This is a genomic window from Pseudomonas sp. NFPP25 (assembly GCF_900116505.1).
Classification (GTDB): Bacteria; Pseudomonadota; Gammaproteobacteria; order Pseudomonadales; family Pseudomonadaceae; genus Aquipseudomonas; species Aquipseudomonas protegens.
In genome coordinates this window covers 227316-284986 of the sequence record NZ_FPBG01000002.1, presented here as the reverse complement: position 1 = coordinate 284986, position 57671 = coordinate 227316, and the positions used below count along the sequence as shown (strand labels likewise).

At 60.2% G+C, this 57671-nt stretch carries 50 protein-coding genes, 1 tRNA gene and 1 pseudogene (2 of these 52 cut by a window edge); 28 read left to right on the top strand and 24 right to left on the bottom strand.

Going from position 1 to position 57671, the window contains the following annotated elements:
* The 4 genes from secD to queA all read right to left on the bottom strand — a co-directional run.
* Nucleotides 1–971: the 5' portion of a protein translocase subunit SecD gene (gene secD / locus BM382_RS08270; protein WP_011063223.1), read on the bottom strand. It extends 898 nt beyond the left edge of the window; 971 of the gene's 1869 nt are visible here — the first part of the coding sequence; the start codon lies at nt 969–971; the stop codon falls past the left edge of the window.
* A 62-nt stretch (nt 972–1033) separates the two neighbouring features.
* Nucleotides 1034–1372, bottom strand: a complete 339-nt coding sequence (gene yajC / locus BM382_RS08265) for a preprotein translocase subunit YajC (RefSeq protein WP_011063224.1) — start codon at nt 1370–1372, stop codon at nt 1034–1036.
* Between the two features lie 47 nt (nt 1373–1419).
* Nucleotides 1420–2535, bottom strand: coding sequence for a tRNA guanosine(34) transglycosylase Tgt (gene tgt / locus BM382_RS08260; protein WP_162470478.1), 1116 nt, complete (start codon nt 2533–2535; stop codon nt 1420–1422).
* 14 nt (nt 2536–2549) lie between these two features.
* Nucleotides 2550–3614 (bottom strand): tRNA preQ1(34) S-adenosylmethionine ribosyltransferase-isomerase QueA, encoded by a 1065-nt coding sequence (queA, locus tag BM382_RS08255; protein ID WP_011063226.1) that lies wholly within the window; start codon nt 3612–3614, stop codon nt 2550–2552.
* A 108-nt stretch (nt 3615–3722) separates the two neighbouring features.
* On the opposite strand from queA, the gene BM382_RS08250 reads away from it, so the two are divergent.
* From BM382_RS08250 to BM382_RS08210, 9 genes are all read left to right on the top strand, one after another.
* Nucleotides 3723–3807, top strand: a tRNA-Leu gene (locus tag BM382_RS08250).
* A 164-nt stretch (nt 3808–3971) separates the two neighbouring features.
* Nucleotides 3972–5213: a tyrosine-type recombinase/integrase gene (locus tag BM382_RS08245; RefSeq protein ID WP_072442605.1), complete on the top strand. Its 1242-nt coding sequence runs from the start codon at nt 3972–3974 to the stop codon at nt 5211–5213.
* Nucleotides 5214–5495: 282 nt separating this feature from the next.
* Nucleotides 5496–6335 (top strand): hypothetical protein, encoded by an 840-nt coding sequence (locus tag BM382_RS32065; RefSeq protein WP_072442604.1) that lies wholly within the window; start codon nt 5496–5498, stop codon nt 6333–6335.
* Nucleotides 6336–6425: 90 nt separating this feature from the next.
* Nucleotides 6426–6707 carry an AlpA family phage regulatory protein gene (locus tag BM382_RS08235; RefSeq protein WP_072442603.1) on the top strand — a complete coding sequence of 94 codons (282 nt, stop codon included), beginning with the start codon at nt 6426–6428 and terminating at the stop codon, nt 6705–6707.
* Nucleotides 6704–7009, top strand: coding sequence for a hypothetical protein (locus tag BM382_RS08230; RefSeq protein ID WP_041774464.1), 306 nt, complete (start codon nt 6704–6706; stop codon nt 7007–7009). Before BM382_RS08235 ends, BM382_RS08230 begins: the two co-directional genes overlap by 4 nt.
* Nucleotides 7010–7539: 530 nt before the next feature.
* Nucleotides 7540–7824, top strand: coding sequence for a hypothetical protein (locus tag BM382_RS08225; protein WP_072442601.1), 285 nt, complete (start codon nt 7540–7542; stop codon nt 7822–7824).
* Nucleotides 7821–8090, top strand: a complete 270-nt coding sequence (locus BM382_RS08220; protein ID WP_072442599.1) for a DUF3077 domain-containing protein — start codon at nt 7821–7823, stop codon at nt 8088–8090. Before BM382_RS08225 ends, BM382_RS08220 begins: the two co-directional genes overlap by 4 nt.
* A complete protein-coding gene (locus tag BM382_RS08215) occupies nt 8087–10975 on the top strand; it encodes a DUF927 domain-containing protein (protein WP_072442597.1) in 2889 nt (962 codons plus the stop codon). Before BM382_RS08220 ends, BM382_RS08215 begins: the two co-directional genes overlap by 4 nt.
* 89 nt (nt 10976–11064) lie before the next feature.
* On the top strand, nt 11065–11928 hold the full coding sequence (locus BM382_RS08210) for a coiled-coil domain-containing protein (protein WP_239690406.1): 864 nt from the start codon (nt 11065–11067) through the stop codon (nt 11926–11928).
* A 62-nt stretch (nt 11929–11990) separates the two neighbouring features.
* On the opposite strand, the gene BM382_RS08205 is transcribed toward BM382_RS08210, so the two are convergent.
* Nucleotides 11991–19517 carry a CHC2 zinc finger domain-containing protein gene (locus BM382_RS08205; protein WP_139187208.1) on the bottom strand — a complete coding sequence of 2509 codons (7527 nt, stop codon included), beginning with the start codon at nt 19515–19517 and terminating at the stop codon, nt 11991–11993.
* A 1548-nt stretch (nt 19518–21065) separates the two neighbouring features.
* Nucleotides 21066–21734 (bottom strand): M35 family metalloendopeptidase, encoded by a 669-nt coding sequence (locus tag BM382_RS08190; RefSeq protein ID WP_072442589.1) that lies wholly within the window; start codon nt 21732–21734, stop codon nt 21066–21068.
* Between the two features lie 426 nt (nt 21735–22160).
* Between BM382_RS08190 and ppk2 the strand changes: the two genes are divergently transcribed.
* Entirely contained in the window at nt 22161–23057 is an 897-nt protein-coding gene (gene ppk2, locus BM382_RS08185; protein WP_170866322.1) for a polyphosphate kinase 2, read from the top strand.
* Between the two features lie 96 nt (nt 23058–23153).
* Here the strand turns inward: ppk2 and BM382_RS08180 are convergent, their stop codons facing one another.
* The 4 genes from BM382_RS08180 to BM382_RS08165 all read right to left on the bottom strand — a co-directional run bounded on the left by BM382_RS08180 (nt 23154) and on the right by BM382_RS08165 (nt 27531).
* Entirely contained in the window at nt 23154–24059 is a 906-nt protein-coding gene (locus BM382_RS08180; RefSeq protein WP_011063237.1) for a DMT family transporter, read from the bottom strand.
* Nucleotides 24049–25371, bottom strand: a complete 1323-nt coding sequence (ectB, locus tag BM382_RS08175; RefSeq protein WP_011063238.1) for a diaminobutyrate--2-oxoglutarate transaminase — start codon at nt 25369–25371, stop codon at nt 24049–24051. Before ectB ends, BM382_RS08180 begins: the two co-directional genes overlap by 11 nt.
* Nucleotides 25372–25436: 65 nt before the next feature.
* Nucleotides 25437–26780, bottom strand: coding sequence for a SidA/IucD/PvdA family monooxygenase (locus BM382_RS08170; protein ID WP_011063239.1), 1344 nt, complete (start codon nt 26778–26780; stop codon nt 25437–25439).
* A gap of 127 nt (nt 26781–26907) precedes the next feature.
* Entirely contained in the window at nt 26908–27531 is a 624-nt protein-coding gene (locus BM382_RS08165; RefSeq protein ID WP_011063240.1) for a glutathione S-transferase family protein, read from the bottom strand.
* A gap of 84 nt (nt 27532–27615) precedes the next feature.
* On the opposite strand from BM382_RS08165, the gene BM382_RS08160 reads away from it, so the two are divergent.
* Both BM382_RS08160 and BM382_RS08155 read left to right on the top strand, forming a co-directional pair.
* Complete coding sequence (locus BM382_RS08160) at nt 27616–28461, top strand: helix-turn-helix domain-containing protein (RefSeq protein WP_011063241.1); 846 nt, start codon at nt 27616–27618, stop codon at nt 28459–28461.
* Nucleotides 28462–28510: 49 nt separating this feature from the next.
* Nucleotides 28511–29248, top strand: coding sequence for a hypothetical protein (locus BM382_RS08155; RefSeq protein ID WP_011063242.1), 738 nt, complete (start codon nt 28511–28513; stop codon nt 29246–29248).
* A 16-nt stretch (nt 29249–29264) separates the two neighbouring features.
* Here the strand turns inward: BM382_RS08155 and BM382_RS08150 are convergent, their stop codons facing one another.
* The 4 genes from BM382_RS08150 to BM382_RS08135 form a co-directional block, all read right to left on the bottom strand.
* Nucleotides 29265–30620: an OprD family outer membrane porin gene (locus tag BM382_RS08150; protein WP_072442586.1), complete on the bottom strand. Its 1356-nt coding sequence runs from the start codon at nt 30618–30620 to the stop codon at nt 29265–29267.
* Nucleotides 30621–30679: 59 nt separating this feature from the next.
* Entirely contained in the window at nt 30680–31393 is a 714-nt protein-coding gene (locus BM382_RS08145) for an acid phosphatase (RefSeq protein WP_011063244.1), read from the bottom strand.
* A 455-nt stretch (nt 31394–31848) separates the two neighbouring features.
* A complete protein-coding gene (locus tag BM382_RS08140; protein WP_011063246.1) occupies nt 31849–33189 on the bottom strand; it encodes an ATP-binding protein in 1341 nt (446 codons plus the stop codon).
* Nucleotides 33186–33896 (bottom strand): response regulator, encoded by a 711-nt coding sequence (locus BM382_RS08135; protein ID WP_072442584.1) that lies wholly within the window; start codon nt 33894–33896, stop codon nt 33186–33188. Before BM382_RS08135 ends, BM382_RS08140 begins: the two co-directional genes overlap by 4 nt.
* Nucleotides 33897–34063: 167 nt before the next feature.
* Between BM382_RS08135 and BM382_RS08130 the strand changes: the two genes are divergently transcribed.
* Nucleotides 34064–34393 (top strand): hypothetical protein, encoded by a 330-nt coding sequence (locus tag BM382_RS08130; RefSeq protein ID WP_015636890.1) that lies wholly within the window; start codon nt 34064–34066, stop codon nt 34391–34393.
* 98 nt (nt 34394–34491) lie between these two features.
* Here BM382_RS08130 and BM382_RS08125 read toward each other — a convergent pair whose 3' ends face one another.
* Nucleotides 34492–35652, bottom strand: coding sequence for an MFS transporter (locus BM382_RS08125; RefSeq protein WP_072442582.1), 1161 nt, complete (start codon nt 35650–35652; stop codon nt 34492–34494).
* A gap of 101 nt (nt 35653–35753) precedes the next feature.
* On the opposite strand from BM382_RS08125, the gene gcvA reads away from it, so the two are divergent.
* From gcvA to BM382_RS08110, 3 genes are all read left to right on the top strand, one after another.
* Nucleotides 35754–36689: a transcriptional regulator GcvA gene (gcvA, locus tag BM382_RS08120; protein ID WP_072442580.1), complete on the top strand. Its 936-nt coding sequence runs from the start codon at nt 35754–35756 to the stop codon at nt 36687–36689.
* Nucleotides 36690–36796: 107 nt separating this feature from the next.
* On the top strand, nt 36797–38725 hold the full coding sequence (locus BM382_RS08115) for a hypothetical protein (RefSeq protein WP_072442578.1): 1929 nt from the start codon (nt 36797–36799) through the stop codon (nt 38723–38725).
* Nucleotides 38712–39131, top strand: coding sequence for a DUF7079 family protein (locus BM382_RS08110; protein ID WP_072442576.1), 420 nt, complete (start codon nt 38712–38714; stop codon nt 39129–39131). The genes BM382_RS08115 and BM382_RS08110 overlap by 14 nt, the downstream gene beginning before the upstream one ends.
* Before the next feature lie 9 nt (nt 39132–39140).
* Here BM382_RS08110 and BM382_RS08105 read toward each other — a convergent pair whose 3' ends face one another.
* The 3 genes from BM382_RS08105 to BM382_RS08095 form a co-directional block, all read right to left on the bottom strand.
* Nucleotides 39141–39710, bottom strand: coding sequence for a hypothetical protein (locus BM382_RS08105; RefSeq protein ID WP_072442574.1), 570 nt, complete (start codon nt 39708–39710; stop codon nt 39141–39143).
* Nucleotides 39711–39845: 135 nt separating this feature from the next.
* Entirely contained in the window at nt 39846–41894 is a 2049-nt protein-coding gene (locus tag BM382_RS08100) for a c-type cytochrome (protein WP_072442572.1), read from the bottom strand.
* 214 nt (nt 41895–42108) lie between these two features.
* Nucleotides 42109–42774 carry an ArsR/SmtB family transcription factor gene (locus BM382_RS08095; RefSeq protein ID WP_015636898.1) on the bottom strand — a complete coding sequence of 222 codons (666 nt, stop codon included), beginning with the start codon at nt 42772–42774 and terminating at the stop codon, nt 42109–42111.
* Nucleotides 42775–42880: 106 nt separating this feature from the next.
* Between BM382_RS08095 and BM382_RS08090 the strand changes: the two genes are divergently transcribed.
* From BM382_RS08090 to BM382_RS08075, 4 genes are all read left to right on the top strand, one after another.
* Nucleotides 42881–43390: a DUF2938 domain-containing protein gene (locus BM382_RS08090; RefSeq protein ID WP_011063256.1), complete on the top strand. Its 510-nt coding sequence runs from the start codon at nt 42881–42883 to the stop codon at nt 43388–43390.
* 40 nt (nt 43391–43430) lie between these two features.
* The gene (locus BM382_RS08085; RefSeq protein WP_072442570.1) at nt 43431–43949 is read left to right on the top strand and encodes a hypothetical protein; all 519 of its coding nucleotides are present in this window, start codon (nt 43431–43433) and stop codon (nt 43947–43949) included.
* A 265-nt stretch (nt 43950–44214) separates the two neighbouring features.
* Complete coding sequence (locus BM382_RS08080; protein WP_019094247.1) at nt 44215–44796, top strand: DedA family protein; 582 nt, start codon at nt 44215–44217, stop codon at nt 44794–44796.
* Nucleotides 44797–44916: 120 nt separating this feature from the next.
* A complete protein-coding gene (locus tag BM382_RS08075; protein WP_072442568.1) occupies nt 44917–46164 on the top strand; it encodes a 2-aminoadipate transaminase in 1248 nt (415 codons plus the stop codon).
* Nucleotides 46165–46187: 23 nt separating this feature from the next.
* Here the strand turns inward: BM382_RS08075 and BM382_RS08070 are convergent, their stop codons facing one another.
* Together BM382_RS08070 and BM382_RS08065 are read right to left on the bottom strand one after the other, a co-directional pair.
* Nucleotides 46188–46775, bottom strand: coding sequence for a hypothetical protein (locus BM382_RS08070; RefSeq protein WP_011063260.1), 588 nt, complete (start codon nt 46773–46775; stop codon nt 46188–46190).
* Nucleotides 46776–46779: 4 nt separating this feature from the next.
* Nucleotides 46780–47310 (bottom strand): DUF3592 domain-containing protein, encoded by a 531-nt coding sequence (locus tag BM382_RS08065; RefSeq protein ID WP_011063261.1) that lies wholly within the window; start codon nt 47308–47310, stop codon nt 46780–46782.
* A 454-nt stretch (nt 47311–47764) separates the two neighbouring features.
* Between BM382_RS08065 and BM382_RS08060 the strand changes: the two genes are divergently transcribed.
* From BM382_RS08060 to BM382_RS08050, 3 genes are all read left to right on the top strand, one after another.
* Complete coding sequence (locus BM382_RS08060) at nt 47765–48160, top strand: GNAT family N-acetyltransferase (protein ID WP_011063263.1); 396 nt, start codon at nt 47765–47767, stop codon at nt 48158–48160.
* A 36-nt stretch (nt 48161–48196) separates the two neighbouring features.
* Nucleotides 48197–48820, top strand: coding sequence for an SMI1/KNR4 family protein (locus BM382_RS08055; RefSeq protein ID WP_072442566.1), 624 nt, complete (start codon nt 48197–48199; stop codon nt 48818–48820).
* A gap of 78 nt (nt 48821–48898) precedes the next feature.
* Nucleotides 48899–49747, top strand: a complete 849-nt coding sequence (locus BM382_RS08050; protein WP_011063265.1) for a DUF4087 domain-containing protein — start codon at nt 48899–48901, stop codon at nt 49745–49747.
* 8 nt (nt 49748–49755) lie between these two features.
* On the opposite strand, the gene BM382_RS08045 is transcribed toward BM382_RS08050, so the two are convergent.
* The 4 genes from BM382_RS08045 to BM382_RS08030 form a co-directional block, all read right to left on the bottom strand.
* Nucleotides 49756–50553, bottom strand: a complete 798-nt coding sequence (locus BM382_RS08045; protein WP_011063266.1) for a GNAT family N-acetyltransferase — start codon at nt 50551–50553, stop codon at nt 49756–49758.
* Nucleotide 50554: 1 nt separating this feature from the next.
* The gene (locus tag BM382_RS08040; protein ID WP_011063267.1) at nt 50555–51031 is read right to left on the bottom strand and encodes an HIT family protein; all 477 of its coding nucleotides are present in this window, start codon (nt 51029–51031) and stop codon (nt 50555–50557) included.
* Nucleotides 51032–51127: 96 nt separating this feature from the next.
* Entirely contained in the window at nt 51128–52735 is a 1608-nt protein-coding gene (locus BM382_RS08035; RefSeq protein ID WP_072442564.1) for a 5-guanidino-2-oxopentanoate decarboxylase, read from the bottom strand.
* Nucleotides 52736–52858: 123 nt separating this feature from the next.
* On the bottom strand, nt 52859–53779 hold the full coding sequence (locus BM382_RS08030; protein ID WP_072442562.1) for a LysR substrate-binding domain-containing protein: 921 nt from the start codon (nt 53777–53779) through the stop codon (nt 52859–52861).
* 255 nt (nt 53780–54034) lie between these two features.
* Between BM382_RS08030 and BM382_RS08025 the strand changes: the two are divergent.
* The 5 genes and pseudogenes from BM382_RS08025 to BM382_RS08005 all read left to right on the top strand — a co-directional run.
* A pseudogene (locus tag BM382_RS08025) lies at nt 54035–54799 on the top strand (ATP-binding cassette domain-containing protein); the annotation flags it as partial.
* Between the two features lie 49 nt (nt 54800–54848).
* A complete protein-coding gene (locus tag BM382_RS08020; RefSeq protein WP_011063271.1) occupies nt 54849–55622 on the top strand; it encodes a transporter substrate-binding domain-containing protein in 774 nt (257 codons plus the stop codon).
* Between the two features lie 51 nt (nt 55623–55673).
* The gene (locus BM382_RS08015; RefSeq protein WP_015636909.1) at nt 55674–56387 is read left to right on the top strand and encodes an ABC transporter permease; all 714 of its coding nucleotides are present in this window, start codon (nt 55674–55676) and stop codon (nt 56385–56387) included.
* 9 nt (nt 56388–56396) lie between these two features.
* Entirely contained in the window at nt 56397–57086 is a 690-nt protein-coding gene (locus BM382_RS08010; RefSeq protein WP_011063273.1) for an ABC transporter permease, read from the top strand.
* 43 nt (nt 57087–57129) lie between these two features.
* Nucleotides 57130–57671 carry the 5' portion of a pyridoxal phosphate-dependent aminotransferase gene (locus BM382_RS08005; protein WP_011063274.1) on the top strand. It continues 640 nt past the right edge of the window, so only the first 542 of its 1182 coding nucleotides appear in the window; its start codon is at nt 57130–57132; its stop codon lies off the right edge, out of view.

Here is a 57671-nt window from a genome sequence, read left to right as displayed (position 1 = left end):
TGGTCACCGGTGATGATCAGGCCACGCTCGATCTGCGCTGGAGGACGATTGCCCTCACGGAATTCGAAGGACTCGGAAGTCGCCTTGGAAGCACCCGGCTCGGCGGCCAGACGGAACTCCAGGTTGGCGGTCTTGCCCAGGATCCGCTTGGCTTCAGCGGTGTCCTGCACGCCCGGCAGCTCAACCACGATACGGTTGGCACCCTGGCGCTGAACCAGAGGCTCGGCCACACCCAGCTCGTTGACCCGGTTACGCACGGTGGTCAAGTTCTGCTTGATGGAGTATTCGCGGATTTCCGCCAGCTTGGCTGGGGTCATCGCCAGACGCAGCACCGGTTGGCCATTGAGGTCGGCCGGTACGATATCGAAATCATTGAAGTTCTTGCGGATCAGCGAACGGGCCTGCTCACGGCTGTCTTCATCGCTGAAGCCCAGCTGGATGGCGCCATTGAGCTGCGGCAGGCTGCGATAGCGCAGGCGCTCTTTGCGCAGCAGGCTCTTGACGTCGCCTTCATAGACTTTCAGGCGGGCGTCGAGGGCTTTGTCCATGTCCACTTCCAGCAGGAAGTGCACACCACCGGACAAGTCCAGACCCAGTTTCATCGGGTGCGCACCGAGGTTGCGCAGCCATTGCGGAGTGGTTTGCGCCAGGTTCAACGCCACCACATAGTCATCGCCCAGCGCCTTGCGCACTACATCCTTGGCCGGAAGCTGGTCTTCCTTGTTGGTCAAGCGCAGCAGGCCACCCTTGCCGTTGGCGGCAATGGAAGAAGCCTTGACGTTGATGCCGGCGTCGGTGAGCGCTTTGCTCGCACGATCCAGATCCGCCTGAGTGACCTGCAACGCGGTACTCGCGCCGCTGACCTGAATGGCCGGATCATCAGGGTATAGATTGGGAGCGGAATAAATAAAACCGATCGCCAGCACCGCCAGGATCAGTAGGTACTTCCACAGAGGATATTTGTTCAGCATCACGCCGCCCGTTTATGACGCGGGGCGCCTTGCGCGCCCCGTCGATTGGTAAAAGATGAAACTTAGATCGCTTTCAGCGTGCCTTTTGGCAGCGTGGCAGCGATCGCGCCCTTCTGGAACTTCAGTTCAACGGAGTCCGACACTTCCAGAACCACGAAGTCGTCGGTCACTTTGTTGATCTTGCCGGCAATACCGCCGGTGGTCACAACTTCGTCGCCTTTCTGCAGGCTACCCAGCAGGTTCTTCTGCTCTTTGGCGCGCTTGGCCTGTGGGCGCCAGATCATCAGATAGAAGATAACCAGGAAGCCGACCAGGAAAATCCACTCGAAACCAGTGCCGGCAGGACCAGCAGCGGCAGGTGCAGCGGCGTCCGCATACGCGGCAGGGATCAAAAAGCTCATTTAACACTCCGATAATTTCAGAATTAGTGTCTTAACGTCTTTAGAACTTATTCTAAAGGCGGCACGGGTAACCCGCGTTTGGCATAGAAGGAATCGACAAAGGCGGCCAATGTACCTTGTTGAATAGCCTCGCGCAAACCAGCCATAAGACGCTGGTAATGGCGCAAATTATGGATGGTATTGAGCATACTCCCGAGCATTTCCCCACACTTGTCCAAGTGGTGCAGATAAGCACGGGAGAAGTTCTGGCAGGTGTAGCAATCACAAGTTGGGTCCAGCGGCGAATCATCATGGCGATGGAACGCGTTACGGATCTTCAGCACGCCTGTATCGATGAACAGATGCCCATTGCGGGCATTGCGGGTTGGCATCACGCAATCGAACATGTCCACACCGCGGCGCACACCCTCAACCAGATCTTCCGGCTTGCCAACTCCCATAAGGTAACGAGGTTTGTCGGCTGGCATCTGGCCTGGCAGGTAGTCCAGGACCTTGATCATTTCATGCTTGGGCTCGCCCACCGACAGGCCACCAATGGCCAGGCCGTCGAAGCCGATTTTGTCCAGGCCCTCCAGGGAACGCATGCGCAGGTCCTGGTGCATGCCGCCCTGGACGATACCGAACAGCGCCGCGGTGTTGTCGCCGTGGGCATTCTTCGAGCGCTGGGCCCAGCGCAGGGACAGCTCCATGGAGATTCGCGCCACGTCTTCATCAGCCGGGTACGGCGTGCATTCGTCGAAGATCATCACGATGTCCGAACCCAGGTCGCGCTGCACTTGCATCGACTCTTCCGGGCCCATGAACACCTTGGCGCCGTCCACCGGCGAGGCGAAGGTCACGCCCTCTTCCTTGATCTTGCGCATGGCCCCCAGGCTGAACACCTGGAAGCCACCGGAGTCGGTCAGAATCGGGCCTTTCCACTGCATGAAATCATGCAGGTCACCGTGGGCCTTGATCACTTCCGTACCCGGGCGCAGCCACAGGTGGAAGGTGTTGCCGAGGATGATTTCGGCGCCGGTAGCGACGATATCCCGCGGCAGCATGCCCTTGACCGTGCCATAGGTGCCCACCGGCATGAAGGCCGGGGTTTCCACCGTGCCGCGGGGGAAGGTCAGGCGACCGCGACGAGCCTTGCCATCAGTGGCCAGGAGCTCGAAGGACATACGACAAGTGCGACTCATACAGTTTCCTCGGGGGCCAGATCCTTGGGAGCGGTCGGCGCGGGATTACGGGTGATGAACATCGCATCACCGTAGCTGAAAAAGCGGTATCCATTTTCCACCGCGGCGCGATAGGCGGCCATGGTTTCGGGATAGCCGGCGAACGCCGAAACCAGCATCAACAGCGTGGATTCCGGCAGATGGAAGTTGGTCACCAGGGCATCGACCACATGGAACGGCCGGCCCGGGTAGATAAAGATGTCGGTGTCGCCACTGAACGGCTTGAGCACGCCATCGCGCGCAGCGCTTTCCAGGGAGCGCACGCTGGTGGTGCCCACTGCCACCACCCGGCCACCGCGAGCCCGGCACGCAGCTACTGCATCCACCACGTCCTGGCCGACTTCCAGCCACTCATGGTGCATATGGTGATCTTCGATGCGCTCGACCCTCACCGGCTGGAAGGTACCAGCCCCCACGTGCAGGGTGACGAACGCGGTCTCCACGCCCTTGGCGGCAATGGCCTCCAGCAGCGGCTGGTCGAAATGCAGCCCTGCGGTCGGTGCCGCCACCGCGCCCAGGCGCTGGGCGTACACGGTCTGGTAACGCTCGCGATCGGCGCCTTCATCCGGACGGTCTATATAAGGAGGCAACGGCATGTGCCCGACCCGGTCCAGCAGCGGCAGCACTTCTTCGGCAAAGCCCAGCTCGAAGAGCGTGTCATGGCGCGCCAGCATCTCGGCTTCGCCACCGCCGTCGATGAGGATCTTCGACCCAGGCTTGGGCGACTTGCTGGAGCGCACATGGGCCAGCACACGGTGGCTGTCCAGCACCCGCTCGACGAGGATTTCCAGCTTGCCGCCGGAAGCCTTCTGACCGAACAGACGTGCCGGAATCACCCGGGTATTGTTGAACACCATCAGATCGCCCGGGCGCAAATGCTCAAGCAAATCAGTGAATTGACGGTGGGCCAAGGCGCCGGTTGGCCCATCCAGGGTCAACAGACGGCTGCCGCGACGCTCGGCCAGTGGATGGCGGGCGATCAGCGAATCAGGAAGCTCGAAGGTAAAGTCAGCAACGCGCATGATGGGGTTCGTCTAGCAGGGCCGGAAAGTTTAGCGGATTAAGCAAAAATTGACCATGAAAGCCGATTGACCAACGGTAAGCGCCTCTCTATACTTCGCCGCCATTGAGCCCTGATGGCGGAATTGGTAGACGCGGCGGATTCAAAATCCGTTTTCGCAAGAAGTGGGAGTTCGAGTCTCCCTCGGGGCACCAAACAGCAGTATCTGAGAGTCTCCAACAGCCCCTCAGACCCAAAGAAACCGGCCACTTGGCCGGTTTTTTTGTGCCTATCTATCTACCCCAGTCTCCCCCTATCCGTTGTATCCCTGTATCCCTGCTTGTATCCTGAGAAAAATACCGAACTTTGGGATACAAGGATGAAGCGCGCAGACATCAAGCGCCGCCCTCTCGCTGACACGACGCTTACAGGGCTGGAACCTGAAGCAAAGGAGTATCGCGAGCTTGACGGAAATGGCCTGTACTTCAGGGTCAAGCCTGATGGTGGTAAATCCTGGCAGCTCCGTTACAAACGCCCTGCGGGCAATTGGGCCTGGATGGGGCTAGGGGGTTACCCCGAGGTGAGCGGTGCATTGGCCCGGGAAAAAGCCGCCGAACTGCGCAAGACCATAAGCAGCGGAATTGATCCCCTTGAGCAAAAGCGGTCTGCCAAGGCCGCCATAGATGCAGCCAAGACACGAACCTTCAGAGCAGCTGCTGACGCCTGGCTAAAGGCAAAAGAAGAAAAGGGACTGGCTCCCTCAACGCTCAACAAAATCCGCACCTACCTCGACAAGGACATTCTCCCGGCACTGGGAGACAAACCGCTCGACGACATCACCCGTACCGATTGCGCCGAACTCCAAGCATCCATCGAAGCCCGAGATGCACACAACGTAGCGGAAAAGTGCCGCACCTGGATCAACCAGATATTTGGGCGGGCTATCGGGTTAGGGCTCACCGAGAACGACCCGGGAAGCCGGCTTCGGGATATAGCTGCCCAAGCGCCAAAAACTCAACAGCACCCGCACCTACTAGAACCTGAGCTAGGCGAGTTCCTCACCGCACTTAAAAACACCCCCAGCAGACTGACGGCACGAACAGCAGCATGGCTTTGCATCTGGACAGCCTCACGACCGGGCATGGTTCGCCTGGCTGAATGGAAAGAGTTCGACCTCGATAAGGCCACTTGGACGACACCTGCGGCAAAGATGAAGATGCGCCGAGACTTCGTGTGCCCTCTACCCCATCAAGCCATTGCCGCACTAAAGGAACTCCATTGCCTGACTGGCCGCAGCCGCTGGCTGTTCCCCGGAGTGGGCGCCAAGAACCCGACTATCAGTGAAAACACGATCAACAAAGTCTTCGCTACCATCGGATATAAAGGCCGCCTCGTGGGCCACGGTACCCGGCACACAGCAAGCACACTGCTGCGAGAACATGGCTGGCCCAAGGAGCACGTTGAGGCACAGCTGGCCCATAAGGAGGAAGGAATCTCAGGGGTCTACAACAAAGCCCAGTACCTTGAACAACGCATTCAGATGATGCAGTGGTATGCAGATCACCTTGATGCCTTAGAGACTGACAATGTGGTCCAAGGTCAGTTTGGAAAGGCGGTATGAGAGTACATACCCTGTCCCTCTCAAAAAGCGGTGTAACTAGTGTTACTCGTGTAACGCCCATAGCCAAACGCCCGGTTTCATTGGCTTTCACGACCGTTACACAGTTGAACAGCCTAGCGAACCTCAGATGTAACGCGGCCTCGGCGTGTAACGCCAAAATCAATGCCCTGGCGCTGCGGGCAAACTGTCTGCAACCGTGCCTACCACGCGACTTTCGCTGGCTCCACCCTTCAAGCACAGGGCGTGGGACTCTTCGTTACACAACGCCTGAGACACTCGGCAATGGTTGATCACCACCTCACATTGCATTCGGTGTTAAGCCGCAGCCTGCTCAAATATCTCTCAGCACAACCGCTCTATGATCTCTGCCGTGAACAGATCGCTGACGCCTGCCACATGATCGACCAGTGCTGGCTGCGCATTCATCGCGATGATATCGATAGAGATCTCGCGAGCATGTGCATCCATACGTCGATCCACGAGGAGACCATTTTTCAATATGCCTCAACCGATACTAGGGGACGCCTCGCGCATTGGGTCCGTCAGTACAGCAAACATGAGTCCGCTTCGGAGCGCGACGCGCATACCGCGTACATCATGGCTTGCGCCATAAAAGCGCTGGGGACATTAGCCAACTGGATGCAAACAGTTGATCAAGAGGCTTGGTCGCATGCCTCTGCACCTCCCACTGACTGGCCCAGGGACCTCTACCGTCAGTTCGTGGAGATGCAGGTCGATCCAAACATACGCATCGATGCGCTGGATCAATACGCACTCTATCTGGAACCGATCACTTCCCTACCCTGCCTACGCGACGATGAACTGAGACCCATTGCCGACCGAGCGATTAAGAACGCCATTCGCAAAAAAGGCGGAATCATCAGCAGCATGCAGCGTAGCGAGGAAACTAACGCTCGAGATGCCGCGATAGTAAAACAGTCACGTCACTACCTGTCGGCAGGGATGTCAGAACGTAACGTCGCAACGGCGGTGCATGCCTGGCTAACGCGTGAGGTCGCCAAACCACCCAAACAACGCCCTGAGTGGGTCACTCTCGAAACCGAAAAAGCGCTGACTCGCAAGAGCATTGAGGCCATTCTCAAACGCAATTTCGTGGTGTAACTGAAATTTCAATTGGAAGTGAACTGCTCACCACTAATTAATCCCTAGACCATTGCTCTCGCCAGTCCAAATCAAGCGAGAGCAATACCTATGAAAACCTCCGTAACCGAAATTTCCCGCAAAGCACCCGCCAACGCCCCCTCATTGTTTGATGCCGCCTCGACCCTGATCCGCATGCGCGAAGTTGAGGGCATCGTAGGCATGAAGCGCTCGACCATCTACAAACTCATGCAGCGCTCCGACTGTGGTTTCCCGCAGCCGGTCAAGCTCAGCAACAGCAACGCTCGCGGCGCGCCCGTTGCGTGGGTTCTCTCCGAAGTACAAGCCTGGGCACGAGCACGCATCGCAGCACGCGATCAGGTGGCCGCATGAAAAAGCGCATAGCTCACCGAGCCGTCCTGCAGCCCTTCTCCGTGCTTCGAAAAATCGGTTTTTCATCGCGATGCATGCAACGCCTGGAGCGCTACCGAACCGAGCAGGCCAGACGAAACCACGTAGTGGCCGTGATGAGTTGGGCTGACGGCACCTGGTGCGCGCTCGCGTTGCCCAGCATGCCCCCTCACGCCGTCATCGTCGATGAAGGCCAGCAGATCGATGCCTACGAAGACGCACGCTCCTGCATCGAGGGCGACTTCCTTCCTCTGCTTTCCCTGCGCCGGGAAGTTCATGCCTGAAATGAAAACGCCCCCGGGGGCGATCCGGAGGCGTTGAGGTAAATCTACATGCACGAACAATTTATGCCGCACCTGAACAATCTGCAAGCCATCACTGCAGTTGCACTTTCAAAAATCGGGAGCTACTCTCTGGCCGTCACTGCAAATTCAGTGACCGGACTTGGCCGTCCGAACAGACAGAGGCGCACAGGCGCCCACCATCCGATAGCAGGCGCTTTTTTTGTGCCCGCTACCTCGAGTTATGGCGGCTGTGCGCGGGACACCTTCGGGTGTGCCGGGATCCTTTGTCCCCGGTCGGCCAACCCGCGTACAGCTGCCACCCTAATTTGCTTGGCCGCAAATCGTGGCAGCTCCCCAGACAAAGGAGCTCCACCCATGCACGCCCTCAATCCGTCCAAAATTCGCGCCGCTGCCCATAGGGCAATGGCTCTCGCCGCTTTACACGCCAACTCCAGCCTCGCTACACGCCTTTCTCGCTACAACACCCACATGGCCAAGGCTCGCGCCCTGGAAAGCGCAGGGGGTGCCCAATGAGCACTCTGCGCAGCCTTGCCCTACCCGAAGACCTATTGTGCGTCAGCAATGACGTTGAAGCCGGTATCCCTATCGACGCCATCACCTGCGCGATTGAGCGTGCAGACTCCGTACTGACGCTGCTCGAAGATCACTTCGAAGGTGATCAGTCACGTCTCTCCAATCACGTTATTGCCTCGGTTATTTGGGACGTTCGCGGCACCCTGGGCCTGATCAAAACACTCACACTGCACGGTGATGCTTCTTCTGTTCCTCTGGACCAGAAAGGCGGTGCGCTATGAGCACTCAAACCACCTTGGGCCGGGCATCTTTTTTCGGCAGCACCAACGGCCAATGCCTGTTTCGAGTCAATGCAGGAGTGTCGATCGAGGACGCGCTCGAAACGATTTCACTCCTTCAGCACTACAGCAACCAGCTCACTCTTGACGCGGCCATGAGCGATAAAGGCGAGCGTTATAGCTGGTGTGCGCTCTACCTCGGCGAGATGGCCAAGGCGCTCCTCGACGATGTGAACGACTCACTCTTCGTGTCGAGGGCCGAGCAATGACCCAACGCACCAGCAACGCCTCAAAACGGCCCAGCTTTGCCGACGTAAAAAGCGCCGCTCTCAAGGACATTGGCCGCGTGCTGGCCCACTGGCTGCCCAACGGCAAACGCGTAGACGGAGGCAAGGAATACACCGCACCGAACCCCACGCGCACCGACAAGCGCGCTGGCTCACTCAAGGTCAACCTGAGCAAAGGTACCTGGGCGGACTTTGCCACCGGCGACAAGGGCGGCGACCTGATTGACCTGGTGCGCTACCTCGACGGTGGCACAGATGTGGAAGCCTGCAACAAGCTCGCGGAGCTGCTGAGCGTTTCTGCTGGAACAGCTCAGGCCAAACCCACACCGGCCAAAAGTAAGTCGCCCGAGTGGATCGCCATCCAGCCAATCCCAGCAGAGGCCATGAGCAAGTGCCCGGCCAAACACCGACAACACGGCGCACCATCCAAGGTGTGGATCTACCGCGACGCTCAAGGTCAGCCGGTCATGGTGCTGTATCGCTTCGACCTGGGTCCGGACGAAGACGGTAAGCCGAGAAAGGTCTTTGCCCCGCTGACCTGGTGCAAACGCTCCGATGGCCAAACAACTCAATGGCGCTGGCAGGGCCTGCCTGAACCACGCCCCTTGCTGCGCCTGGATGAATTGGCCCAGCGTATCGACGCCCCGGTGGTGCTGTGTGAAGGCGAGAAGGCCGCAGACGCCGCCACTGGGTTGATGTCTGAGTACGTGGCCACCTGCTGGCCGAACGGTTCGAACTCCTGGCACAAGGCCGACCTGTTGCCGCTCAAAGGGCGGTCGGTGCTGCTCTGGCCGGACAACGATGTCAGCGGTAAAGCGTGCATGGACGCCATCGAGCCGAAGCTGCTTGAACTGGGCGCGGAGTCAGTACAGCGAGTGTCACTTGAGGTGTTCAAGCGCAAGCCCACCACCAAGGACGGCAATCCCTCATTCGCTAAAGGCGGCAAGTGGCTAGAAGGCGACGACGCTGCCGACGCACTGACCAAGGGCTGGACCGCTGACCACGTTGCCGAGCTGGTGCGCAGCGGTGAGTTTTTCGTGAACACGGCGGACGAAAAAACAGAGGAGCCCATCAAGACAAAGACAGCGACCAAGCGCCCGGCGAAATCGAAAAATGACCTGATGCCCAGTGGCTTCCGCCTGACGCCCGAAGGGGTGTTTTATGCCGGTGATGATGGTGAGGCACGCCCGGTGTGCTCACCCCTGGAAATCATCGCCCGCACCCGTGACGAGAAGGGCCATAACTGGGGCCTGCTGGTCGAGTTCGACGATCCAGACGGCGCCAAGAAACGCTGGAACATTCCGGCCAGGACCATGACCGGCGACTTCGGTAAAGACGTTCTAGGCCCCTTGGTGGACATGGGCTTACGTCTCGCCGGAAGCCGTTCGGGACGTAACGCACGCAACGACTTGCAGAGCTACCTCGGCGGCTTTGACAGCGCACAGCGGGCCCGTCTGGTGACGCGACTGGGCTGGCACGGCAACGCCTTCCTTTTGCCCGAGCAACAGATTGGATCGCACGAAGAACACCTGCACTTCTACGAGGCCGGTGCCCAGCTCCCGCCGATCAGCGAGGCGGGCTCCCTGGAGCAATGGCAGCAGCAGATCGGGGCCCTGTGCGTTGGCAATCACCGCTTAGCGTTTGTCGTTAGTGTGGCCTTTGCGGGCCCTCTGCTGAACTTGCTGGGCCATGAGTCGGGCGGCTTCCACTTCTACGGCGACAGCTCGGGCGGCAAAACCACCCACTTGCAGGTAGCCGCCTCGGTTTATGGCGGCCCGCGCCTGGTGCGTTCGTGGCGCTCTACAGACAACGCTCTGGAGTCCATCGCCGCCGCGCACTCAGACGGGCTTCTGGTGCTGGATGAAATCGGCATGTGCGACGCCCGCATCATTGGCGAGACGGTCTACATGCTCGGCAACGGCACAGGTAAAGCCCGGGCCAATGATCGAGGACAAGCGGGCCGACAGGTGCAGGAGTGGCGCTTGCTGTTTCTCTCGACCGGCGAAAAGACTTTGGCGCAGCACATGGCCGAGGCCAACAAGGAGCTGAAAGCCGGTATGGAGGTCCGCATGCTTGCCGTGCCAGCGGACGCAAGCAAGGGGCTCGGCATGTTTGATGTGCTGAACGGTTTTGAGGATGCCGCCGCCCTCTCCGATGCGCTCAAGGCTCGCGTAGCCAAGTTCTACGGCACGCCCCTCACCGCCTTCCTGAAAGCCCTGAGTGAGCCCGGCGAGATGCTGAGGTGGTCGATGATCGTTCGTCGCACCCTGGATCAATTCATCACCCAAAACCTACCCGCCACGGCCAGCGGTCAAGCTCAACGTGCGGCCCTGCGCTTCGGCCTCGCCGCTGCGGCGGGCGAGTTGGCGACAGCCTTTGGTGTCACCGGCTGGCCGGATGGCACTGCCACGACTGCTGCCCGGGTTTGCTTGCATGGATGGCTGGCTGAACGGGGTGGCGCGGGCAACCTGGAGGGCGAAGCCATCATGGCCCGACTACGCCAGGTGATCGAGCGCTTCGGAGAAAGCCGGTTCACGCGATGGGAGTCCACTGCCGCCAAGATCGATGAACACGGCCCCCGCACCATCGACCGCCTGGGTTTTCGCAAGACCATGGAACACGGCATGGGCGACACCATGCATACCACCAACACTTATTACGTGCTGACCGAGGCCTGGCGCTCGGAGATATTCCGGGGCATGAACCTTACCGCAGTAAACAAGGAACTCTTGCAACGCGGTGTGCTGGAGCCGAGCAGCGACGGCAAGGCATCGAGTCTGGTGCGATTGCCCGGCTTAGGCCAACAGCGCTGCTACATCGTGAAGGCAATTCCGGGAACGGATAACAGCGAGGCTCGGGCTGCCTGAGGGCATCTCAGCTAATCGAGGTAACGCCGGCTCACTCCCGGCCTCGCCAGCCAAATCAACGTAATCAAATCTCATCACGGACCATAAACATGAAAATGAATGAATTGAAACAGCAACGAGCCGCTCTGGTCGCTGAGCGCGAAACCATCGAAAACAGTCTTACTGTTCTGGAGGCCGAATGGCGCAACGCCCCCAGCAACTACAGCCCGAACGGCAACATGATAGGAAGCCCTGAGGGGCGTGAAGCTATGGAGCGACTATCATCTGCCAACAGCCGCTTACGAGACATCCCATCCGAAATTGAACGTATCGATAAAAAGATCGCGTACTTAGAACGCATGGAGCAGGTTGACGAGATCAAATCGCAGTCGATCCAAACCATGTCCGAAACTGCTGCTGAGGTCGAAGCGTTAGAACGGACACAGTCGCACTTGAATGAGCGCCTTCTGACGATTCAGACGGATGCGGAGCAATCCCTGGAAAAAGCGCAGCAAGCAGAAAGAGACGCTGCGAGTCTGTATGCCAGAAGTCTCGCCAGTGGCGACAGCGAAGGCGAGAAAGCTGCCAACGGTGAAATTCAGAAGGCGGCCAAGCAACTCGCAACCACAGATGAGCACGTTAGAAGGCAGGAGCTCATCCTCGTGGCTTTACAGGCGGAACTTGACTCCCTTGAAACGCAAATCTCAAACGCCAAGCAGCGAGCAGACGAAGCCAAAAATGCGGCCCTGAGGGCTGTAGGGCTTACGTTAGACGAAGAGTGGAATGCCGTTACAGATCAACTCATAGCTATAGGCGCACGGATACTTGCCGTCAGCTATCAGAAAGGTGGGATCGGGGATGCTCTATCCAGACTCGACGTACCACGGTTCGGTCCGTTTCATTCAAGCCTTGCTCATTCCGATCTGGCATCTGCCGCACGTGAAATTTCTTTAGCCGATCTACTCGCAGCCTAACCCAAAACAGCCCGCATTCGCGGGCTGTTTTATATTCGGTTGCAAGGTATCGCAACAGGCACTTAATCTTCGGGGGCCTTCCATGGGTGGACAGCGATTGATGGAAGTTCCTGATGCTCCGTCAACGTTAAACTCACATCGATCCAGTCATAAAATGCAGGCGCGGCGAATAGCCCAAGAGAGCCTTTTGGTGCGTTCGGTTGCATATCCCCATTATTATGATGAGCCTTTGCGCGAGACAAAAGCGGAGTCGCATCGGGAAATTTCCGCCACAGGTCACCAAGATTTGTCTCATCAAGCGTGTCTTTGGATCGCCCAACCGCCTTCCAGAATTCACCCTCGTCTTGCGGACGCTTTTTGCTTTTTTCTTTTGAAGCAAGAACGCTTTCGGGTAGGGAAATGGAAAGAACTTTAAGTAAATTTGATTGCGTACGTTCCCAGTCAATAGACTCGACCAAAGGCAAATAAGCTACAAGCTGAAGTGGAGACGGCATCGTCTGAGCACGAGGTTTACCTTCGAGCATATTATGCGGATCCACGTCTGCAATCACCAATGCTTGATCATTCTTACTTAAAGCATCATCTCTATTGTTGTAATAAATCCCCTTAGACCATCCGTGATAAGGAGTTATCTTGGCAAGATAACCCATTGTAGTCTCTTCAGACTTCCAACTTCCCTGCCCGATAAAACAGCTCCCACCTACGAGAGTTTTACCATCTATACTATTGCAGAATACCGTTGTTGTACCCGCAGCCAAGAATCCGGACTGTCCAGCGAACCAATAGTCGGCAGAACGCGATGTGGCTGCAGGTACCGCGAGAATTGATCTTCGTGCCTCAGCCCCATTACCAGTGATCGAGAGTTTCTCGGACAATGCCTTAAGATCGCTAAAAACCTCATCAATTTCCGCTGGCCGGCCAAATCTACGCCACATTGCCTTAAGGTCCTCCCCCATTTGAATGTAATTAGCCGGACTGGAGACCAAGAAAGCCTCAGAGCATATTAATTCCAAAAGATACTTGAGAGGGAGCTTTGCCTCTGTGAATAGATGAGTAATAACATCGGCCGACGGCTCGAATCCGATAACACTTTCTAGTTTGCTTGCGAGTTCCCCTGAATTAAATAAGGGCTTCAACGGTAAAGCAGACGGTCGAAAAAATTCTTCTAATGCGATAGAGCGATATTTTTTATTTCTCGAGAACTCAAGAACATGCCCCCGCTGTAACGCATCATAGTCTTTATCGGAACCCAATTTTTTCTTCCGCAGGGAAGCAAGAAACACTTTCGACGCCGATTTAGGCAAAGGCCAGAGCAACGTCAGTGGAGCAGACAAGTGATTTTCATCAGACTTATCACATATATTAATGTACGTCCCAGCCAAAACCGAAACACCTTTATTTATGATATACGTTTTCAACCACTCAACTGTCTCACGTCTTACGGAGTATTCAGGAAGAACAAGCAAGTCCACCCCGAAATTTTGACATGTATCCACGACACGTTTCAGAATCGAGCGACGGCGGTGTTCTGACCAACTAGGCAGAGATTCTAATTTTGTCCACATATGTGCGGTATCGTGCCTTTCTGCGGCATTCAGCAATCGCCCATATTTCGAGTCAGCATTAACCTTTAGATTCAAGGAGATACCCTCATTGACCTTTGAACCAAAAGGCCAATGCGTCGGGCAAGCCTCGACGAAAGGGTGCTGATACGTCAAATCAAAGTCAGCCTGAAGCAATGCAATACGAACCAGCCCTCTGGGCTTGCAAGCTTCACCGCGCCGAGTCCACTGCTCTGCCTGCTGTTTTCTAAATGCATTAGCGTCGCGGCCCAGACCGTGCTCAACCACGTTTCCCACAGGAATATCAGCATTGCTGGAAGGTGAATTTTTAAATTCTAATAAAGCATCCTCAACTAAACCACCTACCGCACCTTCCTCATCACCATGAACACTATTAGTTGACATGGAAGCTCGTGGCAAGGGAAAAACAGACGGCGAATTGATCCCGACAGCCCCAGTTATGGAATCTGTGTGAAATTCATAATCCTCCTCCCTTATCGCTGGTACTGAGCCACTTCCATTTTCTTCCTCAACCACTTCAACCTGGAGAGAAGTATCAATACCTGGCTTAATAATAGCGATCGAAGCAAATGGCTCACCAAGCGCGGAGACAGATAAAAGTTTGCCACTCTCACGATCAAAAATTTCTGACCAAACTCGCAAAAATCGCCCATCATGAGTTACTTCTTCAATATGCTTAGAGAACCGGGGAAACTGGGAGATCATCCACGAAGTGACATCCCTGACTCCGTTTCTTGAATCGGTGAAGCGCTTTGTCTGAGGATTATAACCATAAGACTTCTCGACTACTGTTATTGACTCAAAACCAAGCTCTTCATCTATCCTTCTAACCAGCAACACAACAGACTCTAGCAACTCCAGATTGAGCAACCCCAAACAATTATCACTCAACATTTCAAATGGCCACTCGAGAAAAGAGTCGGCCTCGTTATCATGATAGTCAATTGAAGCAAGTGCCTTAGCAATTATCCCTAATTGCTCACATAGGGAGTCAGATAGCCGCTCTAAATTATCTTGAACCAATCGATGTCCAAGATGCTGTACTAACCTACGACATTGTTCAATCAATAAGACCTTGCTGTTTGATTGGATAGCATTGTCTGAGGCTGATTTTTCCTCCAAGAGATGAGGCGGAGCTGAAGGAATACCCCAAGCCTCTGGAAAATCAAAATTCTCATACCGTTCAAATGCCCCATGGCTTCGTAGAGAAGCAATCAGCCCTTCAAAAGCCACGTTTATACCTGTGCTGATAACACCTGCACGCAATGCCTTCCATGATGGAATTTCAGAGACCGAGGACTCCATTGAAACAGAAAACAGCCGTTTAGAAAAACACAGTAAACCAAAGAGATCACGCCTTACACCGGTACACCCTTCATCACTTACTGCAAGCACTTGACTAACTGATAGAGGTAAGCGCCCTAGAACTTTGTTTGTTAACAGTACCAAAAATGACGCGGCATCACTGCTTTTCCAACTCTCGCGAAATGCCAGGTACATGCCTGCCGACTCAGCTTCCGAGGCGAGGACATAAAGAATCGGATCTAGAGAGTCTTCTAGTTGCTCTGGAAATGTTTCTAACAAGCGCAGAGAGCGATTGACAGTGGCAGGCAATAAACCATCATCACTTCTTCTTTTGCTTATTTGGGAGTCAGCATACGCTCCTCGAAGTTTACGAAGTTGCGCTCGAAGAACGTATCGAGCAGGGTTTGTTAGTGCTACAGCGTCAAGTGCAACATCCGATTCAGCATCGCCAAATTTGGAGACATCGTCATAAAGGCCCAGATAATCTGAAATCGCAACGCCGACCCTCCAAAGACTTGCTTCATAGATAGGTACTTCAGCCGTCCGCAAAGCTCTTCCGCCATCACGTACAAAAGCTCTGTTACCGAGCTCATCTCGTGATACTCCCTCTGCGATTAGATAATACATCTGCTTATTGAGATCAGTTGCAATGTAGGGCCACGCAGGAACCAGTTCTTTGCCCTCATTATTCTCCGAATAGGAAATGACCACTTGTGCAACTGATCTGAACAATTTCGCAGCAAGCTTTAAAGTCTCGGTGGACACGTTGATGTTTACTGGTAGGACCCGCTCGCGCAGATTAATATAATCTTCCGCTGGCAAATCGCTCCGAAGCCGAGTCAGAGAGCCAGCTAGCGGTACAGACATCCACTCAGTATTCAGTAACCGGACTACGCTACCATTATCTGCACCGATAAAGGCCGGAGCGGCAGCCACAGCAGAAAAATCGAGAGCCTCGATTGCATCTACTAATACCGTTCCATCTTCGCTTGCACTGCTTCCTAGACATGACAAAAGACGGTACGTTTTAATACCTGGCAAAGGTGGAAGTATTAGCCGATTCACGACATTAGTTTTTGTGGTGTTCCATATGAGGTGATTACGTCGACTCAAGCACACTGGCAGCTGCTCTTTCGAAACAATGCTAACAATGGTTTGCAAAGCAATATTTATCGCCGCCGATTGACTTCCATCATTTAAAAACTTTGAACGAATATCGTCTCCCGGTAGTAATGCAATAAACACATCGGCGGCGAAACCTGAAATTGTGCCCTTCCGCACATGATCTTCAGTTGGGGCGACAAAAGGAGTTAGTGGATCTTCTGCTGATTGGTCTGCATCTGAAAGCAATGCTACTGCTTCATGCATCCACTCAAATGGTTGCCAGACTTGTACCAGTTTAGATCGTTCTACGTGTAGATGTGCTTCTGAGTTTTTATGCCGCCCCAGAAGCCGCGCTGCTTTCCAGCGCACAAGCTCCAAACGCACATCAAGTTGATGCTGAGGACCTGGTGTTGAATTAAACACATAGGCTTCGAATGCCGTGCTTAAGACTAGATCAGCAAGCCATGCAATACGACGTCGTCTTAGTGCGTTCTCTTCAGCGGAAAGTTCCGCAATATCGCGAGCCTGCTTGTCAATTAAATGTTCGAGGCCTTCGAGCGCGAACAAAACGGGTGATTCCCACTCATTTTCCTCAGGTCGAAGGCTCCAAGCTGCATCGTGCACGCAGTGATCCCAAGTTTCTATATATTGAGAAAAAACCTCAGCAGCCTCAATACTCCCAAGTTGCTCTACAGCAATTGAGTACCAAATTAATCTTGCAGCCTTGGGTAGCTCTGATGCACGAAGGTCTGGTGCCTGAAACGCAGTTTTAACAGTTTGCAAGAGTGTTGATTTAGATGCCTTGTATAGTTCTACGTTATGCAGTAAATGCAAAGCTGACTGACGATCAGTTGCTGGTGCCGCAGACCAGAAATCCCAACCTGACTCACCATCACCGACTAACGGTGGCTCCCATGCTGGTCCATAGGCAGCAAGAGCTCTTCCTTGATTAATATATGTAGCAAAATCCTCGGCGCTCATCGCCGGAATTTCGTCAGCCTTCGCAAGGAGCGTCAGTTCAAGCTTACGGGCACACCGATCAACAGCCTCCCTCAAGTGAGCCAAAGTCTCCGGATCATCTGCGAGTAGCACGATATCATCCACATATCGAGCATAACCAACGCGCTTGGAATCAACATTTAGCGCGGACATGAAGCGATAAGCTTCTTCATCGATTGGAAACAAAGCTACTGAACCAATCCAGGCAGATAATACTGGCCCCTGTGGAATCCCCATTAAAGGATTAGTCTCTTCACTAAGCCCCGTATCAGGCCTTGCGTAATTTACACCAAATAGATGCTCGTCAAGCCTATCAAGAACAAAAGCTGCTTTGGCAGGAGCATTTGGGTTTTGCGTATCAAATTTAAGTAGCTCTGCGAACTCTGGAGTATTATCAGAGACCGATGATATTGCAGATTGAAGCGGTGCTAGCAATCGATCGCGAACGACATATCGCCGAAGACGATCATAATACCTTTTTACATCTAACCTTATTGAGTAAACATATCCAATATCTGTGGCCTGCTTGGTTAAGGAGGCCATAAAATCACGCCAACACTCAGCGTACGGACGATACATCCCTTGATCTGTTGCAGGCTGACGCCCTTCAAGTACATCCATGTCGATCTGATAGGCAAAACTGAGAGTCTGCGAAGTTAATGCTTCGCCATTTCCGTCACCTTTGATATCGAAGCCCGTAGTAACTGTTCTGCGACTCTCTCGATAGTAGCGTACCGCAGGTATTCTCCTGCTAAACGGGAAATCAGTAAAACCTTCATGATCCCAACGCTCAGTAAGAATCTCGTTTAGTAGATACTGTTGAACAATCAAGTCCTCAGGGAGAGGCATAATCTTCAACCTAAACTCTGAACCACCGAAAGACCGAGGCACCCAGACTGCGTTATAAGTACCGATTGGCCCACTGGCTCGTATGTTTTTCAAGCGATCCGTCAACAATGTATTGAACGCTGTAGCGGCAATATCTAAACGTTCCCAACGCGGTTCATCACACGGAAGTTCACCTCGTCTCGACCCCATGTATGCAAGTATGCGAGAGTGGTTAAGACGTGCGCCTGCATTGTTTAGAAAATCATCAGAATACGACTTATTAATTTCAGAGGCAGACTCACTAATGAAGCTCAGCCACTCTGCAAAAACAGGAATGTTATTTGATGAGTCAGTGTGTGAAAGCGACCGCAGAAGATACTCCTTGGAATCAGACCCTATCGATTTTTCGATCTGACTAAAGGCTTGACTGAAGGCCCTAAATCTACGAGTCCGCGGCGCTGCACCCCATACATCTTCATCTAAAATATCCTCAGCAGTAGTACTAAAGGAGTATGCGAGAATGGAAAGATGGGGCGGATATGTTGCGCTCTGTAATAAAATTTTCGCTGACTCTCCGGAGCAAAGCTCAAGATAGTCGTTTGGATCTTTTCTGCTTTCACTACTGACGCCAATTTCTTTAAGCTGGAGATCCGTCGGCCATAGGAAGGCACACTCGACTGGAGCATTCATGAGCTTCAAGCACGCATCTGCCGCGCCCCGCAAGCCGGCCTCATCCCTATCGAAACTAACAACAACAGTTAAAGTCGTAGCCTTTGGTAGGGACTCACTTAAAGCTTGAAGAAGCCTGACCTGAGGCTCGCTAATTGAGCTTCCCATGATTGCAACAGCAGGAAACCCGAGACTTTCAAACCGAAGTGCATCAAGAAATCCCTCACACAAATAAACGACTATGTTCTTATTACCTTTCTTCGCCTCACTTCTCACAAGCTTGAAGGCGAAGTCTGCTCGATATAGCACGGTTGACTTAGGAAATTCACGCGTGAATTGGTACTTCGGCACTGTTGATCCAGCAGCACTTCTCGAAGCTCGGCCCGCCAATCCTAGCAACTGACCTTTTTCATCATGGATTGGAAATATTACTCGGTCCGCTATAAAAAAGTCACTATACCTATTTATTGACTCACTACCGGAATTCAACGGCAGGTGCATCTCTGCAGTTACTCCTGGAATCAACTTCCGGATGAGAAACGCATCCTCTAAGTCGCCAGTGTATTCGCGCCTGACAGATCGGTTGGTTTCTGTCTCAAGCGCTCGGGATAAAAAATTACGTGGCGCGTACACAAAACCGGCGCGCTTTATAACAGTAGCATCAAGTCGACGCTCATTGATCCAAGCATCTAGTGCAGCATGATCTGCTCCCTTTTTGTATAAATTGTATCCAAACTGAAGCGCTGAAAGATCAACAGCAGGGGCAGTGCTATTTCTCTCAATTAATTTATTTCGCCCCCCACTACGGGCAATCGACGTGCTAGGGGAAAGCCATTCGACTGCATCTTTGAAACCAAGATTCAGCTTTTCCTTAACTAGATCAATGGCGTCCCCATGCGCTCCGCAAGAAAAGCAATAGAAATGCTGCCTACCGCTATCTCGTCTAGCGTCTATTAATAGAGAGGGTGTTTTATCATCATGAAAAGGGCATAGAGCTTTGAATTGATTCACAGCCGTTTTCTTAAGCGTCATGCCTAGACGATTGGCTATATCTTCAATAGAGACATTCTGAAGCAGTTTTTCGTAGTCAATCCTAGGCAATTTTTCTTCCCTTCTTAAAATTATCCACAGCAAAGTATGTAATGAAGCTATCGAACTTTGACATACCTACACGGGAGAATCCTCCCGCTTCCAGCGTAGTATTCTTGACGTCTTATCTCATCGTTCTTCACCGCGTCGTTTTCGGCGTGTGTCGGCATAAATCGGAAGAAGATACCGCCTGCTCTCGGCGCCGCATCACAACGTAGCTCCCGAGCTTCGGCTTTGCAATCAAACATTAGCAGCATGGCTCATGCTTGAAATCACTTGAATCATCTCACCACGGTCGCTTCCACACTCGAAAAAGAGGATATGTAGTCGAAACCTGTGGTTCATCTAATCCTCAATTAACTCTTACGAGCAGCCTGCAAGGACTTTGCTTGAGGTAATTCAGTGTTACACAGTTGAGCTTTGTTACACGCGTAGTGAGAACACTCACAAAACCGTGTTACGCGTATTTTTCTCAATAAATACAATAAGTTAAGACTATACGTTACACCAGTTACACCTGTTACATCGTTTTCTTAGAGAACGCAGCCCCCCACTCCCCTTTCTATAAAGCGCCTTCAGCGAACGACGATTCTCCGTCGGCTCTAAAACGACATGGTATGTTCGAGCCCTAAAAAATAGGCTGGGGCCCCTGACTCATGCATACGGACACGGGGTCGGAAACCCGCCGCACCTGGTTAGCGGCTGAGTTTTCTACGTTGGTTGACAGGTTGACACCATCCCCAAGGTTGAGCGGGCTCAATCGTTCGCTATTAACCACACAATGGCCCACCTTTACCGTTGCGGTAACGATGCCCTTTTCTCTTCAATATCCTTTCAATTTCAACGTCGAAATTTCAGTAAGCTCGAGGAACTGTCGCTACCAAGATCTCGCGGGTTTCCGACCCCGTGTCCTTCAGATACTTCCAGGGTCCCCGGCGGCATTTCTGCGACTGATTGCTTTCTGCCATCCCCCAGCTAACCTCCAACCCTGCTGGTCATCATGCTCAACCAGCACAACAGATATGGCTAAAAATTTTGAGTCATTACCGATCCGACACACGGAAGCGAGGACTAGCAAATGCAATCATTTATCGTGAACAGAAACGTTCAACCCAACGGCGACTATGAAGTGCACAACACGACGATTGGATGCAGTTTCATGCCGCAGCCGCAGAACCAGGTACCACTTGGAAGTCATCTCACCTGCATCGGTGCTGTAGACGCCGCTCGAGCGGCAAACCCAACTCTGCGAATCAATGGTTGCTACTACTGCTGCAACCCTTGTCACACCAGCTAGGTTGCTGGGAGTGCATGGCTGGCTACGGGTTGCTTATGCCTAAAACTACGATTGTGCGATCATAGGCCCAAGCAAGCTGTATCCCCGTGTGTATCCCTAACTATTTAATCCGGCTGTAGGCCACGGATTATATGGAAGACTCCAGTCTCCCTCGGGCACCAAACATGAAAAAGACCTTGAAATCCAAGGTCTTTTTTTTTCGCCTGCAGAAAAGTGCCAGCACGGCGCACACCTCCCGTTGCGGGCCTCTTTCCCCGCCCTGCTCAGTCGTACAAGTCCTCCACGTAGTACTCGTAGTTGTCGGCATTCTCCACCGCGTCGCTCGGGCGATTGGCTCCCAGGTTCTGCGATCCCGCCACGCCGTAGGCGCCGGGGATATCGGTGGTGTGGCCAATGGAATGGGTCAGTTCATGCACCACGGTACCGGCCTGGGTATCGAAACCCACGCGCGGCGGCAGGGCAAAGAATGCCGTGCAGAACCAGGCCTGCACGTCCCCGCGGGCGTTGACGTAGGTGGCGGCGATATCCCCGGGCGCGTCGCAAGGGTCATTCGGGTTGACCCGGCAATAGGCCGTCAGGGTGTTGCCACTGTTGAGCTTGAAACGCACCCCGTCGAGCACTGCACGCACCCGCTGGTAGCGATCCTGGCTGAAGGTACCGAACCAGGTCCGGTAGGCCAGATCCTGATTGCGGCGAAAGGTCGCTTCATTGTTGTTGACCTGGTTGTAGGCATTGGTCGACCAGGTAGTAGCGACAGCCACGGCATTGCTCACCGCGGTACGGTCAGCCTGGGTGGCACAGGAGCCGTCAAACGCCACGTTGATGGCGAGCGCCGATTGCGCCAGCGCACCCAGGCCCAGTAGCAGAAACAGACTTTGCCAGCGACGCGCCAGACGACGGCGGCTTGAATGAACAACGGTATCAGTATCCATATTCAGCATCCTTCCATGCAGGTTCCGAGGAATGTCGCTCCCCCTGCCAGGGGCGACACTCGCATTGGATTCCCGAGGCTCGCGGTGCATCAGCAGGAATTGCTTCCGTAGCCGGCACCAGGGCCCCGCGCGCCTGATACAAGCATCTCTCGGGCACATCCTTGATGGAGGTCAAAGAGCCGACGTTTGAGGGCCATACACTTGTAAGTGAACATTTGAACGAGACGCACAGGCCCTCCTTATATGAGTGAAGAATCCACCCTCCGCACCCAACCCAAAGCCTTGCCGGAAGCCAGTTCCGCCAGCCCTGCCAAGAGCCCCCCGCGCAAACCCGCAACGCCGCGCCCGCGTCGCCCACGCACGGCGAGCAAGGCTGCACCGGCGAAAGCCGCCGAGGCCGAAATCAGCGCCATCAGCCAGAAGCCCATGGCCCTGCAGGTGGCCAGCGCGCCGCGCGGCTCCAACGAAGACAGCGTGTCCGCTGTGCTGCCGGGCAATTATCCGTACCGCAACCGCATGCGCCGCGCCGAGTACGAAAAGGCCAAGAACGAACTGCAGATCGAACTGCTCAAGGTGCAAAGCTGGGTCAAGGAAACCGGGCAGCGCATCGTGGTGCTGTTCGAAGGCCGTGACGCTGCTGGCAAGGGCGGCACCATCAAGCGCTTCATGGAACACCTCAACCCCCGCGGCGCGCGGATCGTGGCCCTGGAAAAGCCCTCGGAACAGGAAAAGGGCCAGTGGTACTTCCAGCGCTATATCCAGCACCTGCCCACAGCCGGGGAAATGGTCTTCTTCGACCGCTCCTGGTACAACCGCGCCGGGGTGGAACGGGTGATGGAGTTCTGCTCGCCCCTGCAATACCTGGAGTTCATGCGCCAGACCCCGGAGCTGGAGCGCATGCTGTGCAACAGCGGCATCCTGATGTTCAAGTTCTGGTTCTCGGTGAACCGCGAAGAACAGCTGCGCCGCTTCATCTCCCGTCGGGACGACCCGCTCAAGCACTGGAAGCTCTCGCCCATCGACATCAAGTCCCTGGACAAGTGGGACGAGTACACCGCCGCCAAACAGGCGATGTTCTTCCACACCGACACCGCCGATGCCCCTTGGACGGTGATCAAGTCCGATGACAAGAAGCGCGCGCGAATCAACTGTATCCGCCACTTCCTGCACGAGCTGGACTACCCGGGCAAGGACCTGAAAGTCGCCCATGCCCCGGACCCATTGCTGGTGGGCCGCGCCTCGCGGGTACTGGAAGAGGATGAAGGCACCCAGGCCCAGGCTGCGACAGATCCGCGAGCCACGCGCCTGGCCTTGTCGGCCTGAATTCCGGGCAAAAAAAACTGCGCGCAGACAGGCGGGTCTGTGCGCAGCAAAAGTCGAGCGGATCTATGAATCAGAGCACTGGATCAGCTCGAGACCTCAGGCAGCCTCGGTCACCGGCGTCACCTTCTCCGGTGGTTTGATAGAGCCGATGTACACCGCAAAGATGGTCAGCAGCGCACCCGCGATCTGCAGCGCCGAGCTGGCCTTGCCGAGAAACGCCACATCGACGAAGTAGGTGATCACCGGCTCCAGCAGCAGGATCAGCCCCGCCAGGCCCAGGCTGATGGCACCGATGGAGCGGTTGACCAGCAACCAGCCCACGAATTGCACCATCACCCCATAGATGATCAGCATCACCAGGGTCTGCCCATCGACGATGGCCAGGCTTTCCCCCATGGCCAGGGCATACACCAGCAGCACCAGCGCGGCCCACAGGCTCAGGTTGAGCATCTGTGCGATCTTGTCGCCCCCACCGTCAGGCAACTGCGTGTTGACCTTGAGGAAATACACGCAAATGGCGTAGGCCAGGCCCGAAAGCACGCCATAGACCACACCCTTGATGCCCACTGCACTGGTCATTTCCGGCAGCAGCAACAGGTACAGGCCGATAAACGCCAGGGTGATGGAGATCAGGAAGTAGATCGACGGCTTCTCCTTGAGCAGGTACAGACCCAGCAGGGTCATGAAGAACACCTGGCAATTGGTCAGGATCGAACCGATGCCCGGGCCGACGATGTAGATGCTCTGGTGCCAGAGCACCAGGTCGATGGCCAGGAACACCCCGGCCAGGGCCGTGTACAGCTGCGCCTTGGCGCTCTTGAGCAGCACCGGGATGCGCCGCACCTTGAGCAGCAGGAAGAACAGGATCGAGGCGAACAGCATGCGGTAGAACCCGGCCCCACCGGCGCCGATGTGGGCAAAGGCCACGGCCAGCGCCGACAGGCTGAGCATCAAGCCACCAATGGTCAGCTCGATGATGGCGCGGTTGGTATTAGTCGACATGCGCGACTCCATTAATGAAGACCAGAGGATCGACGTCCTGGTCCGGGTCACTTAACTTGCCCTGCTCCAGCACCTGTTGCATGGCGTCGAAAATGCTCGCCAGGCCGGCCTGCAGCGTTTCGCTGCTGATGGTCAGCGCCGGCATCAGCTTGAGTACCTGGTCCACCGGACCGCAGCGCTCGATGATCAGGCGGCGGGCGAAGCAGGCACGCATCACCGCGGCGGCCTGGGCCGGGTCGTGGAACTCGATGCCGTAGAACAGCCCGCGTCCGCGCACATCCTTGATATGCCCGGCGAAGCGTTCGGTCACTTCAGCCAGCCACTCCTTGAGCTGTGCTTCGTTGGCCTGGATGTGCTTGACCAGGCGGTCGTCGCTCCAGAACTCCTGCACGGTCTTGGTGGCGGCGACAAAGGCCAGGGTGTTGCCGCGGAAAGTGCCGTTGTCCTCGCCAGGGGACCATTGGTCCAGTTCCGGGCGATGCAGCAGCAGGGCGAACGGCAAGCCGTAGCCGCTGAGGGACTTGGACAGGCACACCATGTCCGGGGTGATGCCCGAGGGCTCGAAGCTGAAGAAGGTCCCGGTGCGGCCGCAGCCGGCCTGGATGTCGTCGACGATCAGCAGGATGCCGTGCTCGGCGGTCAGCTGGCGCAGGCGCTGCAGGAACTCTGCCGAAGCCACGTTGATCCCGCCTTCGCCCTGGATGGTTTCCAGGATCACCGCTGCCGGCAGGTCCATGCCGGAACTGTTGTCCTTGACCAGGCGCTCGAAGTAGGCGATGGAATCCAGGCCTTCCAGGTAACCGTCGAACGGCATGCGGAACACATAGGGATCCACCCCTGGCTGGCGGTTGTCACGGTTGCCGGTCAGCCCCAGGGAGGTGTTGGACATGCCGTGGAAGCCGTTGGTGAAGGCCACGATGTGCCGGCGCCCGGTGACCTTGCGCGCCAGTTTGACCGCCGACTCCACCACACTGGTGCCGGTGGGCGAGGTGAATTGCATTTTGTAGGGCAGGGCCCGGGGCGCCAGGATGATCTTGCGGAAGTTGTAGATGAACTCCTGCTTGGCCCGGCTGTGCATGTCCAGGGCAGCCTGGATGCCGTCCCGTTGCAGGTAGTCGATCACCGCGGCCTTCACCGCCTTGGGGTTGTGGCCATAGTTCACGGACCCGGCGCAGCTCAGGAAGTCGATATAGGCCTGGCCTTTCAGGTCATACAGATGACTGCCCTGGGCCTGGTCGAAGACCACCGGAAAGCTGCGGCAGTAACTGCGCGCCGAAGACTCCACATCCGCAAATACGCCCAACTCATCCATTTCTGAAATATCCATTGCTGCCTGCTCACATAAAGGGGTCGAGGTTCAGGATTCGATGCAGCGGCTCAAGCGATCTTTTCTGCAGCCTGGGCCAGGCCCAGTTGCTGGTTCAGCGAGTTGAAAATGTCCCGCGAGCGCAGCGACAGCAGGCTGAAGGAGCCGGCATCGCCATAGCCGTGGGAGGATTCGCACAGACCATTGAGGTACAACGCGGGCAGATGGCTGCCCTTGGCTGCGGCCAGGCTGTAGTCGCGCCCGATGCGGATCACGCCCTGAGCGTCGCTCTCCAGGTGTTCGGCCAGGTCCTTGAGGATCGCCGGGTAGCGTTCTTCCTGGGGGCCGGTGCCGAGGTTGCGAAAACCCGTGGCCAGGACGATCGCGTCCAGCCCGCCCAGCTCCTCGATGGCGTGGGTGCTGCTGTTGCGCAGCGACAGGCTGTAGCCCTCGCCGTCCGGCGTGCAGCCCTGGATCTCGCTGAGCCCCTTGATGATCACGCGCTCGCGGCCCTGCAGCTTGTCCTCATACATGCCCACGTAGAGTTCCTTGATTACGTCAGCATCGGCAGCGGAATAGTTGGTGTAGTGCAGGTGGCGGTTGATGTTCTTCTTCGCCTCGGCGGAGCTGTTGTAGTACTGGTCGACGAAGGACGGGAAGTACACGTGCTCGCTGAACTGGCTGGTGTCCTTGAGGCGGAAGCCGTAGCCGCGCTGCACGCTGACGATTTCCAGGTTCGGGTAGGTGTGGCGCAGGTGCAGGATGATTTCGATGGCGCTCTGGCTGCCGCCGACCACCGCCACGCGCTTGAGCTCACCCTTCTGCGCCAGGCTGGCCAGGCGCCCCAGGTACTGGGTCAGGTGGAACACCCGGTCCGCCGCGGCGTTGGCGAACACCTGCGGAATCACCGGGGTGCGGCCCGGGGCCAGGACCACGGAGCGCGCCTGATACTGCACGCCGGCCTGGGTGGTGATGGTGTAGAGGTTGCTGGCCGGGTCGACCTGGATCTGGCTCACGCTCTGGTTGTAGGCCACGTCCCGGGCGAAAAAACCGGCAACCCAGCGTACGTACTCGGCGAACTCGCTGCGCAGGGGGAACTCCAGGCCCAGGTTCAGGTGTTCGAACAGGCGGTCGTTCTCGAACAGGAAGTTGGTGAAGGTGTAGCGGCTGCGCGGGTTGCGCGGCGTTACCAGATCACGGCTCGGGTGGTTCTGGATATCGCTGCCGGAGAGCATCATCTCCGGCTGCCATTGAGTGCTCGCGTGACGCTCGAGAAACAGCCGGGTGCCGGCAAATTCCATCTCTTCCATGGCGATGGCCAGGGCGATGTTCGCCGGGCCAAAACCGATGCCGATCACGTCGTAAACTTGCCCTTCACGGCCAACATCCTTGGCAGTCACTTTATGAACACTCATAAATTCCCCTTCCTGCAACAAAAGTCAGACTCGAAAAAGCAGAAAAAACACCAGGGTCTTTTCTGCCTTCCGTCAAATAGCCATTAATTTTTAATTAGCGTTATTCGTTATAACTAGTTCGGCTTTTTCAAACTTCTTCCGCAGCCAACTTCAGCCACTTTTGTACTGGCGGGTAGGCCAGAACTTGTTCGACATAAGCCTGAAGTTGTGCCGGCACCGCCACGCCATAACGACGGAAGCGGAACACCACAGGTACGAACATGGCATCGACGATGCCGAAGTCGCCGCACAGGAACTGCTTGGAGCCGCTGGCGTGGCGCAGGTTGGTCCAGATGTCGAAGATCCGCTGGATCTCTTCCTGGGTGTCGGCGGTCAGCGGCTCGGGGGTATCGCCGGTGTTCAGGCCGAAGGACATCTGGGTACGCAGGTTGACGAACCCGGAGTGCATTTCCGCCGCGGCAGCGCGGGCCTGGGCCTTGACCAGCGGGTCCTGGGGCCACAGGTTGGCCGCCGGATAGGCACCGGCAACGTACTCGCAGATGGCCAGGCTGTCGTTGATCACCACCTTGTCCAGCAGCAGTGCCGGCACCTTGCCCGAGGGCGAATAGCGCAGGATCTGCTGGCGGGTGTCATCCTGTTCCAGCTTGACCTGAAGGGTCTCGAAGGAGACGTCTGCCGTTACAAGAACCAGCCATGCACGAAATGACCATGAAGACTTTTTGTAATCCCCAATAACTAGTTTTGTAGGCATCACTTCCCCTAGCTCGCGTTGTGAAATGGGTGCTAAATTTAGCGGCCCTCTTTTCCAACGTATTGCACAAAACTGGACAAACTCATGGATGAGCACCAACCCGGCAAAGTCTTTAGGCCAGACAAGGATTTCGTGCAGTTTTGGCGAATACCAGAAGGCGACTGTGAGTTGTTATCGGCGCGTTACAGCACTCAGTCTTTTGGCAGGCATTCACATGATCGGTATGCAGTAGGCGTTATAAGCAGCGGGGTGGAAAAACTCTTCTATAGAGGCAGCTACTACCTGGGCAGCGCCGGCAGCGTGGTCACCATCACCCCGGGGGAAATTCATGACGGCCTCCCCGGGCATGACCAGGGCTGGATGTACCGCATGCTTTACCTCGACCCGGGCTGGGTCAACCGGGTGATTTTCCAGGGCCGCTTCGGCGCCGAGCACATCCATCTGTTCCAGAATGCCCTGAACCTGGACCCCAGCTTTGCCCTGACCTTCCTCCAGCAACACCAGATCATCGAAAATTCCCCACCCAGCCTGGAGCGCGAATCCATCCTCCTGGACCTGGTGACCCAACTCTTCGAACGCAGCGGCGCCCCCATTGCCGCTATCGCCAGCGCCGAGCGCAGCGCCGTCAAGTTCATCAAGAAGAAGCTCGAAGACGAATACGCCCGGCACATTCCCCTGGAAGAACTGGCGCAACTGGTGGACATGGACCCGCTTTACCTGATCCGCGTGTTCAAGAAGACCGTCGGCGTCTCGCCCCACAGCTACCAGATCCAGAAGCGCGTGGCCCAGGTGCAGAACCTGCTGCGCACCGGCGCCAGCCTGGCGGAAGCCTCGTTCAGCTGCGGCTTCTTCGATCAGAGCCACATGACCCGCGCCTTCAAGAAGGTGGTGGGCATTACCCCCGGCAGTTTCCGTAACAGCCGCGCCTGAGGCGCGCCCTTCTTTCCCTGTTGTTCCCGTTTGAGCAAGGACCCGCTGTATGCCCACGATCCAGACCCCGGAATGCACCCAACTGCCGGCCGGCGCCGTCGCCTACCCCGATGCCCAGGAGGTGTTCGTCGCCGACCAGCAGGAACTGGCCGAGCACCTGCTGCCGCTGCTGTCCATCGACGCCAACCTGATCAACCCCGGCTGGTCCGGGCGCCTGCACCTGCTGAGCCCCATCGAACCCGATGAGGGGCTGGTAGGCGAATTGACGGCAGACTGCGGCTTTGGCAGCGAACTGCTGAAGACCAACTGGATCGGCTTCAAGATCGAGAACGGCCGCTACCGCCTGTGCGGCGACCCGCGCTACTTCTTCCTGCACCCGGGCAATGCCGATCTGCCCGAGCCCCGGCGCAACGTGCGGGCCAGCCTGCAACGCCATTACGCCCAAGAGCACGCCACCTACCAGGCTTCGCGCCAGCGCTACCAGGAACTCGGCCGCCTGACCTGGCCGGAGGACAGCGACTACCACATGACCTTCATCGACCAGATGGCCGGCATCGCCGAGGGCTATGGCAACTGGGTGGAAACCGTGGAATTTCCCATGGATATCGTCGAAGCCACGGATGACAGCGGCGACATCGACGTCTGGCCCTTGAGCCCCGCTGGCCGGCGCTTCGAGCACGCGCTCAGCGTACCGGCCAGCCACTACGGAATCAGCGGCGCCGACCTGATCGTGATGTTCTACGAACCGGTGGAAGGGCTGGTGCTGTTCTGCTTCGACTGGTCCTGAGTTCCACCCCGCCCCTTCAGAACAGCGCCAGCGGATACTGCACGCGAATCCGCAACTGGTCGATGGAACCATCGGCCTGGGCGCTGTTGCCTCGATGCCAGATCTGCGTGGCCCGCAGGTGCAGGCCCTTCAGCCAACCGCTGCTGAAGGTGTAGCTCAAATCCAGGTCGGTTTCGTGATGACGGCCATCTTCGCCATACAGGCCACGGTAGATGCTGTTGGCCGGGGCATGACTGCCATCCACTCCCCAGCCCCGCTGATAACGCAGCCCCAGGTTCAGGTCCGGCAGCCCAAGCCAAGCCAGGCGCTGGTCGTAACGCAATTGCCAGGAGCGTTCCCGTGGCCCGTTGAAATCCGAGTAGGGCGCGGAGTTGGCCAGGACGATGGATTGCCCGGTCTGGCCGTCTCCGAAACCTATGTAGTCGAACGGGGTATCCGAAAACGAGCGCTGGTAGGCCAGGGTCAAACGATGGGCATCGAAACGGTACGCCAGGGCGTGGGAGGCGATCAGGTTGTCGATGGGGCCAAACAACGAGGCGCCGCTATCCCGGGTGCGATACAGGTTGAAGGTGTTGCTCAGGCTACGCTCGCCAGCCAGTTCCAGGGTGTGGCCCAGGTTGAGGTAATGCTGGGTCCAGACGTCCTCCAGTTGCCCCAGGTAATAAGCCCCGCGCCATTGCTCGCCCTTGTAGTTCAGCCCCAGGTACTGGGCGCTGTCGATATTGATCCGCGCCCCGGACAAACGTCCGTATACCGTGGAAATCCCGCCTCGGGCCCTGCTTTCGGTGGGGCCGGACAAGGCACTCAGCCGCGCCGCTTCCAGGCTCAGCCCGTCCCAGTCGCGCTGTAACTGCCAGCCGTAGGCCATCCCGGGAATGATCCGGCTGTTGTTGGCCGCCAGTACCGGCGCCTGGGTGGTGAAATTGCCATAACGCAGCTGTGCCTCGGCCACCTTGAGCTTGAGGGCACCGCCAACCTTGCCATGGCTGTCCCGCGGATGCCCCTTGCCGTCCAGCGCCAGGGTGCCGGTGCCGGTGCGCCCACCGCCACTGTCGAGCTTGAAGGCCTGCATGGCAAAGGCATCGAACCCCAGGCCCAGAAGCCCGGGGGTAAAACCGGAACGGTAATACAGCTGCACCGACTGGCCCCACTCCTGGCGATAACCATTGCGCTCACTACGCGGTTTGTAGCGGTTACGGCCACTGTTGTTGGGCCCGTTGCGGTAATCCCGGGCGAAGTACTGGTTATCGAAAAACATCCGGGCCTCGCCCTCGGTGAACAGCTCCTCCCAGTCCTCATCTCCCGCCTGGCTGATACCGCCCGGGCCCAGCCACAACCCCAGCAGCACAATGCTTGTGCGATACACGGACATGGCACTGTTCCTCGTCAGTGAAGGAGCGCCGCCCGTAGCCGGCGCTCAGGGATAGGAGGTCAATCCAGGGCCAGGGTGGCGCGCAGTTCGCGCCGGGCCCGGTTGAAGTCGTCAAGGGCCTCAGGGTTGTGCAACAGCTCGACGGCCAGGGCCACCGCCGAGATCCGCCCCCCTTCAAGGTCCGTGGGGTAATGCACCCCGGCCACCACTCGGCTTTGCCCCGCGGCAGCGGCCCGTGCAAACAGCTCGTCACGCTTTTCCGGGACCATCCGCGCCAGGAGAATGGCGCTCAGGTAGGCATCCATGGTGTGCCCGCTGGGGTAGGACTCGCCCATCGGCGGCGCCAGCACCGGCTTTACCTCGGCGCTCAGCTCATAAGGCCGGGGGCGGGCGAAATGGGCCTTGGCAGGCATCAGGGTCTGCACCAGGTCCTTGAGGGTGCGGCGGAAGAACTGCGCAGTCAGCGGGTGCCGGTCGAGAGTGAACTGCGGCCCGAAAATCTCCCCGGCAAAGGGAAATACCGCGTCGCTCAGATGATCGTCGCGTTTGGCCTGCGCCACCTGCTGCGGCGTGCGTTGGCCCTGGACCAGCAGTACGGTCTCCAGGTCCTGGCGGTCCTCGGAACTGCCGGCAAGTGGTGGTGGAGGCAGGAAGGCCGCCAGATCCAGCGCCTGAGGCGCCAGGTAGGGCTGCACCGGCAGCTGCGCCGCATGAGTGCCAAGACTGACGATCAGCAAAATAGCGCCCAGCATGGCTAAAGGTTTACCAGTCATGAAGCAAATCCTTTCTTTGGGACGAGCAATAGCGGCCCGCGACAGAGGCCACAGACAGAGAAGTGCGATTGCAGGAAGGACAAACTCAGGGCGGCGCTTGAGGCCGTGATGTCTGGCGCATGCCAGTGGACGAACAGCGGAAGACGTGATGTTCAGAACCTTGGCCCGGGGCCAGGTACTGCACAGGCGGATCGATCAATGTCCAGGCGGCAGGCGCGTTCCGGACGACCAGGGTTGCGTTCATAGTGCCCACCGTTCTTGTTGTTATCGGTTTCGGCGAGGGTGCGCCCAGGGGCGCGGTAGTGCCTGATCGAGTATCCCGGCGCACCAGGGCAGAAACCATCCTGCAAATGCAGGATGGCGCAAGTCACGCTACGGGCAGCTTGAAAAAAAGCCTAGCGGGCCAGGGCTGGAGGCAATGGAGCTCTGACGCAAGTCCTCAACTGCGGGCGCGGCTACAGCGGCAACTCCACCCGCGCCTCCAGCCCACCGCCCTCACGATTGAACAGCCGCAACTCGCCGCCGTGTTCGCGGACAATGGCCCGTGCTGCCGACAGCCCCAGGCCCACGCCGCCGGTGCTCTTGTTGCGCGAGCTCTCCAGCCGGAAGAATGGTGCAAACACCTGTTCCAGAGCCTCGGGTGGAATCCCCGGGCCACGATCGAGCACGCGTACCCGCACCTGATCCGCCCCCTGTTCCAGCGCGATGGCTGGCTGCGCACCGTACTTGAGCGCGTTGTCCAGCAGGTTGGTCATCACCCGCTTGAGCCCCAGGGGCCGGCCGCAATACACCAGACGCGGCGGCCCGGTGAAGAGGATTTCCATGGACTGGTCGCGGTAGTCGTCCACCAGGGTCTGCAACAGTTCGGCCAGGTCGAAATGGGTGGCCTGCTCCAGCCGCGCATCGTCGCGGAAGAACTCCAGGGCCGAATTGATCATCGCCTGCATCTCGTCCACATCGCGGAACAGGCGCTGCTGCTGGTCGGCATCCTCGATGAACTCACCGCGCAGGCGCATGCGGGTCAGCGGTGTGCGCAGGTCATGGGAGATGGCCGCGAGCATCTGGGTGCGGTCCTTGATGAAGTGCTGCAACTGCGCCTGCATGGCGTTGAAGGCAAGAATCGCCTGACGGATCTCGTGGGGCCCCACCGGATCGATGGGCGGCGCGCGAAAGTCCACGGCAAAGCGCCGGGCGCCCTGGGCGAACTGCTGCAGCGGCTTGGCCAGCCGGCGAGTGGCAATCAAGGCCACCAGGCCGGTGGAAATCAGCACCAGGGCAATTACGATCAGGTTGCGCGTGCCCTCCTCCAGCCCCCAACTGCGTGACGCCGAAGAAAACATCAGCCAGCTTTGGTCGCTCAACTGCACCAGCAGCGCGTAGCGACCTTGGTCGCTTCGCCAGTCGCTGGGCTGATAGGCCTCGATATGCCGCTGCGGTGGGCCGAGCAAGGCGCGAAACGCCTCGGAGCCGTCGCGGTATTCGGAGTCTTCCAGCAGCGGCAGATCCAGGCCCTGCCGTGTCGCCTGCCAGACAATGCTCAGGTGATCGGTACTGACCGAAGCCGCCAACCGCGAGCGCTGGCCCGGCTCCGAGGCCTCGACCATGCGCACGATGGCCGCGGACTTCTCCAGCAACCCGGTTTCCGCCAGTGGCGGATAAGCCCAGACCCCGGCCAACTGCACGAACAGCGCATTGAACGCCAGGGCCGTGAGCATGGCCATGATGATGGTCAGGGCGATCCAGCGCGCCACGGTGTCGCGCAGGCGATAACGCCACAAGGGCTTGATCAGCTTCACTGGCGGGTCACGCTGGGGGTGAACAGATAGCCGCCGTTGCGTACCGTGCGAATCATCGCCGGGCGCTTGGTGTCGAACTCCAGCTTGCGCCGCAGGCGGCTGACCTGGACATCGATGCTGCGATCGAAGGCGTCATGGGCCTGGCCCCGGGCCAGGTCCAGCAGTTGCTCGCGGGTGAGGATGCGTTGCGGGTGCTCGACAAACACCAGCAGCAGGTCGAACTCCCCTGCCGACAGCGGAATCATCACCTGGTCCGGCGAGCGCAGTTCGCGGCGAGTCAGGTCCAGCTGCCAGTCGGCGAACTTGATCAGCGGCCGCGGCACGTCCGCGCTCGCCGGCCGGCTCTCTCCGGCCCGGCGCAGCACCGCCCGTACCCGGGCCAGCAGTTCGCGGGCATCGAAGGGCTTGCTCAGGTAATCGTCGGCGCCCATCTCCAGGCCCACCACCCGGTCGCTCAACTCGCCCATGGCGGTAAGCATGATCACCGGCGTGGCGTGCTGCTGGCGCAAGCGCTGGCACAGGGTCAGGCCGTTGTCGCCGGGGAGCATCAGGTCGAGGATGATCAGATCCGGCACCTCCCGCTCCAGAGCCGCCCACAGCGACGCGCCATCGGTGGCCACCACCACCTGATAGCCCTGTTGGACAAAAAATTTCTTCAGCAGAGCGAGGACTTCAATGTCGTCGTCCACGATCAAAAGACGGCTCACCAGCAGGCATCACTCAAGGTCGGAAAGAGCCGTTATCTAAAACCATTCGGCGCGGCCCGTCATATATTTCAACGTGGTAACAAACCTTCAGCCACGCAATAAAGCAGACATCTTTGCGCAAGGTTCACCTGCCAGCATCGGCTTCCCCTTGCTGGAGAACCCTGACCATGCGCCTGCTCAAACCCGCCTCGGCCCCAGCCCCTCTTGCCGCAAAGGAGCTGCCCGTGCCCACCTGCGAACAACACGCCCTGATGCTGCTGCAACGCGTGACCAAGCTCGACAACGCCAGCCTGCATTGCCGCGAAGTCAGCCTGCGCATGTCTGAAGACCAGAATCACCTGGTGCTGACCCGCTACAGCGAGCACTACAGCCCCGAGGGCATGGAGTGGGTGGAGCGCAAGCATCGGGTGTCGGTGACCGACCTGCTGCGTTGGGTGATCGAGCAGGGCCAGCCGCAGAGCATTGAACGCGGAGAAGAACACAAGGCCTCGGCCTGAGGCCTGTAGGGGCGAGCTTGCTCGTGACGATCGCGCGCAAGCTCGCTCCTACAGAACTCCGCTAACTGATCTGACTGGCCGTGGCCACAGAGGCGCCCCTAAGCCTCTTCGGCAGACGCCTGTCTGCCCTCCTCCCCACGGACACCAACCTCTCGACACGCCAACGCACTCACCGCCAGACACCCCGCCGCCAGCGAATACACCCACACCGTGGACGCCACCGGCAGCAGCAAGCCGGCGATCAAGGGCCCGACCCCGGCGCCGATATCCCGCCACACCGCATTGGCCGCCAGGGCCCGCACCCTGCCCGCCCCCGGATGCCGCTGTGCAACCACCGTGACCACCAGCGGCAATTGCAGGGCCCGCAACACCAGCACCAAGGCGCCGCCGACAATCAGCCAATGGCAACCAAAGCCCACCAGGGCCACAGAGGTCAGCAGGGAGAAGACGATCAACATCCGCGTCGCGCCCCAGCGTTGTGCAGCGAGGCCGCCCAGGGGGCTCAGGAGCATTTCCGAAACGTAGCGCAGGGCCAGAAGCCCGCCCGCCACCAGCACCGCATTGCCCGCCATCAGTTGCTCGGCCTGCAGCGACAGGCCAATGATGAACAGACCATCCAGCACCAGCCCTTCTATAAAGGACCACAGCGCCACGCTGTCGGGGCGCTGAAAACGGCGGCTGGAACTGGCCAGTGGATGGGGCTTGCTCGGCAGGCCGAAGGCCAGGAGCAGAGCGACCAGTGACGTCAGGGCCATAAGAAGGAAGATCACTCGCGGGCCATATTCGACGCTGACCAGCGCGCCCAGGGGCAAGGCCAGCATCGGCCCGGTGGCGATCAGCGCCCGGGAGCGGCCGGTGCGGCGGGCGGCGCCCGTGGGCTCGGCGGTGGCCATGACCTGGGTTGAAAGGTTGAGGGCCGCGTAGGTCAGGCCCCAGCCCAGGCGCAACAGCAGCAGCCACCAGAAACCGGACAAGGTGGCGTAGCCCAGGGCGCACAACGCCGCCGTGAAGGCGGCCAGCACGCAAACCGGGCGATCACCGCGGCGGGCGTAGAAGCGCATCACATGGCTGTAGCCGAAGATCCGCACCAGGCGGTTGGCTGCCAGCAACAGGCCGGCTTCGGCCAGGGTCACGCCGAAGGCCTCGTGCTGCATGGGCAGCAACAGGTAGAGCAAGGTGTCGCCGGGCAGGCACAGGCCGAGGATCGAGGCGGCGCGGGCGGAAGCCTTATCGGTGGTGCGGGCGTGGGTATCGGGCATGGCAGGCAAACCGGCAGGTCATGAACGGCGTTCAGCGTGACCTTCTGTTGCGGCACTGACAAACGCTTTAATTGCGCCATACATGTGACTAAATTAGACACATGATCACTGACCTGCCGCCCCTGAACGCCGTCCGCGCCTTTGCCGCCGCTGCTCGCCACGAGAGTTTCAGCCGCGCCGCCGAAGAACTGCATGTGAGCCACAGCGCGGTGAGCCGCCATATCAAGTTGCTGGAAGAGCACCTGGGGGTGCTGCTGTTCGAGCGGCGCATCCGCCAGTCGGTGCTCACCCCTGCCGGGCAAGCCTTCCATGAGCAGGTCAGCGTGGCCCTGGCCCAGATCGCCAATGCCGCCGCCTCCCTGCGCCGCGGCGCGGCCCTGCGCAAGGTCACCATCAATGTGCGGCCGTCCTTCGCGGTGCGCTGGCTGATTCCCCGCTTGCCGCAGTTCATGGCGCTGTACCCGCAGATCCAGCCGGAGGTGGTGACCAGCACCCTGCTCCCCGATTCCGCCAAGGAAACCTTCGACCTGGTGATTCGCCGTGGCCGCTCCGGCTGGGCAACCACGCTGCAACCCCAACGCCTTCTGGAAGACGAAATCCTGGTGGTGGCAGCGCCGTCGCTGTTGCACAGCACAGCACTGAACAGCCCCGATGATCTGTCGCGACATACCTTGCTGGTCAGCCGCACCCGCGCCAGCGACTGGCAGAAGTGGCTGGAGCACTGCGGCCTGAAACCGCTGCGCACCTCGCCGACCTTGCATTTCGACCATATGCACTTCGTGCTCCAGGCCTGCGTCGACGGGCTGGGCCTGGCGCTGTGCCCGGCATCGTTGCTGGCCAAGGACCTGGCCAGCGGCCGCCTGATCTGCCCCTTGCCGGACCTGCGCCAGCCCCTGACCCGCTATTACTACGCGCTGGCCAGTGATGCGGCCCCCGAAGCCCAGGTGTTTATCGACTGGATGCTGGCGCAGATTCACCAGGACGCCATGGATCATCAGGTACAACAGCTTGCGGGCAATGCGGGCCCACGCCCATAAATAATCGGATACAAAAGCCTTGCTCCAGCCCGCGCAACCGACGTTTCTTCGACATCGGCTGCGCTACCATTTCGCCCCCTTTGCAACCGCTAGAGATCCCGCAGCAGATGCTCCCGACCACGCCCCCCACTGCCCTGCCTCCTGTTCTCGCCGGCCCGTTGCTGCGCCGCCTGGAGCCGACGCGGCTGGTGCTGTGGCTGGTGGGCTCCAGGGCATTGGCGCTGACCCTGCGCCTGCAGCCCGCTGGCAGCGCGACCCTGGATCTGGCCCTCGACCCGCAGCAATGCCAGGTCATTCCCGTCGGTCGCCATGCCTTCATCCATCTGATCGATGTGACACTGGACGATGCCCTGCCCCTGGACGTGACGATCGCCTATGACCTGCTGATCAACGATGCCGAGGACAGCGCCCGGGCTATTGCCAATTGGGCGCCGCACCTGCTGTATGGCGATGCCAGGACCCCTGAGTTCGTGCTCCACAGCCGCATCGACAACCTGCTCCACGGCTCCTGCCGCAAGCCCCATCACCCGTCCGCTGACGGCTTGCTCTGCGTCGACCGCCTGCTGGCGCAACAACCCGAGCCTGCACAACGCCCGGCCTTGTTGATGATGAGCGGCGACCAGGTGTACGCCGACGATGTGGCCGGGCCCATGTTGCGGGCCATTCACGCCCTGATCGAGCGCCTCGGGCTGTTCGATGAAGAGTTGGACGGTGCCGTGGTGGCCGACAGTCAGGCGCTGTACCGCCATGGCGCCAGCTACTACCAGCGGGCCGAATTGCTTCCGGCGTTGAAGAGCAATGAAACCCTGCGCGAGCGGTTTTTCGGCGGGGTGAAAAAGCCGATCTTCACCAGCAGCAACGCTGACAACCACCTGGTGACTTTCGCCGAGGTGCTGGCCATGTACCTGCTGGTCTGGTCGCCGCTGCCCTGGACCCTGATCACGCCGCAGCCGCCACGACTGACGCCGGAACAGCAAACGCGCTACACCCGGGAACAGCAGCGCATCGACGATTTTGTCCAGGGCCTGAAGGGTGCCGCGCGGGTCTTTGCCCACCTGTCGTGCCTGATGATCTTCGACGACCACGACATCACCGACGACTGGAACCTCAGCGCCCAATGGGAAGAAACCGCCTACGGTCACCCCTTCTCCAAGCGCATCATCGGCAACGCGCTGCTGGCTTACATGCTGTGCCAGGGCTGGGGCAACAACCCGGATGCCTTCGCCCAACTGCTGGAGCAGACCCGCGCCTTGAGCACCACGGCACAAACTCCGGAACGCATGCTGGAATGCCAGGCCCAAAACGACCTGATCGACCAGTTGCTGGGTTTCCAACAGTGGCAATACGTATTGCCCAGCACCCCGGCCCTGGTGGTGCTGGACACCCGCACCCGGCGCTGGCGCAGCGAGTCCAACCTGGGCCAGCCTTCCGGCCTGCTGGACTGGGAAGCCCTGAGCGAACTGCAACACGAACTGCTGGATCACCCTTCGGCGATCATCGTTTCACCGGCGCCGATCTTCGGCGTCAAGCTGATCGAAACGGTGCAGAAGGTCTTCAGTTGGTGCGGCTACCCGCTGCTGGTGGACGCGGAGAACTGGATGGCCCATCGCGGTTCCGCCCAGGTGATCCTGAACATCTTCCGCCACTCGCGAACCCCGGGCAGCTACGTGATTCTCTCGGGGGATGTGCATTACTCCTTCGTCTACGAAGTGCTGATCCGCCACCGCCAGGGCGGCCCGCGGATCTGGCAGATCACCAGCAGCGGCATCAAGAACGAATTCCCCGCCGCCCTGCTGGAATGGTTCGACCGCCTCAACCGTTGGCTCTACTCGCCGCGCTCGCCGTTGAACTGGTTCACCAAGCGCCGGCGGATGAAGGTGATGCCCCATGTGCCCGAGCATGCCGAGGCCGGGGAGCGGCTGTGGAACTCGTCGGGGATCGGCCAGGTGTTTTTCAATGAGCAGGGGCAGCCCGTGGCGATCTATCAGCACAATGCCAATGGCACGGCGCCGACACGGATGATTGCGCCGAGATAGAATCCGCTGTCGCCGGCCACCAGGAAGGACCCGCCCCAACATGCCTTCAAGCCCGATCACCCCGGTACAGCGAGACACCATCCGCTACCTGCTCTCGGACGCCTTTGTCGACAACGAGGTGGACTACGCCTACATCGCCCGGGAAACCCAGGCCTACGACCGGGCCGAGGTGGAGCGCATTCTCTACGAAGAGGTGGCGCCGGTGTGCTACATCAACCTGATGTCGGTGATCCCGGAGATCTGGATCGGCTTCGAGCGGGAGTCCTTGCTGGAGGAAATCGAGGATAGCCTGGCACTGCGGCGCAGCAGCCGCTGGCAGGCCTTTCGCGACCGCTTGTTCATCCGCTGGATCCGCTTTCGCGGCGCCTATATCTGGGAGGAAATCTGCAAGCACTATGCGCCCTAGATTCGCGCTCTATCGGGCATCGGCGCTGCAATAATCGGTAGGGCGCAGCGGCACCCGCTCCGGCAGTATCTCGCCCTGATCGTCGATCTTGCGCAGCATCGCTGTGCACATCTGGTCCTGGAGAAAGACCATCTGGTAGGTCGCACCGGCCTCGGGCACGAAGGTCACGCTTTGTTCGCAGACAAAGCGGTAGTCCTTATCCATCCCGGGCTCGGTGTTGTAGAACATGAAGGCGAACGGACGATTGGCCGGGATTTTCAGCTCGTTGGCGCCAAAGCCTTCCTGACGGCGCATGCGGTCGGTGGCGGCCGTCATCGGAATGCCCAGGTTGCGGAAGTTGGGATTGGCAATGCCACGATGGGGGCGAACCATCAGCCCGGAGCTCGGTTTGCGCCAGTCGATGCAATCGCTGTAGGGCACGCCACGCACCAGCCCCTGGGCGACGATGCGGATCAGCGCGGTGTCACCGGCATCGGCCGGCACCCGGTAGCTCACGGTGGTGGCTTTGAGGGTGGAGACAAAGGTACAGCCGCCGAGCACCAGAGACAGGCTCAGCAACAGGATCGAGCGAAGCCGCATGATTCATCCTTGAAGGACCGACAGCGAAGGCTGACGCAAAGGATGGCAATCTTACCTCGGCGCCAGGGAGCGTCGGCAGATTTTTCTGCGGGGCCTGTAGCCGCAGCCAAAGGCGGCGACTACAGGGTCAAGCCCTCAGTAACGGGCGTCCGCCGGACGGCCGCCGTTGGGCCAGTCCTTGACCTTGTCCGGGAAGTCCGGGCGCGGCTGGTGGGAGAAGTATTCGGCCACGTCCAGGGCTTCCTGGTCCGAGAGGCCGCCCTGGCCCAGGGGGAACTTCTCGTGGAAACCGATCGGCATGTTGCGTTTGACGAAGGCCGCCGCAGTGTAGGTGCGGGCCATGCCAGCGCCGATGTTGAAGGATTGATCGCCCCACAGCGGCGGGAAGATCAGGCTGCCGTCGGCGCGTTTCAGGCCCTCACCGTCAGCTCCGTGGCACACCGCGCATTGCTTGGCATAGACCTGCTTGCCATTGTCGGCATTGGGCTTGAGGGCCGGGTCGATCTTGCCCACACCGCGGCCGGCCACCTTGTCTTCTGGGCGGGTGTTCATTTTCATCCACTCGAAGTAAGCCACCATGGCTTGCATGTCGGCGCCGTTCACCGGCAGCGGCTTGCCGTGCATGGAGCGGCGGAAGCAGCCGTTGATGCGCTCTTCCAGGGTGATGGTCTTGCCCGCCCGCGGCGCGTAGCCGGGGAAGAACGCCGAGACGCCGACAAAGGGTGAACCGTCGGCCACGGTGCCGGCGTTGAGGTGGCAACTGGTGCAGTTCAGCGAGTTGCCGACGTTGTCCGGCAGCAGGGCCTTGGTTTCCAGATGCAGGCGCATGCCACGCACCACTTGCTCGGCATTCGGCGCCGCCAGCAGGTTGGCCAGGCGCGGGGTTTCGAACAGGGTGCTTTCCACTTGCGGGCTCAGTTGCGCCCGCATCTTCTTCACTTGCTCGGCGCTGATGGCGGAGCCGTTGTTGCCCCAGCTGCTGCGGACAAAACTGAGGATCTCGGCGATCTCGCCATCGGCCAGCTGGGCAAAGCCGGGCATGGTGTAGACCCGTGGATGGGCCGCGGTCTGGGCGGTCTTCCAGCCAGTCAGGGTGATGTGCAGCAAGGAGGTCGGGTTGGCCGAAGCGACGCTGGGGTTGCCGGCCAGGGACGGGAACATCTGCGGCACACCAGCGCCGTCCTGACGGTGGCAGTCGGAACAGAATTGCGCGTAGCCCAGGCCGCCACGGGAGGTGAACAGGTCGTTCGGCGGGGCCGCCGGGGTCAGGGCCACCGATGGCATGGGCAAGTCGTCCTTGCCGGCCGGCAGGGACTTGAGATACGCGGCGATGGCCGTCAGGTCGGCGTCGGTGAAGTGCTGGGTGCTGTGGTGGATCACGTCGGCCATGTTGCCGGATACCGTGGCAAAGCGGTTCTGCCCGGTCTTGAGCAACTGCACCGTGTCCTCCACGGTCCACAGGTTGCGCAGGCTCAGGGCTCGCCACTCTTCCACCGTCTCGCCGGCCAGGTAGTGCTGGCCGCCGGATTCGCTGTCGCTCATGGCCTTCTCCTGGAAGGCGATGCCCCGCGGGGTATGGCAGGAACCGCAGTGGCCCAGGCCCTGGACCAGGTAGGCGCCGCGATTGAGCTGTTCGTCCTTGGCCGGGTCAGGCTTGAAGGGCTGCTTGTCGACGAACACCAGGTTCCAGAACCACAGGCCCCAGCGCTGGTTGAAGGGGAACCCCATGTCGGCTTCCAGGTTGCCCTGGGCTACGGGTTCCACCCCGTGCATCAGGTAGGCGTAGAGGGCGCGCATGTCCTCTTCGGTCATCTTGGCGTAGGACGGATAGGGCATGGCCGGGTACAAATGAATGCCGTCAGGGGTTACGCCTTCGCGCATGGCGCGGTCGAATGCTTCGAAGCTGTAACTGCCGATACCGGTGTCTTTATCCGGGGTGATGTTGCTGGAGTAGATGGTGCCCATGGGCGTCTTCAGCTCCAGGCCACCGGCCATGGTGGCCCCGCCCTTGGCGGTGTGGCAGGCAATGCAGTCGCCGAGCTGGGCCACGTACTGGCCACGCTGGATCAGTTCGGAATCTGGGGTGGAGGCCGCCGCTGCCGGGGTCGGCTCGCTGGCATGCAGTAGGGGTACGCAGAGCAACGCAGCGCCCAGAAGGCACAGGCGTGACAGAGAAAAAGCCATCAGGTTATTCCTTTAAAATCCGCCTGGGGTGGTCCCCTCGGCCGATATCCACAAAGGTTTTTATTGGTTATCCCGGCCTTCACGGTACAGGCCCGGGGCTCGATACCTTGTGGGTCCGAGCCTGATGCCCTTGTAGCGGATTTTTCTGAAAACCCTGTTGATATGGATCATGGCCCTATAGGCAATGTCCTGTATGGCCGACACTGCGACACTTTTACCGGGTGGTTTCCACCCCTAGGCCGGCGGCCTGCCAATCGACGAAACCGTCGTCCAGGCGCCGCACCCTGAAACCCTTGGCGCGAAGCAAGGCCGCGGCATTGTGTGACAGCACGCAGTAGGGCCCGCGGCAGTAAGCCACCAACTCCTGGCCCGCGGGCAACTCGGCCAGACGCTGCTCCAACTCTTCCACCGGGATATTGATCGCCCCCGGCAAATGCCCAAGGGCGAACTCCTGCGGCGAGCGCACGTCCAGCAGGGTCATGCCGCCCTCCTGCAGGCGTTGGCGCAGCTCTTCCCGGGAGATGCCCTCCAGGCGCCCCGGCTGCTGCTCGCTGTCGGCCAGCAGCTCACGGATCTGCCCGTGGTTGTAATCGACGTATTGGCGCAAGCCCCCCAGAAGTGCGGCCAACGGCCCCTGGCTGAGGCTGTAGAGCACTCGCTTGCCGTCGCGCCGGGTCTGCACGAAACCACCCCGGCGCAGCTGTTGCAAATGTTGCGAGGTGTTGGCCACCGAGAGTCCGGAGGCTTCCACCAGGCGCTCCACCGGCTGCTCGCCACGAGCAATGTGCTCCAGCAGGATCAGGCGATGGTGATGGCCGAGAATACGTGCCAGCTCGGCCATGTCCGCCAGAGGCTGTTGAGGGGAAATCGAATCAGTCATTGACAGCTCCTGCTGCTTTATTGATCATTCAATCACTTAATTGAATGAAACTTTATCACACCCATAGCCGAGGCTGAAGTGCAGCCATCCATACCCAGGAGTCTTTATGCATGAGTTCATGGCGTTGATTTTACCGGCACTGCTGATCGGTGTCGGCGCTACCTTGGTCCTTGATTTGTGGACGCTGTTTCTGGCACGAGTGTTGAACATTCCTGGCCCCAACTGGGCCATGGTCGGACGCTGGATCGGGCATTTTCCTCGTGGCCAGTTCCTGCACCAGAGCATTGCCCAAGCCGGCACGGTTCCGGGGGAACGGGCCCTGGGCTGGCTGGCCCACTACCTGATCGGCGTCCTGTTTGCCGCCCTGTTGCTGCTGGCCTGCGGCCTGGAGTGGGCGCGGCAACCGACCCTGGCACCGGCCCTGATCATCGGCGTATTGACGGTGGCTGCGCCGTTCCTGCTGATGCAACCGGGCATGGGCGCCGGGATCGCGGCGAGCAAGATGCCCAAGCCGAATGTGGCCCGGCTGCGCAGCCTGATGGCGCATTCGGTGTTCGGGCTGGGCTTGTACATGGCCGGGATGTTCTGGGCGTGGGTGTTGGGGCAGACTGCGTGACCTCAGCCCAGAGGCCGAGCGTGCCCAGAGAGATCGATCGATGAAGCCACCTGTATGCGACCTGTGCCACAACGATTTTTCCTCGGAGATGTGCCATGCCGGAACTGGCGGCGGCATGGTGCAGTTCGCCGATTATCGCCCGCTGGGCCAAGGGTGCGCGGGGCACCCTCATGGCTACGAGTGGTTCTGCGATGAACATCTGGCCAGTGCCCGGGCCCTGGCTTCGCTGAGCTATAGCGATGCCAGGGCAGTGCAGACCCGGCAGTATGCTCCGCTTGCGGACTACCCGCCCCTCGCCTCCAGTGATCCAGCACTCTGGATCACCGAGGTGGGCCCCAACCCCGCGAAGATCTTCGCGCTGATCAGGCAAGCCATGGGCGTAAGCCCCAACGTGGCCAGAAACTTGCTGACCGGCGTCCCCTTCAAGGTGATCCAGGCCTGGCCGCAACAGTTCAGTGTCTGGCAGGAGGCCCTGATTCAAGCCGGCGCCCAGGTTGAAGTACGCTATCCCTCGTCCAAGTCCGCCTGGGCCGAGCAAGCCGACGCAGATAACGACTGATCCTGCTCGCGCATCCAGTCTGCACTCGCAGGGGCTTTCACATACCCGCTGAACCCAGTTTGCTCCACACAAGCAATATCCGTAGGTCTAGCCGTGTCCGCCGCCGAGGCTGGCGTCTACGCTGGGTTCTGATGGACTGGCAGGCGCCCTGGCGGTACCTGCGCTGGAAGATCCCGGGCACTTGTGCCGGTGAAAGGAATCAGAGCCATTTGTAACCTGATCATCGCCCGGCTTGTTTTCATGCCCCCTGCGGAAGCCCTTGCCCATGCTCGAACACCTCGACCTCAACGCGCTGATCGCCGCCTACGGCTACTGGGTGATCTTCATCGGCTGCCTGCTGGAAGGCGAAACCGTGTTGATTCTCGGCGGCATGGCGGCGCATCAGGGTAGCCTGCAATGGCCGCAAGTGATCGGCTGGGCCACCCTGGGGGGCATCCTCGGCGATCAGTTGCTGTTCTGGACCGGGCGCTATGGCGGGGCGCGCCTGCTGCCCAAGCTCAAGCGCCATCAGGCGGCCATCGAACGGGTCCAGGGCCTGATCCGGCGTTACCCTTCGACTTCGGTGTTCGCCGTGCGCTTTCTCTACGGCATGCGCCTGGTGGGCCCGATGGTGATCGGCGCCAGTGGCCTGGCACCCTGGCGTTTCGCCCTGCTCAATGTGCTGGGGGCTGCGGTATGGGCCATCTTGTTCGTCAGCGCCGGTTACTGGGCCGGCGAAGCCTTGCAGCATTTTCTTGGCGACCTGAAACCCTATCGCCTGCCGATCTTCCTCGGGGTGATAGCGCTGGTGGTCCTTGCGGCACTGGTGCGGCATTTGCGTAATAGGCACAAGGCCCAGCAGCACTGAGACAAGGGCTTTGGCACATCGGGAATTTTCATACTGACCCGGCGACTTTATTTCGTTTGTCCAGGCCCCCCGGCCCCGGCTTAGATAACGGCTTGTTTCCGGCACCCAGAGCCCGCATCCATGAGCCACGAGAACATCAGCCGTTCGATCTCCACCGTCCACCCGATCCGCCTCAGCCACGGACGCAACGCCGAGGTCTGGGACGTCGATGGCAAGCGCTACATCGACTTTGTCGGCGGTATCGGTGTGCTCAACCTCGGGCACTGCCACCCACGCATAGTCTCAGCCATCCAGCAGCAGGCCACCCGGCTCACCCACTACGCCTTCAATGCCGCGCCTCACGGGCCCTACATCGAGTTCATACAGCGCCTGGCGAACTTCATCCCGGTGAGTTACCCGGTCAGCGGCATGCTCACCAACAGCGGCGCCGAGGCCGCGGAAAACGCCCTGAAGATCGTGCGCGGAGCTACCGGGCGCAGCGCGGTGATCGCCTTTGACGGAGGCTTCCATGGGCGCACCCTGGCCACCCTCAACCTCAACGGCAAGGTGGCGCCCTACAAGCAGAAGGTCGGTGTACTACCCGGGCCTGTGTACCACCTGCCCTACCCCAGCGCCGACAACGACGTCAGTTGCGAAGAAGCGCTGAAAGCATTGCGTCGGCTGTTCAGCGTGGAGATCGATGTACAGGAAGTGGCCTGCTTCATCCTTGAGCCGGTGCAGGGCGAAGGCGGCTTCCTGGCCCTGGACGCCACGTTCGCCCGGGCCTTGCGCAGCTTCTGCGATGAACATGGCATTTTGCTGATCGCCGACGAGATCCAGTCCGGCTTCGGCCGCACCGGGCAGCGTTTTGCCTTCTCCCGCCTGAACATCGAGCCGGACCTGATCCTGCTGGGCAAGAGCATTGGCGGCGGGGTTCCACTGGGCGCCGTGGTGGGTCGCAAAGCATTGCTGGACGTGCTGCCCAAGGGCGGCCTGGGGGGCACCTACTCGGGCAACCCGATTGCCTGCGCGGCGGCGCTCGCGACCCTGGATGAAATGACCGACGAGCACCTGCAAGCCTGGGGCGAGCGCCAGGAGCGGGCGATCGTGCAGCGCTATGAGCATTGGAAAAGCAGTGGGCTCTGCCCCTTCCTGGGCCGTCTGACGGGGGTGGGAGCCATGCGCGGCATCGAGTTGGTCAATGCCCGGGGCGAACCGGCGCCAGAGCAACTGAGCACGCTGCTAGGCAGCGCCCGGGATGCGGGCCTGCTGCTGATGCCCAGCGGCAAGTCGCGGCACATCATTCGCCTGCTGGCGCCCTTGACCACCGAGCCTGAAATCTTCGAGGAGGGCCTGGATATTCTCCAGGAATGCCTGGCGCGCCTGTGATTCCCGGCGCGCCGGCGCCGTGGCTAGAACAGATAGCCCATGTAGATCGCCGCGCCACCACCCGCCTGTACGCCGGCGTTCATCCCCGCCATCACCAACGCGCCCTTGGCCGAGCGCATCAACTGTTCGTTGACCCGGGACGAAGCGATGATCGAGGTCACCGGGCTGGAGTTGAGGGCCACCGCCATAGCAAGCAGCTTGGGGTCCAAGCCGAACAGCAAGGCCGTGGCCGAACCACCCACCACCAGCCCTGCACCCACTTCGGTGTACATGCAAGGGCCGGTGATGTCGTCCTCCGTCAGGTCGCTGCTGCGCAGAGCATCGCTAACAAACACCTTACCGGTGCTGGGAAAGGCCTCCGCCGCGCCTGCGCCTCCAACGCTCTTGCCCTTGACCTGGATATTGACCTTGCCGAAACGCGGCAGGCGCGCACCAAAACCGGCGCCCACCCCCAGGCCGCCGTAGCGATAGCTGACATCCTTGCCCTGGGGTGAACGCAGGATGATCGAGCCGCCGCTACCCGCCACGAGGGCTACGGTCAGGCCGCCGCCGCTGGCGGTCTGGTACAGCCATTTACTTTCGTTGACCGGAATCGGAATGCTGAGGTTCATGGGGTCAAAGTCCTTTTGCTCGTTGTGTGGCTCGTCCGCGCTGGCTGATGACACCCACCAGGCCGGCCAGGGTAAATACCAGACCGATCAGGCCGAGCACACCCGGGGTGGCCCAGAGTGCTGCCGGGTCGTCGATGATTGCGCTGTTGGCCGGCCGCTCGGGCTGGTAATACACCCGCACCGGCTGGTCCTTCTGGTAGCCGAAGATAAAGCCACCCTGGGGGTAGGAAATCTTCTCACCGGTACTGCTGGTGAAGGCGATCTCGGGGTGCGAACCCCCGGCATTCAAATCGCTGACGATACCGTCGGCGGTCTGGGCGCTGGCGAGGAACTCGCGGCGATCAAGGGTGAGATTGATGGCGATGACCAACAGGCCGATGCCGATCAGGGCGAACAGCAGACCCTGGAGGATCTTGCCAAAGCGTGACGGGGTGGAGTTAGCCATGGGCTGTCTCGATATTCGTCCGTGAAAGAGGGAGGCCACGATAACAAGAAACCTGCCTCCAGAAAAACCACTGCCGCGGCGCAAGCGCATTCCGGCAACGGCGTTCAGGCGCCCTGGAAAGCGGTCTGAGCGCCTGTCGCCAGCGCTTGCAAACCGAATTTCCGACGGGCATTGCCCTGGAGGAATTTGTCCGCAAATACCGGCGGAAGTTCCAGGCCCCGGACCTGCTCCCGGCGTTTTTTTTCAACACACCAGGAGGAGTTGGCCGGCGAGCAGCACGTTGCCCTGGCCACAAATCCGTGGCCAATGCCTGAACGCCGCGAACAGCCGTACGAGTTTCGAAGAGCTCCCTTGGCCGGTTGCGTTCAGGCTCCGAGGGCTGCCAGTTTCCGAGGCAGGCTTGTATCCTCCAGGTCGCCCACGGTCGAGCCGGCACGCCGCTGCGACAACGATGCCCACTGGGCCGAAGCACTCAACTACATGGGTCGGCCCCGAGCACAGTCGGGGCGAGATCTGCCCGTACTTGCCCATTGGAGAGTTCACCATGCTGATCCGCGACGCACACGCCGCTGAAAGCGAAGCACTGCGGCAGTTTCTCGGCGATAACGGCTGGGGCCATCGGGTGGGCAGCAGCGAATACTTCGCCCAGTTGCTGGCAAACTCCCAGCGCACGGCGGTCGCCCTTCTGCAGGGGCAGATCGTCGGCTTCGCCCGAGGCATCAGCGACGGTCTGTCCAACGGTTACCTGTCCATGGTGGTCGTTGCCGAGCAGCACCAGCGGCGCGGTATCGGCCGCGCCCTGGTGCATTGGGTGATGGGCGACAACCCCGAGATCACCTGGGTCCTGCGGGCCGGGCGCCCCGGGGCAGCGGAATTTTTCAGCTCGCTGGGCTTCGAACCCTCGATCATCACTCTGGAACGCACGCGCCATCGCGCATAATCACTCCCCCGCCTCCAGCTCATCCAAGGAAGACCCATGTCCGAACAGCACGACTCCAACGCCGACTGGCCCCCCGCCGGCTGCCCGCCCCTGGCCTGGCCGGACCTGCCTGACCAGGCTGCACGGCTGAGCTGGTACCTGGCGGTCATTGGTGCCTACGGCGCGCTATGGGAAGGGCACGTCAACGAACCGGAACTGACGCCTGTCAGCGAGGACGCCTTGCAGGCGCTGGAGCAACGCCTGGGCTGCCCGTTGCCTCGGTCGCTGCGCGACTACCATCGGCAATTGGGGGTGCTGTCCCTGGCGGAGGTGCTGTGTAGCGTCGGGCCTGGGCACACGCCGATCCAGCCGTTGCTGGAGGCCTATCCCGGTATCGTCGAGGTCAGCGATGTCGACCTGGTACTGGCAGGCAAGCTGGTGGCCTTCGGCGACTATCTGGGCAACGGTAACCTGTTCTGCTTTCACCGCGAATCCGGCGCGGTCTACTACTTCGATCACGACACAGGCGCTGCGCTGACACGCTTTTTCGACTCCCCCGAGGAGTACCTGGATGCGCTGATGCTGCTCTGCCTGGCGGAGGTGCATGACGACGATGATGCTGCCGAAGCATTGATCAGCCAGCGCTACGGCGAGGACCTGGTACGCAAGTGGCGCTATTGATGAACCAGGATTCCAGCCTCTGCCGAAGCTAATGCCAGCACACGACCTGCGGTTCCTACCCTCGAACAAGGATGCTTCATGTTTCAGCGTGCCCTGATCTGCACACTCCTGGTACTGCTTGCCTTAACCGCCAGTGCCGCGCCAGCCAAAGTCGAACGCCGGTGCGGCTGGTTCGAGAACCCGACGCCAGCCAACGCCACCCTGACCGACCGCGATGGCGTCTGGGAGATCGCCAGCCAGGGCGGCTATCAGGCCGAGGGCGAGTGGCCCACTTTCAACGACCAGCAATGGGTGCGCACCAACAATCACTACGGCTACGGCTGCGCTTGTGTCAGCGCCAGTGCGGATCCCCGGACTCATCGCCTCGACCAACTGCACAAGGCCAAGGCCCGCCCGCTGTCAGCCTGTCGCAACGATCCCAGCCTGTACGAACCCTTGCCCGAGGAAGCCGGAAAACCCGTATTACCCCAGGGCTCGCCGCGCTTTCAGGGCCAGGGTTTCAGCCTGCAGTATCCCAAAGGCTGGACGCTCAACCAGACACAGAACTGCCTCACCCTGGATCACCCGAAAAAACGCCCGGGCGAGGAGTACACCCTGCAACTGTGCCTGCAGCAAGGCAGCCTGGAGCAGGCCGCCGAGGGCTTGTTCTTCTACCTGGAAAATGGCGTCTGGATGCGCAGCGCCGGCAGGGATGAGCCCAGCCCGGTACTTGAGGTGAACGGCCCCGGCTGGCAAGGCCTGCTGGCCTATCAGACCTGCGGCATCAGCGATGAGGAAACCGGCTTTCATGCCGTTGGCGGTACCTGCCTGACGGCGGTGATCGATAGCGGCCAGCGTCAGGTGGTGGCCGACAGCGTAGGGTTCTTCCAGGATTTCGCCACCCTGGGGGCCATCCTGCAGTCGATCCGCTTCGACCCGGCGCCATAGAGCCCCCGCTAGGGCACGGCCCGATACAGGGTTTGCAGGTGGGACAAGCGCAAGCCGCAGTGCTCCAGGTTGCGCCGGCTTTGCGAGTTCACCAAGGCGGTGGCTGCCACGCTCCGGGCCCCCAAAGCAGCAGCCTGCTGCAAGCGATGGGCGATCAGGGCCCGGTGATAACCCAGGCCCCGCGCGGCCCGGGTGGTAAAGGCGGTGCCCAGGTACGCCACGCCGTTGTCGGCGATGAACAGCGCCGCGCCGGCCACCGCAACGCCCTGCTCCCGCAACAGGTACAAATGCCCGCGCCCATCGTTGAGCAAGCCACCAAAGGCCGCCTGGGTGGCCGGCCGAGCGGCCGCAGGGGTATTGAAGCCTTCGCGGTGCAGCGTGCAGAACACTTCCAGCGTCGAGGCGGTCACCGGCTCGATATCCAGCACTGAAGGCGGCGCCACAATCTCGCCCACAGGAGCGAACAGCTGCCCATGAGTCCAGCCCTTCAGGCGCTGCAACGGCAACCCTTGCAGCTCCAGGGTGGGCACAACCTTGGCTGACTCGGCGATCAAGGCGATCGCCGGGGCGTAAGCCACGCAGCTCTGCAGCAGATCGACCAGGCGCCGGGCATCCTGCGCCCTGTCGCCATGTACCCGGTTCATCATCGGGCTGGGGTTGCCGCCGACGACGAAGGCACCACAACCCGGCTCACCATACAGGCAGGCCCGATAAGGGTTGCCCGGCAGGCTCGCCAGCCCCTGGACCCGGGCCCGCAGGTATTGGGTTTCGGCATATTCAAGCGCCAGCGCGCGGCTCAGGTGCATATCAGCGGTTACCCACCGGGGTTTCACTGACCCAGGGCACCCGCACCTGCTCGGCGATGCTCGTGGCCTGCTGCTGCAACACCTCCAGTTGGGTCCGGCGGCCGAACAAGCCAGTGAAATGCAGCAGCAAGCGCCCGGCAAACCCCAGGCCATCGCCGCGTTTGCGCGGGATCAAGTGCAGGTGCGCATGGGGAATGTGCTGGTTGGTGGCGCGGCCGTCATTGACCAGCAGGTGGGTGCCTTCGACGCCGTAGCCGGCACGCCGTTGCGCCGCCAGCAGGCCATCGAAGACCTGGTACAGGTGCTGGCGGATGAAACCGGGCAATTGCTCGAGCTTCTCTACGTGCTGCTGGGGGATCAGCAGCAGGTGCCCTTCACCCAGCGGATGCACGTCCATGAAGGCCATGCAGTGCTCATCGCGGTACACCAGTGCGGCGGGCAAGGTGCCGGCGGCAATCTGGCAGAAAATGCAATTCATCCCTGAATCCTCAAGTGGCAAGGCGCGCCCGGGCGGGCGCCGCCAATGTAACCCACCTGCATCCTGTAAAGCGCGTTCCTTGTACCCGGCTTGGGTTCAGCCCAGCGCCAGGTAGGCGCCGGCATCGACCTCGATCATCACCGGCTGCCGGGTGTCCTTGAGGGTGTGCAACAGGTCTTGCAGCTGCGCGGGGGAGTCGGCGCGGTGGTGCGCCACATGGAAGCTTCGGGCCATGGCCTGGAAGTCCGGGGTGAGGATGTCCACCCCCAGCGGCACGATATCCCGCGCCTGCATGTAGTCGCGGATCTCGCCGTAGCACTGGTTGTTCCACACCAGCAGGATCACGCCGATCTGTGCTTCCTTGGCCGCGATCAGCTCGCCGCTGGCGAACTGCAGGCCACCGTCCCCCACCAGCGCCACCACTGGCCGCTCGGGGCGCGCCAGCTTGGCGCCCATGGCCGCCGGCAAGCCGTAGCCCAGGGTGCCGTAACCACTGCCGGCGTTGAACCAGCTGGCCGGAGCCGGGGCCTGGTAGCCACAGGCGCCCTGGTACACCGGCTGGGTCGAGTCGCCCACCAGGATCGGTGCATCCAGATTGTCCCGCAGCAGGTCCAGCAGGCCCTGCAAGCCTTGCTGCTTGGGCGTCCAGCCGGCGCGCTCGGTCTGGTTCACCCGTTGCACGCTGTCCAGTGCCCAGCGCCCGCGGGAATTGGCAGGCGCCACCTTGCCCAGCAGTGCCTGCAAACCTTCCAGGGCATCCCCCACCAGGCCGACATGGGCCCGCTGCACGCCCATGACCTGCATCGGGTCGATGTCCAGGCGAATCAGCGAACCCTTGAAGCGCAGCGGCCCGAGGCCAAAGAAGTCGTAGTCGGTTTCCCCAAGCTCGGTGCCCACGGCGAGCACCACATCCGCTTCGTCGATCAGCGCCCGGCCATGGGCCGAGGACTGCACGCCATCGAGCAACAGCGGGTGGCCGCAAGGCAGCAGGCCGCGGGCGTTGGTGGTCAGGGCCACCGGCGCCTGCAGGCGCTCGGCCAATTGCCGCAAGACCTCGGCGCAACCCCGGGCACCACCACCGGCCAGGATCAATGGGCGGTGGGCACTGTTGAGCAAGGCCAGCGCCGCCTCGATCGAAGCCCCGGCCGGCGCCGGCGCACCAGGCAGGCTGCGGGGCATCAGGTTGAGGTTATCGGCGGGCATCTCCAGCACGTCCAGGGGAATCTCGATGTGCACCGGCCGCGGCCGTGCGCACTTGAATACGGCAAAGGCCCGCGCCAGCAGTTCCGGCAACTCCGAAGGCGCTTGCAGGGTGTGGCTGAAGGCGCAGACTCCGGCCACCATTGCTCGCTGGTCCGGCAGTTCGTGCAGGTGGCCGTGGCCCAGGCGCAGGTGCTCGCGACGGTTGACGGTAGAGATCACCAGCATCGGCACCGAATCGGCATAGGCCTGGCCCATGGCCGTGAGGATATTGGTCATGCCAGGGCCAGTGATGATGAAGCACACCCCAGGCTTGCCGCTGGCCCGGGCGTAGCCGTCGGCCATGAATCCGGCCCCCTGTTCATGCCGTGGGCTGACGTGGCGCAAGCGGCTGCCGTGCAGGCCGCGATAGAGCTCGACGGTGTGCACGCCGGGAATCCCGAATACCGTGTCCACGCCATAACCTTCCAGCAAACGAACCAGGGACTGCGCACAGGTGGTCATCGACTACTTCCTCTTGTTCTTATGTGCGGGCGACACCCTGCGCCCGGCTGATGTCGAGGGACATTAGTCGCTGCACCCAAGGGGCAACAATCGAAAAAAATCGCGGCGATTGCTCAATAAAATTCACGCTTTGCCGTTGCGACGGGGTTCCGGGTGCAAGCGGGTGATGCCCTGCAGCTGGGACTTGACCCACTCGCTGAACGCCAGCACCACCGGCCGCTCGGACTTGAGCAGGTCGGCCACCAGGTAGTAGCCGCGATTGGACTCGATCTCGGTGCCGAAGGGCTGCACCAGTTGGCCCCGGGCCAGGGCTTCGCCGCTGATCAGGTTGTCGCCCATGGCAATGCCCTGGCCAGCGATGCAGGCCGACTGCACGAAGTGCGCGTCGGCAAACACAATGCCCCGGCGCACGTCGACATTCGGCGCCCCGGCGGCCGCCAGCCAGACCCGCCAGTCGGAGTAGTCGATCATGTGCAGGAGCAAGGCGTGATCCAGGCGATCAAGGGTTTTCAGGCCACCCATGGCGTTCACCAGGCTCGGGCTGCACACCGGGAAATAGCGCAGGGAGACGATCTTCTGCACGTGCTGGTTGGGCCAGTCGCCCATGCCATAGGCCACGAACAGATCGACGCTGCTGTCGCTGGTGTCCCCCGGCGTGCGGGGCGACACCAACTGCAGTTCAACCTGGGGATACAGCGCCTGGAATTCGGCGATATGGGTGCACAGCCAATAGGTGGCGAACCCCGGCGGGCTGCTGATGCACAGCCGGCCGCTGACCTGCTGGCCATCGGAGCGCTGGCCGGCCTCGAGGATATTGGCCAGCAGCAGGTGGATGTCCCGGGCATAGCGCTCCCCCTGGTAGGTGATGCGAATGCTGCGGCCCTGGCGCTCGGTCAGGGCAAACCCCAGGGTCTGCTCCAGGCTCTTGATCTGGTGGCTGATGGCGCTGGGCGTCAGGTTCAGCTCATTGGCGGCCTCGGCGACACTGCCCAGGCGGGCCACCGCGTCCAGAGCGCGCAACGCGGTCATGGAGGGATAACGCATACCGATCATGCCTCGACTACAAAAAAACGAGTGGCAGCACCATAGCTGCAATCGGCGTCCGGCAATAGCCTTGCTCGTCGCCGAAAAAAAAGCCCATTACTGAAAAAAATTACCGTGTCCCACTAAAAATGCTCGATTGACCCGCCGCCGTCGATGGCTAATTCTCAAGCCCTACCCTGTGCCGGGTACTGCCCGGCCATCGCACAATAACAAGAGGGTCGACCCTTGCAATCGCAGCCCAACTCCGTCAATCCCGTGGTGGCGATCGATGATCTGCACAAGAGCTACGCCGATCACCACGTGCTCAAGGGCATCGCCCTGCGCGCCAATGAAGGCGAAGTGGTGTCGTTGATCGGCTCCAGCGGCTCGGGCAAAAGCACCCTGCTGCGCTGCATCAACCTGCTGGAGATTCCCTGCAGCGGCAGCTTGCGCATCAATGGCGAAGAGGTGCGCATCAAGACCGATCGCGCCGGCAATCCCCAGGTCGCCGACTCGGCCCAGGTTGCACGCCTGCGCACTCAACTGAGCATGGTGTTCCAGAGTTTCAACCTGTGGCCCCACCGCACCGTCCTGGAAAACGTCATCGAAGCGCCGGTGTATGTCCTCGGTGAAGACCGCAAGGACGCCATCGTCCATGCCGAGCACCTGCTGGAAAAGGTCGGCCTGGCCAACAAGCGCGACGCTTTCCCTTCCTTTCTCTCCGGCGGCCAGCAGCAGCGGGTGGCCATCGCCCGGGCCCTGGCCATGCGCCCCCAGGTGCTGTTGATGGACGAACCGACCTCGGCCCTGGACCCGGAACTGGTGGGCGAAGTGCTCAAGGTCATCCAGGGCATCGCCGAGGAAGGCCGTACCATGATCCTGGTGACCCACGAAATGGCCTTTGCCCGGGACGTGTCGAGCAAGGTGATGTTCCTTCACCAGGGGCTGGTGGAAGAAGAAGGGCCACCCCAGCAAGTGTTCCTCAACCCGGTCAGCGAGCGCTGCCGGCAATTCGTCATGGCTCAGGAAAACCGCGTCTGACGTTTCGCTTCAATCCTTGAAAACAACAACTTCGATAAAGGGTAAAGCCATGAAAAACCTGCTCAAGGTGCTCGCCACCGGTTGCCTGTTCAGTGCACTGGCCAGCCACGCCGTGGCCGCCGACAAGATCGTCTTCGGCATCGCCCTGGAACCCTACCCGCCGTTCTCGATGAAAAGCGGCAACGGCGACTGGAGCGGCTTCGAACCGGAGCTGATCAAGGCTCTGTGCGACCGCATGCAGGCCCAGTGCCCACTCAAGGAAGTGGCCTGGGACGGCCTGATCCCGGCCCTGCAATCGAGCCAGATCGACGCCATCCTCAACTCCCTGAGCATCACCGACGAACGGGAAAAGGTCATCGATTTCTCTGCGCCCTACTACCAGACCCCGGCCATGTGGGTCGCCGACCAGAGCCTGGAGCTGGTCACCACCCCCGAAGGCCTCAAGGGCAAGCTGATCGGCGTACAGGGTTCGACCTCCAACGCGACCTTCGCCAAGACCTACTACGGCAAGACCTCGACCCTGCGCTACTACACCACCCAGGACGACATGATCGCCGACCTGCAGAGCGGGCGCATCGACGTGATGCTGGCCGACGCCCTGACCATCGAGCCGATCCTCAAGACCGCGGCCGGTGCCGGCCTGGCGGACAAGGGCCTGGCGCCCAAGGACCCGCTGTTCGGTTCCGGCATCGGGGTCGGCCTGCGCAAGGGTGACAGCGCCCTGCAGCAGCGGATCAACACCGCCCTGGCCTCGCTCAAGGCCGATGGCACCTACGACAAGATCCGCAGCCGCTACTTCAGCGTCGACATTTCTGCCAACTAAGCCGTCCGGCCGGCCCGTTTGCGCGGGCCGCCGGCGTTGACTGGATACGTCATGATTTCTCTGTCCGACCTTTCCCAACTGTTCGTCGCCGACGGCTGGCTCGGCGCCCTGGCCCAGGGCGCGCTGGTGTCCCTGCAGATTTCCGCCGGGGCCTTTGTGCTCGGCCTGGGCATCGGCCTGCTGGTGGCGATGATCAAGCTCAAGGGCCCGCGCTGGCTGGTAAAGCTGGCCAACGCCTACACCACCCTGTACCGGGCCATGCCCGAGCTGCTGCTGATTCTGCTGCTGTACTACGCCGGCACCGACCTGCTGAACATGGCCATGGCCGCCATGGACCGGCCGAGCGTCACGGTCAACGGTTTCATCGCCGCGGTGCTGGTGCTGGGCATCGTCCAGGGCGCCTATTCGGCGGAGATCATCCGGGGCGCGATCCAGGCCATTCCCTACGGCCAGATCGAAGCGGCCCGGGCCTACGGCATCGAACGCTGGCTGCTGGTGCGGCGCATCCTGCTGCCGAGCATGCTGCCCTATGCCATGGCCGGGCTATCGAACCTGTGGCTGGTACTGGTCAAGGACAGCGCGCTGATCAGCATCGTCGGCTACAGCGAGCTGCTCTCGGTGGGCAAGCAGGCAGCCGGTTCCACCAAGCACTACCTGGTGTTCTACCTGGCGGTCGCAGCCTTCTACTTCGTCATCACCCTGGTGTCCGGCAGCGTGTTCCGCGTGCTCGAACGACGCACCAACCGCTGGCTGCCCCAGCACTAGGAGACTCGGATGGACTTTTCCTGGATCAACGGTTTTTCCAGCGAGCTGCTGCGCGGCCTGGGCATCACCCTCAAGCTCCTGCTGCTGAGCGGAATCTGCGGCTTTGCCCTGGCAGTAGTGGTGGGCCTGGGCCGGGTGTCGCGCAACCCTCTGATTCGTGCGCCGATGCAGTTCTACATCAGTGTGTTTCGCGGCACGCCGCTGCTGGTGCAGATCTACATCCTCTATTACGGGGTCGGCAGCCTGTTCGCCGCCTACCCGCCGATTCGCGGCAGCTTTCTCTGGCCCTACCTGCGCGAAGGTTTCTGGTATGTGGCCTTGGCCCTGACCCTGAGTGTCGGCGCCTACGTCGGCGAAGTGCTGCGTGGCGGCCTGCGGGCCGTGCCCCGAGGCGAGCTGGAAGCCGCTCGCGCCTATGGCATGGGCCACTGGCTGACCCTGCGCCGGGTGTGGCTGCCCCGGGCCCTGGAACTGGTGCGCCCGACCCTGGTGGGGGAATGCGTGCTGCTGCTCAAGGCCACTGCACTGGCGTCCACCGTGGCGGTCACCGACCTGCTGGGCGCGGCCAACCTGGTACGGGCCCAGACCCTGAAAGTCTACGAGCCGCTGCTGGCCGTGGCACTGATCTACATCGTCCTGGCCTTTGTCATCGAACATCTGTGCGCACGCCTGGGCAAGGTCCCCCAGCGTCAGGCCTGAACCCATTCATTGCGCGGGCAGCGAGGCCCGTGAGGAGAACAACATGCGTTACTCACCTTTCGTACAGCGCATCAGCGGCGAATCCGTCAGCGCCTGGGACATCCACTACGCGGCCATCGAGGCCCGTGGGCGCGGCGAAGACGTGATCGTGCTCAGCGTCGGTGACCCAGACTTCGCCACCGACGAGCGCATCAGCGCCGCCGCCAGTGCCGCCCTGGAGCAAGGCGACACCCACTACACCCACGTCCTCGGCCGCCCGGCCCTGCGTGAGGCCATCGCCGCCAAGCAGCGCCGCCTGCTGGGCATCGAGGTCAGCGCCGACAACGTGGCGCTGGTGGCGGGTGCGCAGAATGGCTTGTTCGCCACATCGCTGTGCCTGTTCAGCAGCGGCGACGAAGTGCTGGTGCCAGAACCCATGTACCTGACCTACGAGGCCTGCATCCACGCCTCGGGGGCGCAGATCGCCTGCGTCCAGCAGCCGGCGGCCAATGGCTTTCGCCTGACCGCCGCGGCCCTGGAAGCGGCGCTCACCGACAAGACTCGCGGCATTGCCCTGGCCACCCCGTGCAACCCCACCGGCAACGT

What these genes read in the sequence shown, in the direction of transcription:
- BM382_RS08070 (WP_011063260.1), bottom strand. Translation starts at nt 46,775, where the DNA reads ATGAACCTCAGCATTCCGATTCCGGTCAACGAAAGTAAATGGCTGTAC.
- BM382_RS08100 (WP_072442572.1), bottom strand. Translation starts at nt 41,894, where the DNA reads ATGGCTTTTTCTCTGTCACGCCTGTGCCTTCTGGGCGCTGCGTTGCTC.
- BM382_RS08040 (WP_011063267.1), bottom strand. Translation starts at nt 51,031, where the DNA reads ATGAATTGCATTTTCTGCCAGATTGCCGCCGGCACCTTGCCCGCCGCA.
- BM382_RS08045 (WP_011063266.1), bottom strand. Translation starts at nt 50,553, where the DNA reads ATGCACCTGAGCCGCGCGCTGGCGCTTGAATATGCCGAAACCCAATAC.
- queA (WP_011063226.1), bottom strand. Translation starts at nt 3,614, where the DNA reads ATGCGCGTTGCTGACTTTACCTTCGAGCTTCCTGATTCGCTGATCGCC.
- BM382_RS08225 (WP_072442601.1), top strand. Translation starts at nt 7,540, where the DNA reads ATGAGCACTCTGCGCAGCCTTGCCCTACCCGAAGACCTATTGTGCGTC.
- BM382_RS08210 (WP_239690406.1), top strand. Translation starts at nt 11,065, where the DNA reads ATGAAAATGAATGAATTGAAACAGCAACGAGCCGCTCTGGTCGCTGAG.
- BM382_RS08215 (WP_072442597.1), top strand. Translation starts at nt 8,087, where the DNA reads ATGACCCAACGCACCAGCAACGCCTCAAAACGGCCCAGCTTTGCCGAC.
- BM382_RS08065 (WP_011063261.1), bottom strand. Translation starts at nt 47,310, where the DNA reads ATGCGCTTGCGCCGCGGCAGTGGTTTTTCTGGAGGCAGGTTTCTTGTT.
- BM382_RS08130 (WP_015636890.1), top strand. Translation starts at nt 34,064, where the DNA reads ATGCGCCTGCTCAAACCCGCCTCGGCCCCAGCCCCTCTTGCCGCAAAG.
- BM382_RS08095 (WP_015636898.1), bottom strand. Translation starts at nt 42,774, where the DNA reads ATGACTGATTCGATTTCCCCTCAACAGCCTCTGGCGGACATGGCCGAG.
- BM382_RS32065 (WP_072442604.1), top strand. Translation starts at nt 5,496, where the DNA reads ATGGTTGATCACCACCTCACATTGCATTCGGTGTTAAGCCGCAGCCTG.
- BM382_RS08155 (WP_011063242.1), top strand. Translation starts at nt 28,511, where the DNA reads ATGCCCACGATCCAGACCCCGGAATGCACCCAACTGCCGGCCGGCGCC.
- ppk2 (WP_170866322.1), top strand. Translation starts at nt 22,161, where the DNA reads ATGGCCCTGCAGGTGGCCAGCGCGCCGCGCGGCTCCAACGAAGACAGC.
- BM382_RS08090 (WP_011063256.1), top strand. Translation starts at nt 42,881, where the DNA reads ATGCATGAGTTCATGGCGTTGATTTTACCGGCACTGCTGATCGGTGTC.
- BM382_RS08050 (WP_011063265.1), top strand. Translation starts at nt 48,899, where the DNA reads ATGTTTCAGCGTGCCCTGATCTGCACACTCCTGGTACTGCTTGCCTTA.
- BM382_RS08060 (WP_011063263.1), top strand. Translation starts at nt 47,765, where the DNA reads ATGCTGATCCGCGACGCACACGCCGCTGAAAGCGAAGCACTGCGGCAG.
- BM382_RS08020 (WP_011063271.1), top strand. Translation starts at nt 54,849, where the DNA reads ATGAAAAACCTGCTCAAGGTGCTCGCCACCGGTTGCCTGTTCAGTGCA.
- BM382_RS08080 (WP_019094247.1), top strand. Translation starts at nt 44,215, where the DNA reads ATGCTCGAACACCTCGACCTCAACGCGCTGATCGCCGCCTACGGCTAC.
- BM382_RS08170 (WP_011063239.1), bottom strand. Translation starts at nt 26,780, where the DNA reads ATGAGTGTTCATAAAGTGACTGCCAAGGATGTTGGCCGTGAAGGGCAA.
- BM382_RS08220 (WP_072442599.1), top strand. Translation starts at nt 7,821, where the DNA reads ATGAGCACTCAAACCACCTTGGGCCGGGCATCTTTTTTCGGCAGCACC.
- BM382_RS08230 (WP_041774464.1), top strand. Translation starts at nt 6,704, where the DNA reads ATGAAAAAGCGCATAGCTCACCGAGCCGTCCTGCAGCCCTTCTCCGTG.
- BM382_RS08085 (WP_072442570.1), top strand. Translation starts at nt 43,431, where the DNA reads ATGAAGCCACCTGTATGCGACCTGTGCCACAACGATTTTTCCTCGGAG.
- BM382_RS08160 (WP_011063241.1), top strand. Translation starts at nt 27,616, where the DNA reads ATGGATGAGCACCAACCCGGCAAAGTCTTTAGGCCAGACAAGGATTTC.
- BM382_RS08235 (WP_072442603.1), top strand. Translation starts at nt 6,426, where the DNA reads ATGAAAACCTCCGTAACCGAAATTTCCCGCAAAGCACCCGCCAACGCC.
- BM382_RS08145 (WP_011063244.1), bottom strand. Translation starts at nt 31,393, where the DNA reads ATGACTGGTAAACCTTTAGCCATGCTGGGCGCTATTTTGCTGATCGTC.
- BM382_RS08115 (WP_072442578.1), top strand. Translation starts at nt 36,797, where the DNA reads ATGCTCCCGACCACGCCCCCCACTGCCCTGCCTCCTGTTCTCGCCGGC.
- ectB (WP_011063238.1), bottom strand. Translation starts at nt 25,371, where the DNA reads ATGGATGAGTTGGGCGTATTTGCGGATGTGGAGTCTTCGGCGCGCAGT.
- BM382_RS08125 (WP_072442582.1), bottom strand. Translation starts at nt 35,652, where the DNA reads ATGCCCGATACCCACGCCCGCACCACCGATAAGGCTTCCGCCCGCGCC.
- BM382_RS08245 (WP_072442605.1), top strand. Translation starts at nt 3,972, where the DNA reads ATGAAGCGCGCAGACATCAAGCGCCGCCCTCTCGCTGACACGACGCTT.
- BM382_RS08190 (WP_072442589.1), bottom strand. Translation starts at nt 21,734, where the DNA reads ATGGATACTGATACCGTTGTTCATTCAAGCCGCCGTCGTCTGGCGCGT.
- gcvA (WP_072442580.1), top strand. Translation starts at nt 35,754, where the DNA reads ATGATCACTGACCTGCCGCCCCTGAACGCCGTCCGCGCCTTTGCCGCC.
- BM382_RS08015 (WP_015636909.1), top strand. Translation starts at nt 55,674, where the DNA reads ATGATTTCTCTGTCCGACCTTTCCCAACTGTTCGTCGCCGACGGCTGG.
- BM382_RS08055 (WP_072442566.1), top strand. Translation starts at nt 48,197, where the DNA reads ATGTCCGAACAGCACGACTCCAACGCCGACTGGCCCCCCGCCGGCTGC.
- BM382_RS08180 (WP_011063237.1), bottom strand. Translation starts at nt 24,059, where the DNA reads ATGTCGACTAATACCAACCGCGCCATCATCGAGCTGACCATTGGTGGC.
- BM382_RS08165 (WP_011063240.1), bottom strand. Translation starts at nt 27,531, where the DNA reads ATGCCTACAAAACTAGTTATTGGGGATTACAAAAAGTCTTCATGGTCA.
- tgt (WP_162470478.1), bottom strand. Translation starts at nt 2,535, where the DNA reads ATGTCCTTCGAGCTCCTGGCCACTGATGGCAAGGCTCGTCGCGGTCGC.
- yajC (WP_011063224.1), bottom strand. Translation starts at nt 1,372, where the DNA reads ATGAGCTTTTTGATCCCTGCCGCGTATGCGGACGCCGCTGCACCTGCC.
- BM382_RS08075 (WP_072442568.1), top strand. Translation starts at nt 44,917, where the DNA reads ATGAGCCACGAGAACATCAGCCGTTCGATCTCCACCGTCCACCCGATC.
- BM382_RS08030 (WP_072442562.1), bottom strand. Translation starts at nt 53,779, where the DNA reads ATGCGTTATCCCTCCATGACCGCGTTGCGCGCTCTGGACGCGGTGGCC.
- BM382_RS08010 (WP_011063273.1), top strand. Translation starts at nt 56,397, where the DNA reads ATGGACTTTTCCTGGATCAACGGTTTTTCCAGCGAGCTGCTGCGCGGC.
- BM382_RS08150 (WP_072442586.1), bottom strand. Translation starts at nt 30,620, where the DNA reads ATGTCCGTGTATCGCACAAGCATTGTGCTGCTGGGGTTGTGGCTGGGC.
- BM382_RS08105 (WP_072442574.1), bottom strand. Translation starts at nt 39,710, where the DNA reads ATGCGGCTTCGCTCGATCCTGTTGCTGAGCCTGTCTCTGGTGCTCGGC.
- BM382_RS08035 (WP_072442564.1), bottom strand. Translation starts at nt 52,735, where the DNA reads ATGACCACCTGTGCGCAGTCCCTGGTTCGTTTGCTGGAAGGTTATGGC.